This is a genomic window from Brucella sp. GW823-FHT04E01, assembly GCF_058796175.1.
Window position 1 is genome coordinate 701,435 of the sequence record NZ_JBXAIK010000003.1, and the last position, 57,671, is coordinate 759,105.

The following is a 57,671-nucleotide window of genomic DNA, read 5'->3' on the forward strand; positions in this document are numbered from 1 at the left end:
GCAGCAAAGGTTCTGGCGCAGCACATCATGGCGCTGCCGTCAGCCGTGCCCGGTTGCGGTCCCTATCCGAGGTCCAATCTTCGCTGGATCAATGCTGACATGGCCAGCGAGGCAGAGCGCTATGTAGCCGCCTGCATCTATGCGGCGCTGATGACGGAAACCTGTCTCCACCTGCTGGGTGCCGATGGACCGGTTATCGTCGAAGGGCCGTTTGCCGGAAACCCGGTCTATCTTGAAGCGCTGGCGAATTTTACGGGACGAGACGTCGAAGCTGTATCAGGATCGACCGGCACGTCGCTTGGTGCCGGATTGCTCGCAGGTGCAACGGTTCCGGAGAAACACGGCAGGATTTTCAGACCGGGCGATGAAGTCTACGCTGCTTACCGAAAGCAATGGATTAGGAATACGGCATAAATTACTGAAACAATATATAATATGCCCGGAAATAAAATGATCTCCGGGCTGCTTTTCCTAACATGTCTTTATCCCAAAAACGGTTCCCACTTTTGGGAGACATGTTCTAGTTTAACGCTTTCTGCCGTGTCTCCACATCGATGAAAAAGGCGATAATACCGGCCAGCGCCAGAAGTCCCGCAAACAGTGCCACGGCGACATAGAAGCTCTGGCTGATGACGAGTGCCAGCGCGGACGGCGCAAGCAAGCCGCCAAGGCGAGCCATCGCGCCCGCCGCTCCCATTCCGCTTGCGCGCAATCCCGTCGGATAAAGCTCCGGTGTGAAGGCATAGAGCGCGCCCCATGTGCCAAGCAGGGCAAAGCTCATGATGAGAATGGATGCACCGACAACCGCTGAACTGTTGGCCACTGTAAAGAGAGCACAGGCCGCAGCGCTGATGAACAGAAAGGTGATCAGCGTCTTCTTGCGTCCCCACGCTTCCACGCCATAGGCGGCGAGTGCGTAGCCCGGCAATTGAGCCAGTGCAACCACGACAAGGAAGCCGTAGCCGCGGACGAAGCCAAAACCATCACCGGCAAGCTTGGCCGGTATCCAGGTGAAAATACCGTAATAGGACACCGAAACGAGAAACCAGATTGCCAGCGTCGTCAGCGTGCGCTGGCGCAGATTTGGCGACAGAAGCTTTTCGCCTGTCACCATAAGGGGCGCTTCTAGCCGGGCCTTCGGCGGCAACTCCGGTTTGCCATTACGGCGAAGCACGCGGTTCATGACCGATTTGGCTTCTTCCGGACGTCCCGATTTCAGAAGATGCATTGGGGATTCCGGCACCCAGAGGCGCAGCCAGATGCCGATGAGCGCCGGTGCAGCAGTGACGATGAAGATATAGCGCCATCCATCTTCTACGCCTGCAAGGCTGGTGGCCCATGCCGCAAGGGCAATGATAACGGTGCCGACCGCCCAGAAACCTTCGAGCATGACGAGCCAACGGCCGCGATTTTTGGCGGGAAGGAATTCGGCCATCATCGCATAGTCGACCGGCAATGTTCCGCCGACTGCCACGCCCGTCATGAAGCGCAGGAAGAGCAAAATACCGAAACTCGGCGCAAATGCCGAAAGCAGTCCGAAAACGGCATCGCAGGCGACAGTGATCAGAAGCACGCGACGGCGACCGTATTTATCCGCCAGTCTTCCGAACACAGCTGCACCGATCAGCATGCCGAGAAAGAACAGCGTGCCGGTCTGCAATGCCTGTGGGACGGTCAGGCCAAAAGTCTTTGCAATGGCAGCACCAGTAAAGCCGACCGCCAGCACCTGCATGGCGTCGGCGGCCCAGACAAGGCCAAACACACCCAGAAGACCGCGCTGAAATGCGCCCGTACCCGCCTGATCGAGCGTCTGTTCGATGGTAACTTTCATGCCGCGACGTGTCCCCTGCTACCGGCTGAAGATATGCTGCCTTTTACAGCGCCGACGATGGGCTGCTGTCAATCGCCCTTTTCAGATATTGCCCGATCTTTTGCCTGCAAATATTCCCAGAAGCTCTCGGCATGGGCCGGAAGTGCCGCATCGTGACGATAGATACGGACCTCGACCGTGAAATCCCAATAGGGATCAGTTGAGGCTGGCACTAGCTCGCCGCGTTGCAGTTCGTCATAGATGAGGCTTTCGGGCAGCCAGGCCATCCCCCAGCCTGCAAGCGCCATGGCCTTCAGACCGATCGACATGGTGTTTTCGTGAACCACCTGACGCTTGAACGCGGTACCGGATGCAAATTTCTGCGACAGGGCAGCGCCAAAGAAGGAAAAGTCACCATAGCTCAGATATGGCAATGGCGCTCCGCTGGCAACGGCATGATCGAGGATCGGGCCTGTCGGAGACGGGCGCGAGACCGGCATCAGCCGTTCCGTGCCGAGTACGATGTACGGAAACTGTGTGCGGTCGATCAGGATCGGCACGGAATTGTGCGCATAGGTCAGGAAGAAATGAACCTCTCCTTCCGTCAGCGTCGCGATATTGTCCTCGAAACCACCCCGATCCGGACTGAGCAGAGAGCGTATGCTGCCAACATCGTCATCGATCTGCTTCAGCCAGTGCGGAAAGAATGTGACTGTCAGCGTGTGCAAGGCTGAAAATGTGAGGACGGGGTTTTGGACCTCGCGGCTCGGCTGCAGTGCCTTGCGTGTGTTGTAGAACTGGCGAACGGTATCCTGCGCGACCGGCAGAAAAGTTCGTCCCTCACGAGTAAGCTCTGCAGGAAAAGTCGCGCGATTGACGAGAGTAACGCCAAGCCAGAGTTCAAGCTGCTTGATGCGACGGGAAAACGCGGATTGCGTCACATGCCGGGTATCCGCCGCGCGCGAGAAACTGGACGTTGCCGCCAGCGCGATGAAGTCTTCCAGCCATTTCAGTTCCATTGGGTCGGGGCCTTTCCAGCAAAGGGCAATAAGGCAGTATGGCAATAGGGCAGTATGTTTGGTTCGGCTCGAACGAGACCTTTTTCCTGCTGCCTTACCCCTTATGCAATTTCTGCATAGTGATTGCAAAACATAGCATTGGCAGCTCCCAAGCTTTTTCCATACCGTCCGGCAAAACTGTTAAACGCGCATCTGTTCCGAAAACCGCTTCACGTTTTTCGGGGTGCGCACAATCAATCACATAGATGTCCGAGGACGTGTTTTGGCCAGGGTAATTTATTTGAACGGCGCTTTCGTTGCTGAGAACGAGGCGAAAGTGTCGGTGTTCGATCGCGGCTTTCTGTTTGGTGACGGTATTTACGAAGTCAGTGCTGTCATCGATGGCCGCCTTGTTGACAACGAACTTCACCTCGCCCGTCTGGAGCGCTCCGTCAGGGAACTCGGAATTCCGTTGCCTGCTTCGCTGGACGCCATTCGCGCCGCACAGATCGAGCTGATGAAGCGCAATGAACTGCATGAAGGCGTCGTCTATATGCAGGTGACGCGCGGCGAAGCCGAACGCGATTTCGTCTATACCGACGACATCAAGCCGAATTTCGTCATGTTCACGCAGGCCAAGAACCTCGCCAGTTCGCCGTCGGTCCAGAATGGCGTAAGGGTGGATGTTGCACCGGATACGCGCTGGGCGCGCCGCGACATCAAGACCGTCATGCTTCTGGCGCAGGTGCTGGCAAAGAAACAGGCCAAGAGCAAGGGCTACCATGAAGTCTGGCTGGTTGAAGACGGCTTCGTTACCGAAGGCGGTTCATCGACGGCATTCATCATCACCAATGACAATGTGCTGGTAACGCGGCCGAATTCGCACGCTATCCTCCCTGGCTGCACGCGTCGCGCCGTGATCAAGATCGCGGAAGAACAGCACCTTCGCATTGAAGAGCGCCTGTTCACGGTCGATGAGGCGAAGGCCGCCAAGGAAGCATTTCTCACGAGCGCATCAAGCTTCGTGACGCCAATCATCGGCATTCAGGATCATACGATTTCCGACGGCAAGCCGGGGCCGATCACCCGCCGTTTGCAGGAGATCTACATGGATATGGCTCGCACGGGATCTGAGCCGGTACTTCAGCCGTAACTAACGAACGGGTTTTGCCTGCAAGGTTGCGAACAAGACCTGTTTTCTGCAAAACGATAGAATCCTAGAGGAAGGCCCGCTGCTGTGGGCTTTCCTCATGCGCATTATCGAGGCCAGCACACGGAAATAACCATGACAGGCAAGGCACGCGACTACGGCATCATCTGCGGCATCATGCAGCCGGGCGAAAACAACGCCATCACCGATGTGCCGGGCGTGCGCGTGGGGCACCACACCTTGCGCAACGGCGATATCAATACCGGCGTGACAGCAATCATCCCGCATGACGGCAACATATATCGCCGCAAGGTGCTGGCCGCTTGCGATGTCATCAATGGTTTTGGCAAAAGCACTGGTCTCGTGCAGGTTGAGGAACTGGGCACGCTGGAAACGCCGATCCTGCTCACCAATACATTTGGCGTCGGAACCTGCGCCAATGCATTGATCCGAGAGGCGATTGCAGGCAATCCCGATATCGGGCGCACCACGGCGACCGTCAATCCGGTCGTTCTGGAATGCAATGACGGTCCGCTCAACGACATTCAGGCCATGGCCGTCACGGAAGCGGATGCGCAGGAAGCCTTGCAGATTGCGGGAACGGACGTTGGTGAAGGCAATGTCGGTGCAGGAACCGGCATGAGCTGTTTCGGTTTCAAGGGTGGCATCGGCACATCCTCGCGCCGGTTCGAACTTGACGGCAAGGTGCATCACCTCGGTGTTCTGGCGCTGACCAATTTTGGCCGCGCCGGTGATCTGGTTCTTCCGGACGGGCGCAGGCCTTCGCCGAAGGCCGAAGCACAGCCGGAAAAAGGTTCAGTCATTCTGGTGCTGGCGACAGATGTTCCGATGGAACACCGCCAGTTGAAGCGCGTGACCCGCCGCTGTGGCGCGGGACTGGCACGCCTCGGTGCATTCTGGGGCCACGGAAGCGGTGATATCGCCATCGGCTTTTCAACGGCTGTGACATTCGACCATGATGAAACGCGTGATATGGTTGAAATCGCGGTGCTCAACGAAAACCGTATCGATACGCTGTTTCGCGCGGCAGTTGAATGCACGGAAGAAGCCGTCCTCAACTCCATGTGCATGGCTGAACCTATGCGCGGACGCGCCGCAAACCGTCGCTCGCTGGCCGACTGGCTGGAAAGCAACAAAGATTAGGCCCGACAACCTCTGACGGGGTCTACATCAAATCCTGATATTTTCTGTGTATTGCCACATTTGGCTTCGATCATTCCCTAATGGTCGAAGTCGAAGGATGGCAATATGCTGCAAAACCGCGACTCGGCGCGACCCATGGCACGCTCCCACGAGTTTGGGCTGCTTAGGCACAACCGTTGCCGGTATAAGGGCGCTTCGTTTTCGGGGCAGTCATATGCCGAATCGATGACAGCGCTGAAATTTCAGGACCAATTTTTTGACGACATCGTTTGTTCGCCTGACTGTACTGGGAAGTATCCTGCCATTGCTGGCGGCATGCGTCACCGTTGGTCCTGACTATCAGAAGCCAAATGTGCTGACGCCTGCTGGTTGGAACAGCAAGGCTGACAAGCGTGCCCCTCAATTGGGTGATTGGTGGAAAAACCTGAAAGACCCGGTTCTGGATCAGCTGATAGCGGACGGAATTGCCGGTAGCCCGGATGTTGCTACTGCAAAGGCGAAGGTGCGGCAGACCCGCGCCAATTACACCTCGGCCGGTGGCGCGCTTTATCCGCAGTTGGATGGAAGCGGAAGCTTCACGCGATCTGACAGTGGAACTACTCTTGCCTCCAATCAGTCGAGCATGGGTTTTAAAACCCAATGGGAACTCGATCTTTTCGGCGGCAACAGGCGCGGTGTGGAAGCAGCCTACTACAATGTCGAATCCGCAAATGAGCAATTGCGGGCAGCGCTCGTTACGCTGATCGGCGACATCGCAACCAACTATGCAAACTTGCGCGGTGCGCAGGCCAATATTGCCATTGCGCAGCGCAATGCGGCGTCCCAGCGGCAGACCGTAGCACTGACACGCAGCCAGCTGGAAGCCGGACAAATCTCGCAGGTCGATCTTTTGAGCGCCGAGACACAGGCAGCTTCGACTGAAGCCCAGATACCGGGTCTGCGGATCAGCTACGCCCAATATCTCAATCAGTTATCTGTGTTGACGGGCCGGTCTTCTTCGGCACTGGCGAGCGTTCTGGACAAATCACGTCCGATACCCGCGATCCCACGCAAAATTTCAGCCGGCCTGCCTGCCGATTTGCTGCTCAGCCGCCCGGATGTCCGCGCAGCGGAACGCGATTATGCAAGTTCAACTGCCAGCATCGGCCAGAAGCAGGCCCTGCTCTATCCAAGCATTTCGCTCACCGGTAACATCAACACCGGCGGCGCCAATTTCGGTGACCTTGGAAAACTGTCGACAATCAGCTGGGCTTTCGGTCCAAGTTTGAGCGTACCGATCTTCCATGGCGGCCAGCTGAGTGCGGATGTCGACGCGGCGAAAGCGGCACGCGACCAGTCGTTTATCGCCTATCGGAAGTCCATCCTGACGGCGCTCAGCGAAGTCGAGAATGCCAGCGTATCGCTCAACCAGAACCGTTTGCGCACCGCGCAGCTACAGAAAATCGTTGGCAACAGCCGCAAGATCAACGAGCTGACGCTGGAACAATATAGAGCTGGCACGAAGAGCTTCGTTGATGTGCTGACGGCGCAGCGCGACCTTCTGAGCGCAGAAACCAACCTTAGTCAGGCCCGGACCGATCTGGTCCTGAATTATGTCGCCCTGCAGAAAGCACTGGGTGGTGGCTGGAACGGCATCATTGATGTTGCGAAACCTGAAGTCGTTGACGGCTATACAGGTCCGCGTATCGTCAAGACCCCGCCGCTTCCTCCGCTGACAACCGATAAGAGACCACTATGAAACCCAAGTCGAAACGCCGTTTTCGCTGGCGCCTGTGGCTGGCCATCCTCATCGCATTGCTGATCGTGGGCTATTTTGTCGTCCGCTCCCTCACGAAAGAAGAACCTCTGCCCGCCACGACTGAAATCAAGCGCGGTGAGATCGAAAGTTCGGTTCTTGCAACGGGTACTTTGCGGCCTAAAAACCTGGTTGCCATCGGTGCGCAGGCGACAGGCCGCATTCTCTCGCTCAAAGTCAAACCGGGCCAGCAGATAAAGGCCGGCGAAGTCGTTGCCCTGATTGACTCGACCAATCAGCAGAACGAGCTGAACAAGGCCCAGGCATCGCTTCGCCAGAACGAAGCCACCCGTGCACAGAACCTTGCCGATCTGGAGCTGGCCAGGCAGGATCTGGCGCGAAACCAGATGATGATCGGCAAGAATGCCGTTGCACGTGCGGATTACGACAAGGCGGTCAGCACCGTAAAGTCGAAGGAAGCACAGGTCGCCAACAGCGAAGCGGCGATTGCGGCGGCGAAAGTCGACGTCCAGATCGCCGAAACCAATCTCGCTTATACTCGCATCACAGCGCCCATTGACGGCACGATCCTTGCGACGGTGGTTCAGGAAGGCCAGACCGTTAACGCGCAGCAAAGCGCGCCGACGATCGCTATTCTCGGACAGCTCGACACGATGACCGTCGAGGCGGACATTTCGGAAGCGGATGTTACTCAGGTTCGCGAAGGAATGCCGCTTTATTTCACCATATCGGGACAAAACCTGAAGCGTTATGACGCGACGCTGGAAAAGATTGAACCGGCTCCGGATTCTATCGTCAGTGACAAAAGCTTCACGACAACGGCTGTGAGCGCATCGAGCTCGGCGACTGCCTCGGCCATTTACTACAAGGGTATTTTCAGCGTTCCCAATCCGGATGGGCTGCTCAGAACCTACATGACGACCGAAGTTCATATTCTGCTTGCGAAGGCAAAAGACGCCTTGATTGCGCCTGTGACCGCTCTCAAGGACACGAGTGAACCGGGCAAGGCCACGGTTCGCGTGGTGACAAGCGCCAACAAGATCGAAGAACGCACGGTCGAAACTGGCATTACCGACAAGGTCAACACCGAAATCCGTTCGGGTCTGAACGAGGGGGATAAGGTCGTGACCGATAATCAGGTTACTGCTCCTGCCCCGGACAGTTTCTGACATGAGCGATACGCCGCTTCTCTCGCTCAAGGGCGTTTCCCGACAATATCCGTCGGGTGACGACTTCACGACGGTTCTGAACCATGTGAACCTGACCATCGAGCGCGGAGAGATGGTGGCGATCATTGGCGCGTCGGGTTCGGGCAAATCCACGCTGATGAATATTCTCGGCTGTCTGGATCGTCCGTCGGAAGGCGAATATCTGATTTCCGGTCGCGCTACGTCGGAGCTTGAAGCTGATGAGCTGGCACAATTGCGGCGTGAGCATTTCGGTTTCATTTTTCAGCGCTATCATCTGCTTGGTGAACTGGACGCCGTAGGCAATGTCGAGATCCCGGCCATCTACGCAGGTCAGAAAAAGGCGGAACGGCGCGAAAAGGCTGAAATGATCCTTCAGCGGCTTGGTATGGGTGAACGCACCCATCACCGGCCCAGCCAGCTTTCCGGGGGCCAGCAGCAGCGCGTTTCCATCGCTCGCGCCCTTATCAACGATGCTGATGTTATTCTGGCGGACGAGCCCACGGGTGCGCTCGACAGCCATAGTGGCGAGGAAGTCCTTGGTATCCTTCAGGAACTGAACCGCGAAGGACGCACCATCGTCATCGTCACGCATGACCGGCAGGTTGCAGCGCGGGCGCAGCGCATCATAGAAATTCGCGATGGCGAAATCATCTCCGACACACGTAACGGTGAGACCGAGCGGCGAGTGATGTCTGTGCCGGTTGAGCAGCAGCAGGCCAAGCCAAGACTGCTCGCCGGGCTTCGCGACCGCTTCAACGAGGCATTCGCGATGGCGCTCCGGTCGATGAATGCGCATCGGCTGCGCACGTTTCTGACGATGCTCGGCATCATTATCGGCACGGCATCTGTCGTCTGCGTCGTGGCCCTGGGACAAGGGTCACAGCGGCAGATTCTAGAGCGGATCAGCGATCTTGGCACCAATACGCTTTACATCAGTCCCGGCAGGGGATTTGGCGACCTGAAAGCCGCGCAGATCACGACGCTCAATCTGGACGATGCCAAGGAGATCGCGAAACTGCCCTATGTGGTGGCTGCGACGCCATCCGGTTCGACAAGCTCAACGATCCGTGTCGGCGACAAGGAAGTCAGCGTTTCGGTGAACGGTGTGGGTGCGGAATATTTCGTCACACGCAACAGTAAGTTGCTCGAAGGCCGGTTTTTCGATCAGCGCAATGTCGATGATCTGGAACAGGTGGCCGTGGTTGATGAAACAGCCAAGACGACACTCTTTCCCCATGAAGTAGGCTCTGTCATCGGCAAGATCATCCTTTTGAACAAAGTGCCAGTGCGCATCGTCGGTGTCGTCAAGGCCGAGGAACGCGGACCGGGTGGCGCGCAAACGCTTGAAGTCTACCTGCCCTACACGACTGTGCAGACACGCATGACCGGCTCACGTTCATTGCAGATGATCCTCGTTCGCGTCGCCGACACAATGGACCCGTCGGAAGCCGAAAAACTGATTACGGCTTTCCTGACCAAACGGCATGGCGAGAAGGACTTCTCAGTCTTCAATACCGACAGCCTGCAAAAGACCATTCAGGCCACCACAGCGACGCTTGCCCTTCTCGTGTCCAGCATTGCAGGCATATCGCTTTTTGTCGGCGGCATCGGTGTCATGAACATCATGCTTGTCGCCGTATCGGAAAGAATCAACGAGATCGGTGTCCGCATGGCCATTGGCGCACGCCAGAGCGATATCTTGCAGCAGTTCCTGATCGAGGCGATTCTCGTCTGTCTGATTGGCGGCGTGCTTGGTGTTCTCATCGCTGCCGGATTCGGCCTGCTGTTTGCGCAGTTCAGTTCGATGTTCCAGCTCATCTATTCTCCCGCCTCCATCGTGGTTGCGCTTGTCTGCTCGAGCCTGATCGGCATCGGATTCGGCTTTATTCCGGCTCGCAACGCCTCCAAACTCGATCCGGTCGTCGCCCTCGCACGGGACTGATCGGTGAGTCTCTGACTTGACGGCTCTCTGCCGCCGGATGCCGTTCACGGCTGCAGAATTAACAGGCAGCGGAAACTACCCTTGATTGTTGCATTGCGCATAAATCAATATAAGAAATATCTTTATTAGATTGATATTGTTGATTTTATATATGCAACCGAAGGTAATATAGCCTTTGGGAGGCTATGCATGAGGATATATGTCCCGCAAGAAATTTCTGTCTTTTGGGTCGTTTCGGAAGGGGGTTGTTAACCTTCATTTTTTATTACTTGGGCTCATTCAGGCGACAGTATCTATGGTTCAGGTATCATGCGTAATTTGAGAGAAAATTTCCCCCAGTCTACAGGAAATCGTGCAGAGAACGCTCAGGACCCGAAGCAGCCTAGCGGTCAGGCGGGCAGTCAAAATCCCGCCAGTGACGATGCCTGGAAAATCCATTTTTCGCTCGGTGCGAATGTTCGTTTTACCCGCACGCCAGAAGTTGAGCTTTTGCGTCGTCGCGGCGAGGAACTCCCGAGCATCAATGAGCGCACTCAAACTGAATCTGCGCCAGAGATCAGTGTCGAGAAGGTTGCCGAAGCCCAGCCTATGGCTGTCGCAAAATTGCAGAAGACCGTATCGCAGAGCATGGTTCGCTCGCCAATAGCACCGGTGCCGCCTGCAATGCCTTTGGTTCCTGTGACAGTTGTTGCAGCTCCTGCAGAGCCCGCTCTGGAAGTAGCCCCAGTTGCGGTTGAACCGGTCGCGGCTGACATTGTAAATCCGGCCCAGCCATCGGCCTTCACCTATCTTTCAGACTTCGCTTTCTGGGAAGGTTGCGACATCGATACGGCACTTGTGCCTGCGGAGCCTCTGGTTTCTGCTGTTCCAGCAGAACCGCGCAAGCCTTTGCCGACCGTTGAATCCATTCTGGCACAGTTCCGTATTCGCGAATGGAACAAGCAACCGGAGCCAGCTGCAGTCGCCCCGATTCAGCCAGTCGTAGAGACACCGGCTGCCCTTGCGCCAGTTGAAACAGTTGCACCGAAACCTGTTGCCACTGTTCGGATCGAAACGCCCGCGCCGCAGCCGATTGTGGCTACGCCTGAGATCGCACCCGAAGTTGTTGGCGAAGCCACCGAGGACGAAGTCGTGCTCACCGTTGCGGAAGCGGAAGAACATGTCGTCGAGGAAGTAGTGGTTCCAGAGCCGGTCGTCGAAAAGCCCGCCCCGGTCAAGGCAGCGCCTTCGATTGCATTGTACCAGCCGCAGCCCCTCCCCCGTGCCGAAGCGCCTGTCATTCACGGCAGCTATGAATTTCCGCCGCGAGACCTCTTGCAGATGCCGCCCGAACAGGACGGAAATGTCATCACGCAGGAAATGCTGGAACGCAGCGCGGGATTGCTTGAAAGCGTGCTGGAGGATTTCGGCGTGCGCGGCGAGATCATTCATGTTCGCCCTGGTCCGGTCGTTACGCTCTACGAGTTTGAACCGGCGCCTGGCGTCAAGTCCTCGCGCGTCATCGGCCTTGCCGATGATATCGCCCGCTCCATGTCGGCGCTTTCCGCCCGCGTGGCTGTGGTTCCCGGCCGCAATGTCATCGGCATCGAACTGCCGAATGCCAATCGCGAAACCGTTTACCTGCGTGAAATGATCGATAGCCGTACCTTTGAGGCATCGAACTACCGTCTGCCGCTTTGCCTCGGCAAGGGTATTGGTGGCGAGCCGATCATCGCTGAACTGGCCAAGATGCCTCACCTTCTGGTGGCAGGCACCACCGGCTCAGGTAAGTCGGTCGCCATCAACACGATGATCCTGTCGCTGCTCTACCGTTTCAAGCCGGAAGAATGCCGCCTGATCATGGTCGATCCGAAGATGCTGGAACTGTCCATCTATGACGGTATTCCACATCTGCTGACCCCGGTTGTTACCGATCCGAAAAAGGCCGTCGTCGCTTTGAAATGGGCCGTGCGCGAGATGGAAGAACGCTATCGCAAGATGGCCCGCCTTGGCGTGCGTAACATCGAAGGCTTTAATGCCCGCGCCGCCTCGGCCAAGGGCAAGGGCGAAACCGTGATGTGCACGGTGCAATCCGGCTTCGACAAGGAAACGGGTGAAGCGACCTATATTCAGGAAGAGCTCGACCTGACGCCCATGCCGTACATCGTGGTCATCATCGACGAGATGGCCGACCTGATGATGGTTGCTGGCAAGGATATTGAAGGTGCTGTCCAGCGTCTTGCCCAGATGGCCCGCGCCGCCGGTATCCACCTCATCATGGCAACGCAACGCCCTTCGGTCGATGTCATTACCGGCACGATCAAGGCAAACTTCCCGACCCGCATCTCGTTCCAGGTCACCTCGAAGATCGACAGCCGCACGATCCTCGGTGAAATGGGTGCCGAGCAGCTTCTCGGTCAGGGCGACATGCTTCATATGGCAGGCGGCGGACGCATCGTCCGTGTCCATGGCCCGTTCGTTTCCGATGAAGAAGTCGAAAAAGTGGTCAACCACCTGAAGGAACAGGGACGTCCGGATTATCTGGCGACCGTCACGGAAGACGAGGAAGACGAAGACGCAACGCAGGAAGCAGCAGTTTTCGATGCAACCTCGATGGGTTCGGAAGATGGTGACGACGTATATGAACAGGCCATCAAGGTCGTGATGCGCGACAAGAAGTGCTCCACATCCTATATCCAGCGCCGCCTCGGTATCGGTTATAACCGTGCTGCCTCGCTCGTGGAGCGTATGGAGAAGGACGGTCTGGTCGGCCCTGCCAATCATGTCGGCAAGCGCGAGATCCTGACGGGCAACCGCGACTGATCACTGCTAAATCCAAGTTAAAAAAAGCCGGATCGCACATGCGATTCGGCTTTTTGCTGTGCCTTGCCAATGGGTTGGAAACTGTTGCGCCAATGCGCTTGTCAAGATGTAAAATTTGGTTAATACTTAGTTCATTCGTACATTCTTGATAATCGGTCGAGATAGCCTCGAAAGCGGTCTCGCGCCCAGAAGATAGGGAGAATGATCGATGAAGAGCATTATTATCGGTCCTGCGGCTACCGAAAAGGATCGTACAGTTACGCAGCAGATTTTGCTGCGCATTCACGAGCAGATGCCAAAGCCCTCCGAAGACAAAACACAGGTTTGCAACGTATTGCGCCTGTCGAAGGGTGGCTATTCGCACCGCAGACGCAGAATTCATAAACTAGCCTGAGTTTAATTAATCGTATCACGTTTTTCTTCAGCGTCGCTCGCATCCCAGCGCAGCAGGCGCTGCATTTTTTATTTTCCGATATTTGCTGGTCGGCAGTGTCGATCACGGTCTTGTTCCAGCCCTACCCTTTTTAAAAGGTGACGTCTGGGGTAAGGGATAGCAATTGTCTCTCTTCATCCAGACATCAAGGAAATGCTATGCCCTCGCCCGCTCAAACCGACGGACAGCCGGAAAATAAGAAGTCTGGCATCTTTCTGGGGTTATTGACGATTCTGGTGGGCTTCTTCTTCATTCTCTTCATGGGGCTGGGAATCTGGCAGGTGGAGCGTCTGCAATGGAAGCTCGATCTCATCGCAAGGGTCGATGCGCGCGTTCACGCCGAACCAGTTGCAGCGCCGGGTCCGGACGATTGGGCCAACGTCAACCAGAAAGACGATGAATACCGTCACGTCACGCTGACCGGCACCTATCTGAACGACAAGGAGGTGCTGGTCCATGCGCTGACCGAGCGCGGCGCGGGCTATTGGGTCCTGACGCCGATGCGTTCATCCGATGGCGCACTGACTTTCATCAATCGCGGCTTTGTTCCAAGCGACAAGCGCGATCCGTCATCGCGGCAGGAAACGCAGATTGCTGGTGAAACGACCGTAACAGGCCTGTTGCGTATGCCGGAACCTGACGGGTTCTTCCTGCGTCCGAACGATCCGGCGCGCAATGACTGGAATTCACGCGACGTTGCGGCCTTTGCGCGGAAGGAAAATCTGGGATCTGCTGCGCCCTATTTCATCGATGCGGATGCAACAGCTGGCGCGGGAGCGCTTCCCATTGGTGGACTGACGGTCGTGAAATTCCGTAACAGCCATCTTTCCTATGCAATCACATGGTTTGCGCTTGCTGCCATGGTTGCCGGTGCCGCCATTTTCCTCTGGCGGCACGAGCGTAAGTTGAAGAGCTAGATGTGCAACGCGTGGCCGAGCGCTTTCATGCTGGCTTCGGCAAAGCCTTCGCTCAATGTCGGATGTGCGTGGATCGTACCGGCGATGTCTTCCAGTCTTGCCCCCATCTCCACCGCCTGCGCGAAGGATGATGAAAGCTCGGATATGCCGACGCCAACAGCCTGAATACCGAGGATGAGGTGATTATCCGCACGTGCAACGACACGGATCAAGCCGTCTTCACGCTCGATCGTCATTGCCCGGCCATTGGCCTGAAACGGGAAAATGCCCACCTGAATCTCATGACCGGTCTTGCGCACCTCATCCGGCGATAGCCCGACCGTAACGATTTCCGGATCGGTGAAGCAGACGGCGGGGATACAGCGTTTGTCCCAAAGCTGATTGCCGCCTGCGATGATTTCCGCCACCATCTCGCCCTGTGCCATGGCACGATGCGCAAGCATTGGCTCGCCGGTCACGTCACCAATGGCATAGACACCGCGCATGGAAGTGCGGCAGCGCTCGTCGATACGGATGAAACGTCCATCCATATCGAGACGAATTTCACTGAGACCCCAACCGTCGGTCTGCGGCTTGCGGCCCACAGTGACGAGGATCTTGTCGGCCTCGATGGTCTTCGTAGCGCCGTCGGCAGTCAGGACTTCAAGCCCTGCCTCATCCTTCGATAGTCCCTTGGCTGAAGTGCTGGTCAGGACTTCGACGCCGAGCGCCTTCAAACGCGCCATGACCGGACGCGTCAGCTCGGCATCATATTGCGGCAGGATGCGGTCAGTGGCTTCCACCACAGTGACTTTCGCGCCAAGCTTGGCAAAGGCCGTGCCGATTTCCAGCCCGATATAGCCGCCACCGACGATAGCCAGCTTTTCCGGCACCTTTTCCAGCGACAGCGCTTCAGTGGACGAAATGACTTTTCCGCCAAATGGCAGCGCCTGAATTTCAACCGGAACGGAGCCGGTTGCGATAACGATGTTTTCGGCATGGATCGTCTGGCGGCCGGTATCGGTTTCGACCAGAACGGTTTTCCCGTCGAGAAAGCGTGCCTGTCCATGGAACATGCGCACGCGTGACCGTTTCAGGAGACCAGCCACACCGCCATTAAGGCGGCTCACAATGCCGTCTTTCCATTCAAGCGTTCTGGCAAAGTCGATAGCCGGATTCTGCGCCGTAATGCCGAGCGCGCCCTTCGATGCAAAGACGGAAAGGCGGTGGAATTCATCAGCTGCGTGGATCAGTGCCTTGGACGGGATGCAGCCCACATTGAGGCACGTGCCGCCCAGTCGTGTCTTTTCCACCAGCACCGTATCAATGCCAAGCTGGCCTGCCCGGATGCCGCATACATAGCCGCCGGGGCCGCCGCCGATGATCAGGAGTTTGCAGGAAATCTCGCTCATTCGATCAGCCTTCTACAAAAATCATCGCTGGCGTTTCCAGAAGGCTTTTCAGCTTCTGTACAAAAACCGCAGCGTCCCAGCCGTCGATTACGCGGTGATCGAAACTGCACGACAGGTTCATCATCTTGCGCGGCACGAACTGCACTCCGTCCCACATAGGACGCACGGCCATCTTGTTGATGCCGACGATTGCGACTTCCGGGCGGTTGATGATCGGTGTCGTGGCGATTGCACCGAGCGGTCCAAGCGATGTGATGGTGATGGTGGAACCTGTCAGTTCTTCCCGCTTCGCCGTACCGTTGCGCGCCGCGTCAGTAACGCGCGACAACTCAGAAGCTGCAGCGAACACGCTCATGCTTTCCGCATGCCGTACCACCGGCACAATCAGACCGTTGGGCGTCTGCGTGGCGATGCCGATATGCACACCACCAAACTGGCGGATGATGTCGGCCTCGTCATCGAAATGCGCATTGAGACCGGGCTGTTCTTTCACTGCCTTGACGATAGTGCGAATAATGAAAGGCAGAAGCGTCAGACGCGGGCGATCTTCTTTCTTCTCATTGTTGAGGCCGCTACGCAGCTCTTCCAACTGTGTAACATCGACCTCTTCGACGATGGTAATATGCGGAATATGGCGCTTCGCCTCGGCCATGCGTTCGGCAATCTTGCGGCGAAGGCCGATGACCTTGATCTCGTTGACCGAGGTGTCGGTTGCATAACCGGACAGAGCCGGTGACGCGCCTGTTTCCTGCTGGAAAAAGAGGTCCAGATCTTCATGCGTGATGCGTCCCGCCGGACCCGTACCGCGAACACGACGCAGATCGACGCCAGCATCGCGAGCGCGCAGTCTGACGGACGGTGTTGCCAGCGGCCTTTCGCCCTCGCTGCGTATCGGACCCGCACCAGAGAATGCGCGGCTTGTGGCTTCACGCTTGGGGGCAGCCGCTTTTGGAGGAACCGGCGTCTGCAACAGAACCGGTGTTTCGGGAGTTGGTGCCGGTTGCGGCTTGGCCGTTTCAACAGCAGTCGGAGCCGGTTCTTCTGCGTTCCCTTCGGATTTCTCTTCCGTCGCACCGCCCTCGATCTCCAGACGGACGAGTTCAGACCCGACAGCGATCTTCTCGCCGACTTCACCATTGACGGCGATGACCTTGCCGCCGCGTGACGATGGAATTTCCACTGTTGCCTTGTCGGTCATGACGGCTGCGAGAAGATCGTCCTCGCGCACGACATCGCCAACCTTCACATGCCATTCGACCAATTCGGCCTCGGCAACGCCTTCACCAACATCGGGGAGTTTAATTGTAAAATGTGCCATGTTTCCCTCCCCCTCAAGCTTCCATGATGGATGTTAGCGCGCGGCCCACCCGGTCGGGTCCGGGGAAATAGGCCCATTCCTGCGCATGCGGATAAGGCGTATCCCAACCGGTAACGCGGAGGATCGGCGCTTCCAGATGATAGAAGCAATCACGCTGCACGAGTGCGGCAAGCTCTGCGCCGTAACCGCAGGTCAGCGTCGCCTCATGCACGATTACGCAACGCCCGGTCTTCTTCACAGACGCCATGATGGTGTCCGTATCGAGCGGAAGCAGCGTGCGAAGATCGATCACCTCAGCATCGACGCCGGTTTCCTCGGCGGCGGCAAGCGCCACATGGACCATGGTGCCATAGGCAAGCACCGTCACGTCGCTGCCCTCGCGGCGAATGGCAGCCTTGCCTAGCGGCACGGTATAATAGCCTTCCGGCACATCACCGAGATCATGTTTCTTCCAGGATGTCACCGGACGGTCGTGATGCCCGTCGAAAGGACCGTTATAAAGACGCTTCGGTTCGAACATGATAACGGGATCAGGGTCTTCGATGGCCGCCAGCAGCAGTCCCTTGGCATCGGCAGGCGTCGACGGCATGACCGTCTTCAGGCCCGACACATGGGTGAAAAGCGCTTCCGGACTCTGGCTGTGCGTCTGGCCGCCATAGATGCCGCCGCCGGATGGCATGCGGATTACGATAGGACAGGTGAACTCGCCCGCCGAGCGATAACGCAGGCGTGCCGCTTCCGAAACGATCTGGTCATAGGCCGGATAGACATAGTCCGCGAACTGCACTTCGATGCAGGGGCGAAGACCGTAAGCGGCCATGCCGATGGCGGTGCCGACAATGCCGAGTTCGCTGATCGGCGCATCAAAGCAGCGTTCCTTGCCATATTTCTTCTGGAGGCCAGCCGTACAGCGGAAAACACCGCCGAAATAACCGACATCCTCGCCGAACACGACCACCTTCTTGTCGCGTTCCATGGCGATATCGTGGGCGTTCTGGATCGCCTCGATCATAGTCATTTTGGTCATTGATCAGAACCCTGCTTCCTGACGCTGGCGGATAAGATGCGGCGGCGTTTCGGCATAGACATCCTCAAACATGTCGCGCATCGACGGCTTGCGACCGTCATGCAATGTACCAATGGCTTCCGCTTCGCGCTGTGCAGCCACCACCAGATCCATCACTTCTGCTTCGGCCTGCTTGTGACGTTCATCCGACCAGACGCCGCGCTTGATAAGATGGTTCTTGAGCCGCAGGATCGGATCGCCGAGCGGCCATGCGTCGCTTTCGGCCTTCGGACGATAGGCGGATGGATCGTCAGAGGTTGAGTGTCCGCCAGCGCGATAGGTCACATATTCGATGATGGTCGGCCCGAGATTGCGCCGGGCGCGTTCCACAGCCCATTTGGCTACCGCATGAACGGCCAGATAGTCATTGCCATCGACACGTAGGGCAGGAATGCCGAAGCCGTGGCCGCGCGCTGCGAAAGTGCCGGAGCCGCCGCGCGCAATGCCCTGAAAGGTGGAAATGGCCCATTGGTTGTTGACGATATTCATCACCACCGGGGCTTTGTAGGTCGAAGCAAAAACCAATGCGGCGTGGAAATCGCTTTCTGCGGTCGAGCCATCGCCGATCCATGCAGCAGCGATCTTCGTATCGTGGCTGATGGCCGAAGCCATGGCCCAGCCGACGGCCTGCGTATATTGCGTCGCGAGATTGCCGGAAATGGTGAAGAAGCCATGGTCCTGTGACGAGTACATCACCGGAAGCTGACGGCCTTTCAGCGGGTCCTGCTCGTTGGAGAAAATCTGGTTCATCATCGTGACGAGCGGATAATCGTCGGCAATGAGCAGACCGGCCTGACGATAGGTCGGGAAATTCATGTCGCCTTTGCGCAATGCCTTGCGGAAAGCACAGCTGACCGCCTCTTCGCCGAGATGCTGCATATAGAACGAGGTCTTGCCTTGACGCTGAGCCATCATCATGCGGGCATCATAAGCGCGCAGGGTCATCATGTGGCGAAGCCCGTCTTTCAACTCATCATCGGTCAAGGTGCCCGCCCAGGGGCCGACCGCCTCGCCTTCGCGGTTCAGAACACGGATGATGCTGAAAGCCAGATCACGCATCGCTTCCGGCTTTTCGTCGATTTCCGGCCTGCGAACGCTTCCCGCACGCGGGATTTTGACATGGGAGAAATCCGGTGCGTCACCGGGCCGCCACTCCGGCTCGGGAACATGCAGGGATAGTACGACATCATCGCTCATGCGGGTAACCCTCGAAACTGGCCTCGCAACTGGCCTAGGGAACTTACAAAATGTCGAACGGGAGAATATCGGATTGGTTCCGTGCGTTTCGGAAACCCTATCGTCGGCACTGTTGGTCACATCTGCCGACCTTGTTCCTCCCATGCGACATGGCGCCGATTTCCTCCTTCGGCACCATCCGTTTTCAGGGTGGAACGGGTTCAAAAATAAAGCAAGATTATTTTTCGGCCGCTTCGGCACTCTTTTGTGAAACGGGTTCGCTCGTGCTTTGGCAGCAGCTAAGGTGCACCAGACGAAACAAGCTTATTCCCGTGATTTCGATGGGATTTTAAGTGGAATGTTTACCTATCTAGTACCGCAATAATATTGCTTTTGATTGACGAAAACGTCAGTACTTATTGGTACTCTTTCAGCCCTTTCGAGCGCGGTTTTGGTTTCTCACAAACTCAGCATGAGGCGTTTTGTCCAAGTATCCCAGCGAGAATTACGTCCATCAAACGACGCCGATTCTCCAAAAAGAAAAGCCGCACCCGAGGGCGCGGCTTGGTAAGAAGCTGCGAAATATTCGGTTCAGCGGATCGCTTTGCCGTTCGCATCAAACCGATGCGTCTTGCTATCATCAGGCGTAATGAAGATCATGTCGCCTTCGTTGTAGTGATGTTCGCCGAAGAGCCGCACCGTAATCAGGCCCGCAGCTTCGGTTTCGACGTAAAGGATCGTATCGGCACCGAGATGTTCGGCGTGGATGACCTTGCCTTGCCATTTGCCGCTGTCGCGGCTGACGGAAATGTGCTCGGGACGGATACCGACCGTCTTCGCTCCTGCGTCGCCAACACGGGTGCCGTCCACGAAATTCATCTGCGGCGAGCCGATGAAGCCCGCGACAAACAGATTGTCAGGCTTGTTATAGAGTTCCATCGGCGAACCGACCTGCTCGATGCGGCCGGCATTGAGGACAACGATACGGTCAGCAAGCGTCATGGCCTCAACCTGATCATGCGTGACATAGATCATCGTCGCCTTGAGCTCGCGGTGCAACTTGGCGATTTCAAGCCGCGTCTGCACGCGAAGCGCCGCATCGAGGTTCGACAGCGGTTCATCGAACAGGAACAGTTCAGGTTCGCGCACCAGTGCACGCCCGATGGCGACGCGCTGGCGCTGGCCACCTGACATTTCAGCCGGACGGCGACCCAGATAAGGGTCAAGCGACAGCATTGCCGAAGCTTTCGAAACGCGTGTTTCGATTTCAGCCTTGGCCGTGCCTGCCTGCTTGAGGCCAAGCCCCATATTGTCCTTGACCGTCAGGTGAGGATAAAGCGCATAGGACTGGAACACCATCGCGATGCCGCGCTTGGAAGGCGGCGTGACTGTGACATCATCGCCATTGATGAGCACCTGGCCGGAAGAAACATCTTCCAGACCGGCTATGGAGCGCAGCAGCGTTGACTTGCCGCAACCGGAAGGTCCGACGAAGATGATGAATTCGCCGTCCTGCACTTCAAGATTGATATCCTGCAGAACTTCCTGTGCGCCGTAGCGCTTGTGTACCGATTTGAGTAGCAGCGATCCCACGTAACAAATTCCCTTAGAGCATTTCCAGCAAAAGTGCGAAGCGGTTTTGCGTAGGATAATGCGTGAAAACAAAGAGATAGAGCGGTTCCACGAATCCGTTTTAACTGGAACCGCTCTAATTTCTACCGGCTTACAGTTTGACAGGCTGGCCCGAGCGCACGCTTTCATCTGCCGCAAGGCAGATGCGCAGCGATTGCAGCGCGTCATCCATATGTCGGTTGAGATCGATATCTTCGCGAATGGCCTTCAGCATGTAAGCCTGCTCGCGTTCACACAATTCCTGATGTCCGGGCTCGTCGGCCATGGAGAGGTCCGTATCCGGTTTCAGGAACTTTCCATCTGCTCCGCGCTCGGCGCGGTGAACACGGATGGTCGAGGTCTTGGTATGGGCGTCCACATCATCGGATTTGGTCACGGCCTCGTTCATGACGATCGAGACGCAGCCGTTCGGCGAGATGACGTCCTTCACGAAGAAGGCCGTTTCCGACATCATCGGTCCCCAGCCCGCTTCATACCAGCCGACCGTGCCGTCATCGAACAACACTTGAAGATGGCCGTAATTATACATGTCCGGCTTGATCTCGTCGGAGAGGCGCAATCCCATGCCGCGCACTTCCACCGGCTTGGCGTCAGTGATCTGGCACATGACGTCCACATAATGCACCCCACAATCGACAATGGGCGACGTGGTGTTCATCAGGTTCTTGTGCGTCTCCCAGGTTGCGCCACTGGATTGCTGGTTGAGATTCATGCGGAAGACGTAAGGTCCACCGAGCTGGCGTGCCTCGGAAATAAGCCGCATCCACGACGGATGATGGCGCAGAATATAGCCGATGACGAGCTTGCGCCCGTTGGCGCGTGCGCAGTCGATTACCCGACGCGCATCCTCAACCGTCGTTGCCAGCGGCTTTTCCACGAACACATGCGCGCCCTGCTCCAGCGCCGCGACGGCATAATCCGCATGGCTTTCCGAATAAGTAGCGACGCAGGCGAGATCGGGCTTCAGTTCCTTCAGTGCTTCATGGAAGGAAGGATGAATTTCATAGCCTGCCAGTTCATCCGGAACGGCAACCTTGGTGCGATTGACGAGGCCGATGACCTCGAAGCCGGGATTGCGGTGATAGGCCAGTGCATGGCTGCGGCCCATATTGCCGAGACCGGCGGAAAGAACACGAACAGGATTTTGCATTGCAGAACTCATTTTACAGCCCCCGCGGTGATGCCGCGGATCAGCTGCCGCGAGAATATGACGTAAAGGACGAGGATCGGGAACATCGCCAGCGAAAGCGCTGACAGAACCGCATTCCAGTTGGTGACGAACTGACCGATGAACAGCTGCGAACCGAGCGTCACCGTCTTGGTGGCTTCACTTGGCGCAAGGATCAGCGGGAACCAGAGATCGTTCCAGATCGGGATCATGGTGAAAACGGCGACCGTGGCCATGGCAGGCCTGATCAGCGGCAGCACCAGCTTGAAGAAGATCGCATATTCCGACATGCCGTCTATTCGCCCGGCATTCTTCAAATCGTCGGATACTGTTCGCATGAATTCCGACAGGATGAAGATCGCAAGCGGCAGGCCCTGCGCGGTATAAACGAGGATCAGCGCCGTCAGCGTGTTGACCAGACCTGCGGCTACCATGCCTTGCAGCAGTGCAACCGTGCCGAGCCGGATCGGGATCATGATGCCGATGGCGAGATAAAGCCCCATCAGCGTGTTGCCCTTGAAGCGATATTCAGCGAGCGCAAAGGCTGCCATCGCACCGAACAGGATCACAAGGAAGATGCTCACCACCGTGACGATGGTGCTGTTCTGAAAGTAAGTCAGGAAGGAGCCCTGCTTCAGAACCGTTTCATAGCCGATGAGACTGAAACTTTCCGGTGTCGGAAACTGCAGTGGCGTGCGGAAAATCGCATTACGATCCTTGAACGAATTGATCAGCGTCAGCGCCACCGGGAACACGGCGATCAGCATGTAGAAGATCAGGGCCGCATGAACGAGAGTGGTGCGAATGGGCGATGTGCGTGCTTTCGACATGGTCTCGTCCTTCAGAACTGGTAGCGGCGCATGCGGCGCTGGATGCCGAACAGGTAGAGCGACACACCTGCCAGAATGATGAGGAACATCACGGCGGCGATGGTTGCGCCCATGGACGGGTTGCCAAGCTGCAGCTGGAAGCCGAAGAAAGTACGATAAAGGAACGTGCCCAGAATATCTGTCGACTTGTCCGGTCCGGCAAGCGCACCCTGCATCGAATAGACGAGGTCGAACGCGTTGAAGTTGGCAACGAAGGTCATCACCGAGATCAGGCCGATTGAAGGCAGGATCAGCGGCAGCTTGATCTTGAAGAACTGGCTCCAACCGGTGATGCCGTCACATTCGGCCGCTTCGATGATTTCATCGGGAATATTCAGAAGAGCTGCATAGATCAGCATCATCGGAATGCCGACGAACTGCCAGACCGAGACGAGCGACACGGTGACAAGCGCCGTATCCGCCTTGCCGAGCCACGGGCCAAACAGCCATTTGAGACCGACAAGGTCCATCATCCACGGTGCGACGCCCCAGATCGGCGACAGGATCAGCTTCCAGATAAAGCCCACGATCACGAAGGACAGCAGCGTTGGGAGAAAGATCGCCGTGCGGTAGAAGGCAGCAAAACGCAGCTTCGGCAGGGACAGCATGGCTGCCAGCAGAATGCCGATCGGGTTTTGAACAAGCATGTGAATACAAAAGAATATAACGTTGTTTTTCAACGCATTCCAGAAATCGCGTGACCAGTTCGGATCACCGAAAAGTGCCTGGAAATTGGCGAACCCCACAAAAGCGCGCTGTCCGTCGACGACATTGAAGAATGCCTGCCGAAGTGTCTCGATCAATGGCAGCACCATCACCGCCGTATAGATCAGGACGCAGGGCAGAAGAAATACAAGTATATGCCAACGCCTTGGGCGCTTGTGCACAATACCTGTCATGTCGGCAGATTGGCTCATATAGGCATTCGCTCTTCAAGAGCATTTCCAGCAAAGGTATGAACCATTTGCGTTCGGAAATGCATAAAACCGATGGTTAGCGTTCTCGTTCACGAGAATGCGTGCAAACCGGGAAACAATATTTCCCATCCCTGCCCGCTCGCGTCATTTTAAACTGACACGGAATGCACCGATTGCAAAACTGCATGTCGATGCGACAGACGAAAAGATATGGGCGGCGCGCCCCCGCGATCGCCGCCCATATTGTCCCGCGTTTTTACTTCGCAGGCTTGTACCAGCTGTCCAGACCTTCCTGCAGCTTCTTCGCGGCATCTTCCGGCGTCACAGTGCCGTTGATGACGTTGGCCGACTGAACCCAGGTTTCATTTTCTAGGTTCGGCGTGCCACGCGAGAGAATCTGGTAGGTCGAACGAATGGTTGGCTTGCACTTTTCGCGCCAGGAAACGAACTCCTGTGCCAGCGGATCGCTCATTTTCACTGCCGTCGAATTGAGGCTGAAGAAGCCCGGCAGCGCATTGGCGTAGATTTCAGCGAACTCAGGCGAAGATACCCAGTTCAGGAAAACCTTTGCCTGTTCTGCGTGCTTGCTCGAAGCGTTGAGGCCAAGGCCGATATCGTTGTGGTCGGAGATGTAGCAGGTATCGCCTGCATTCTTGACCGGTGGCGGGAAGGCACCCATCTTGAATTGCGCCTGCGTATTGAACAGGCCAATTTCCCACGAACCAGCCGGATAGATGGCGGCGCGGCCAAGCGTGAACAGGTTCTGGCTGTCCGGATAAGTCTGCGCTTCGAAACCGTCGCCCAGATAATCCTTCCACTTGGCAAGAACCTTGAACGGTTCGACCCACTGCGGATCGGTGAGCTTTTCTGTACCGGCGATCAGAGCCTTGCGGCCTTCCTCGCCTTTCCAGTAGGTTGGTCCGATATTCTGGTAGCCCATGGTTGCGGCTTCCCACATATCCTTCGTGCCCATGGCCATCGGGATGTAGGTGCCGTCTGCCTTGATCTTGTCGAGAGCTTCGAAGAATTCGGCTTCCGTGGTCGGAGCCTTGAGCCCCAGCTTGTCGAAGGCTTCCTGATTGTAGATGAAGCCGTGAATAACCGAAGCCATCGGCACGCAGAAGGTCTTTGAACCGTCGTCAGTGCTCCAAGCGGACTTGGCAACGTCGGAGAAGTTCTTCATGCCTTCGAGATCGGTCAGGTCGGAGAGCTTGCCCTTGTTGAAAAGCTCGAGCGACGTGTCGAACGGACGGCAGGAAATAAGGTCGCCGCCTGAACCGGCGTCGAGCTTGGCATTGAGGGCCGCGTTATACTCGGTTGGCGCACTCGGTGCGAAATTGATCTTGATGCCAGGATTCTTGGCTTCAAAAGCCGGAATGATCTTTTCCTGCCAGATCTGCAGATCGTCGTTACGCCAGCTTTCGACCGTCAGCGTGACGTCTTCGGCAAGCGCAGCCGATCCCGACGCCAAAAGCGTGGAACCCAGCAGCATGAGTTTCAACGTATTACGAACCATTTGACCTTCTCCCGTTTTTTAGCGCGGATGCGCAACAGAGGCGAAAGTACGCCAGACCGCTTCAGTACGATCGCTCCTCGCGTTATGGGAAAAGTACCGGCCCCCGCCGGTGATCTCCATCCCTATTCCGCGTGCTCCTCGCCCTCAGCGGCATTGCGCTCCCCTTCTGTTGAAATTAATGCCAAAAACGTACCAATTGTCCAGAGAAGTTTACAACTTTCGCGCATAAAAATTTAAAACAGTCGTTTTTCTCAAATTTTATCAACGAATTAATCAATTTTTTCACAAGCCGACAAATCTGCTTGGTTAATGGTATTTTTTTGGTATCTTCAAGCTGGAGGTATCTTCATGACTGAATTCTTCATTGGCGTCGATGGTGGCGGCACGGGATGTCGCGCCGTGGTGGCGGGTAGCGATGGTGCGATTCTGGGTTCGGGGCGCAGCGGCTCCGCCAATATCGTCACCGATCCGCGAACGGCGCTGATCAATGTGATTGCGGCGATCGATAACGCTTTTGATGATGCCGGGCTGGATAAGGCGCATTATGCGACCAGTCACGCGGTTCTCGGTCTGGCAGGCGGCAATGTCGTGGGTGCAGGCACCCCGATAGAACGCGGCCTGCCCTTCGCGCACTCCAATGTGGAGTTTGACGGCGTGATCGCCCTGCAGGGTGCGCTTGGCGATCAGGACGGCATCGTTGCCATTCTCGGCACGGGCACGGCCTACATCACACGCCGGAGCGGTCGAATTCATTCAGTCGGCGGATGGGGTTTTCCTTTGAGCGATCTCGGCAGCGGTGCGCGGCTCGGTCAAAGCTTGTTGCAGGAAAGCCTGCTCGTGCATGACGGCATTCATCCACGCACACGCCTGACGACCGACCTCCTCAACGAGTTCGACAACAATCCGGATAATCTGGTCGAATTTGCGTGGACGGCGAAGCCCGGTGACTTTGGCAAATATGCTCCACGTATTTTCCAGTATGCGAACGAGGGAGACGCGACAGCGCGGATGTTGCTGGAGCGTTCTGCTGGTTATGTAAGTGAAACGCTTGACGTACTGATCAAACAGGGCGCTGAACGCATCAGCCTGCTAGGCGGCATGGCACCGCTTTATGTGGAATGGCTGCCGCCACACCAGCAGAAGCTTCTGGTAAAGCCCGCGGCGGATGCTTTGACAGGCGCTCTGCAACTGGCCCTCAAGCGATATGGGTCGCAAAATGGAAAGGCGCGCGAATGAGCGGAAATTTCAGCGCTTTCCTGCCCAAGAACCTGCAGGGTTCTGCTCCCTCTTCTGGTGGCCCACTCTATATGCAGCTGCGTCAGTCACTGGAGACTGCGATCCGCGCCGGGCAGCTGGTTGATGGCGAAGCCCTGCCGCCGGAACGCGACATTGCTGAATATGCCAATATCAGCCGTGTGACGGTGCGCAAGGCGGTGGATGATCTCGTCAAGGCCGGGCTTCTCGTGCGCCGTCATGGTTCGGGAACGTTCGTCGTACGCCCGAGCGAGCGCGTGCAGCAGTCGCTCTCGATGCTGACTTCATTTACCGAAGACATGGCGCGTCGCGGCATCACCACGCAATCCCGATGGCTGGAGCGCGGCCTTTACTACCCTTCGCCTGAAGAGATGATGAAGCTGGGCGTTTCCTCGGAAACCCGCGTTGCCCGCCTCGGTCGCCTGCGCATTGCGAGTGACATGCCGCTGGCCATCGAGCGCGCAAGTCTTTCAAGCGAAATCCTGCCCGACCCGGATGCGGTGAAGGGCTCGCTCTATGCCGAGCTGAGCCGCACCGGGTTTCGCCCTGTGCGTGCGGTCCAGCGCATAGCAGCCTGCAACATCAAAGACCCCGACGCACGCATTCTGGGCGTCAAGGAAGGCGATGCGGGTCTGTCCATCGAACGGATTTCGTATCTGCCGTCCGGTCGGGTGGTGGAGTTTACAAAATCACTCTATCGCGGCGATGCCTATGATTTCGTAGCCGAGCTGACAATACCCCAACCTTGAGCGACTTCCATCAAAGAAAACGGCCCGTTTCCGGGCTGTTTTTATTTCATGTCAAAGCACAATCCGACCGGAGTGAAACGAGGATCGATAAGATTATGCTTGAAATAGAGGACGTTAGAGCGCCGATCTGATGTAATCAGATCGAAACGCGCTCTAATGGTGTTTCTTGCCTTCACGAGCCAGATCCGCTGTTGGATCGGCCGCGAGACGCTTGCGCGCCCGGTCATCCATCAGCTCATACCACATGGCGTTGAGCACGGCGAAAGCCGCAGCGAGCGGAAGCCCCAACAACCAGGAAAAATACCACATATCGCTTTCCTTTCTCGGTTGTTCCAAGCGCATCCTGAAAAGTGTGAAACGGTTTTCAGGATGCGCGTTGAAACGAAACTTATAGAGCGCCGATCTGATGCAATCAGATCGAAATGCACTCTAGTAAGCGTGATTGCTGTCGTCTTCGATCATGTCCTTATCGACCTTGCCCCACAGGACCTTGTAAACCCAGGACGTGTAGACAACGATCAACGGCAGGAAGATGAGCGTCACAACCAGCATGATGAACAGTGTCATATGGCTGGAAGACGAATCCCATACCGTCAGGCTTGAGCGCGGATCGAGCGACGATGGCAGAATGAACGGGAACATCGACACGCCGACCGACGAAATAATGCCGAAGATCGACAGCTTTCCGAACAGCAGCGGGGCTAATTCACGACGGCTACGCAATGCGATGAAGACCGCCAGTGCCCCCAAAATGCCGAGCGCCGGAGCGATCAGCAGGACAGGATAGTTCACATAGTTGGTGAACCATGCACCGTGATCCAGTTCCACAGTCTTGCGCAGCGGATTGGATGGCCCGTCGGTGACGATGGCGCTCGTGATCCGGTAACCCGAAACCCAGAACCAGCTGACAACCCCAGCCAGCACATAGAGCACGACAGTCAGAAGAGCTGCGATGCTGCCGTAGGACCGGGCACGCGCCTGAATATCCCCGGTCGTCTTCAGCATCAGCCAAGAGGCGCCATGCATGCAGAGCATTGTCACCGAAAGCACGCCGCAAAGCAGTGCAAACGGATTCAGCAGACCGAAGAACGAGCCTTCATAGAATATCTGAAAGTCGTCGGCGATACGGAATGGAACGCCCTGTAGGACATTGCCGACGGCAACGCCGAAGATAAGAGCAGGAACGAAACCGCCGATGAAAAGCGCCCAGTCCCAGCCTCTCCTCCAGGCCTCACTCTCGCGCTTGGAACGATATTTGAACCCGACCGGACGCAGGATGAGTGCGAACAGGATGACAAACATCGCCAGATAGAATCCGGAGAAAGACACCGCATAGAGCTGTGGCCAGGCGGCGAAAATAGCACCGCCCCCGAGGATCAACCAGACCTGATTGCCTTCCCAGACGGGGCCGATCGTGTTGATGATGATGCGTCGCTCGACATCGGTTTTGCCGACGACGGGCATGAGTATGTCGACACCAAGGTCGAACCCGTCCATCGCGGCAAAAGCGATCAGCAATACGCCGAGCAGCACCCACCAGATGAGACGCAGGGTTTCATAGTCCAACAAATCGCTGAGTATCATGATCCTTACTCCGCAGGTGCGATGCTGGCCGGGGCGAGCATTGCTTCCGGCTTGCTGTCGGGTTCAGGTCCAGCCTTGATAGCACGGATCATCAGGCCCATCTCGATGATGAAGAGAACCGTATAGATCGCCACGAAACCAAGTATGGTCAGCAGCACTGTGGATGCTCCGAGATTGGAAACCCCAACTGCCGTCGGCAATATGCCTTCGATAACCCATGGCTGGCGGCCAAACTCCGCGACGATCCAGCCCATTTCGGCTGCGATCCACGGTAGCGGTATCGCAAACACGGCAATCCGCAACAGGAACGGATAACGGTCGAGTTTACGACGCGCAGACAGCACGAAGAATGTGCCCGTCAGCAGGATCAGGAAGAAGCCGATGCCGACCATGATGCGGAAGGCCCAGAACAGGGGCAGGACACCGGGAACGGTATCGTTTGCGGCCTGTGTGATCTGTGCGTCGGTTGCCTGACGCGGATCGTCGACATAGCGCTTCAGCAGAAGCGCATAGCCCATCCACTGACTGTTATCGGCAAAGACGTCCTTCACTTCCTGCGGAACGGCATTCGTGTCGCCAGCCGCACGGATTTTCTGCAAGGCGTCATAGGCGACGATGCCATTGCGGATATGGTTCTCCGCACTTTCAACAAGATCGTTGATGCCCTGAATTGGGGTGGTGAGAGAACGCGTACCGATCAGGCCCATGACCCATGGAATATGCACCGCGAAGTGAGTTTCGCGTGCTGCCTGATCCGGGAAACCGAATACGGTGAACGAAGCCGGAGCCGGTTCTGTTTCCCACATGGCTTCAATCGCCGCGATCTTCATCTTCTGATGTTCGTTGGCCAGATAGCCGCTTTCGTCACCAAGGACGACGACGGAAAGAGTTGCGGCAAGACCGAACGATGCTGCAATGGTCATCGAGCGCTTGGCGAGTTCTACCGAGCGTCCCTTGAGCAGATACCAGGCCGAAACACCGAGGACGAAAACAGACGCGGTGACATAACCGGCAGAAACCGTATGCACGAACTTGGCCTGCGCGACCGGGTTCATCAGCACTGCGAAGAAATCGGTGATTTCCATACGCATGGTTTCGGGATTGAATGCCGACCCGACCGGATTCTGCATCCAGCCATTGGCGATCAGAATCCACAGTGCCGAGAAGTTGGAACCTGCCGCGACCGCATAAGTCGCCATGAGGTGCCCGACTTTCGACAGGCGATCCCAGCCGAAGAAGAACAGACCTACGAAGGTTGCTTCAAGGAAGAAAGCCATAAGGCCTTCGATAGCGAGCGGTGCGCCGAAGATGTCGCCGACATAGTGGCTGTAATAACTCCAGTTCATGCCGAACTGGAATTCCATCACGACGCCCGTCGCGACGCCCATGACAAAGTTGATGCCAAACAGCGTACCCCAAAATTTCGTCATCTGCCGCCAGATGAGTCGCCCCGTCATCACGTAAACGGTTTCCATGATGGCAAGCAGCACGGAAAGACCCAAGGTCAGAGGTACGAAGAGGAAGTGATAAAGTGCCGTGATTGCAAACTGCAATCGCGACAGGGAGACAATATCGAGTTCCATCTCTTTAAGCCGGTAACCCGGCCCTCCTGGTGTTATGAGCGGCGCTTCAGCGCGGCCCCCTTTTGAAAACGGCGGCTTCCTGGAAACCGTACTCCGCTTCAATTTCAAATATCGGTCCAGATATGGACACGGACTTCAAATCATTTCCATGTCCGCGCAGCTCACCTCATGGTTTCGAGGATTTCGCCGAAGCGCGGCGAACTCTTACTTACAGACTCAACTAGAGCGCCTTGATTTAAAACAATGATCCGTTCGCAAATTCGCGCTTCGCGACTAATATGCGTTGCGATCAGCAATGCGCGCGAACCTGCTCTCGCCTTGAGGCGATCGAGAACATCCTGTGCGGTTGCGTTATCGAGACCTTCGGTCGGTTCATCCAGTAGCCAGAGCGGCGCATCGGTCAGGAAAAGCCGCGCCAGGACCAGACGACGTGCTTGCCCGCCCGAAAGCCCCAACCCGCCCTCACCCAGCATTGCGTCCAGTCCGGCAGGCAATTCATCGATAAACGCGCCAAGGCCCGCAGCCCGCAAAGCGTCAATCAGTTCCTCATCGCTCGTATCGGCACGCGCCAGCCGGAGATTGTCGCGAAGACTATCCTGAAATAGCTCTGTCCGTTGCGTGAGAAGGCGCGCGGGCAAAACCGAAACGCTGCCCTGATCAGCCGGAATTTCTCCGGCAAGGAGATTGAGCAAGGTCGATTTGCCTGCGCCGCTTGTGCCGACGATGGCAATACGCTCGCCCGCTGCAATATCGAGATTGAGGTTTTTGAGGGCATCGTGATCAGCGCCCTCGTGACGAACCGACACGTTTTTCAGATGAACCGCTGCGCCATTCTCAGGTTTTTTGGGTGCAGCCAGTTCAGCGTCATCGTTCAGTTGAGGTGCAACTCGCCTGGCAGCAAGTATCGTGCGCCCAAGTTCCATCGCGCCGCGCCGCAATGCTGAAAACGGCTCCATCGCACCAAGAATGATAAGCATTCCGAGCGCTGCGACGGGCGCACCGATCATTCCTGACTGCATCAGCAAACCAACGGCAACAAGGCCGCCAGCAAGCAATGCGGCATGAACGATCCCGAAACCAGCCCCGGTAGTGATCTCTATGCGATTAAGCTTGCGATCCGAAGCGGCGACATAGCCGTCTGCACGGACCAAAGCCAGCTTCTGATCTTCGAGGCGCCCAGCCATAAGAAGTTCAGTCTGCCCCGCAACGAGATCGACAGTGCGGGCGCGCAGTGCTTCCGTACCTTTTGCACGTTGTCGCATGGATTTTTCGGAACGACGAGCCGCAGCAAGCGGAAGGCCCAAACCGGCAACAAGCAGGACAAGAGCAACCAGCAACCCGAAAAGGGGGCTCATCAGGCCGAGAGCGATGCCAGCCACAAGCGCGGTAGCGAGTGCAGCACCGACAGGCACCACCACGCGCAGATAAAGCGAGTCGAGTGCATCAATGTCTGCCGTCAGGCGGAACAGAAGACGCGCAGGGCGCTTCAATAGCGCGTTTGCAGCGGTCGGGCGCGCCCAGCTACGGAACAGCTTTTCGCGCAGTGCGGCAAGGATCGCAAGCGTTGCATCATGGGTGACGAGCCGCTCCAGATAACGCGAACCGGTACGCAGGATCGCCAGCAGACGAATACCGGCTGCAGGAGCGAACACATCGAACACAACCGCCGTCGCCATGCTCAAGCCCGCAATCGCCGTTGCCGTTATGAACCAGCCTGACAGGCCGAGAAGAGCGATACCGGCAAGGACCGTTACAGTAGCCGTCGCTATACCCGCAAGAAGTGCTGTCCCCTTGGTGCGGAAAAAGAGGCGCAGGATCGGTTGCAACGATTGAAAACCGTTCATTCTGCCGCCCTCCTCTGCCAGACAGGATCGTTATCCACGCTGCCGTCCAGACGGACGATACGGTCCATCCTGCGGGCAAGGGTTTCGTCATGGGTAGCGACGATGAGCGTCTTGCCTTTGGCTAGCCTGAGAAGGCTGTCGGCAATGACCTTCGCGGTTTCCTGGTCAAGATGGGCTGTAGGTTCATCGGCCAGGATAATATCGGCATTGAGATCAACTGCCGCTCGAGACAGCGCCAGCCGCAGGGCTTCGCCGCCGGATATTCCCGCACCGTTCTCGCCGATGAGACTGTTGCCGGTGACACCCAGAACATGACCGAGCGCCATGTCATCAATGATGGCTTTGGTGGTTTCCACATCGGCTTGCCGACCGAGCGTGATGTTCTGACGAGCAGAACCGGCAAAGATATGTGGCTTCTGTCCGATCCAGCTCATCCTTGAGCGAAGCGCCTCTGCCGTATCGTCGGCCAACCCGATTCCACCGATTTCGATTTGGCCAGTTTGAGGAGCCGTCAGCCCGGCAACAAGAGCCAGAACAGTCGATTTCCCATAGCCGCTCGGCGCCAGCAGAGCCACGTGTTCGCCTGCCGCAATATCGAGATTGAATGCCGTGAGAACCTTGCCCCCAGTCCCATAACCAAAGTCGATATTGTGTAGAGTTACGGTAGGAGCATCACCAGTTGCTGCGTGGCTTCCAACCTTGCCGACAATTGGCATCGGATGTTCAGCCAGCTTTTCCAGTGCATCAATTGAAGCTTCGCCCGATGCACGGTCGTGCCAGACCGCTGAAAGATCGCGTAATGGTTCGAAGAATGCAGGCGATAGAAGCAGGACGAAGAGACCCTCGGCCAAAGTCAGCTTATGGCCCCACGCTCCGAAGTTGAGCTGGCCCAGCAGATGGAAGCCGATATAAACCGCGACCATGGCAACGCCGATAGCAGCGAAGAGTTCAAGCACAGCCGAAGACAGAAATGCGATGCGCAGGACAGACATCGTCTTGGAACGCAAGGTTTCGGCGTTCTGGCGCAGCCGGCTCGCCGTCGCGTCCACGGCATGGAATGTGCGAATGGTTGCAAGGCCGCGCAGGCGATCAAGCAGAAAGCCGTTCATTCCGCCAAGGGCAACGAGTTGCTTTTCGCTGGCGGCCTTTGCGCGCCAGCCGATCAATGCCATAAAGATCGGTATCAACGGTGCGGCCACCATCAGGACAAGTGCTGCAGCCCAGGAATACCAGAGTACGACGGCAAGTATTGCGAATGGGGTCAGCATCACGCGGATGCGGACCGGCACGAAGCGCGAAAGATAAGGAACGACCATTTCCGCCTGTTCGGCAAGAATACTTGCCGCCTCACCGGATGACAGGCGCGTCACATCAAGCGGTGAACGTTGCGCAAGCGCTGAAACAGCATTGGTTCGAAGTCGGGAAAGTTCCAGTCGGGCGGCGTCGAAAGCTTTGGTAGCACCTGCACTATCAAGAAGGCTGCGCAGACAGCCGAGAACGAATATGCCCGCCGCGCTGTAATAGATGGAATTATCGAAGCCGGTGTCGGCCAGTCGTCCGATTGCGTATGCGAGAATGCCCGCTTGCGGCAGCCACAAAAGTGCGGCTAACGCCTGAAGATATGCCCCCCGCTTCAGCAAAGACGGAACAGGACGACGCTGCGAGCGGCGCGAACGTTGTTGGTCGCTTGCCGCTTCGCCGTCTTCTGCCGTCAAAGTTTCCGTTCGGGGGACAACGGACGTCACTCTCTCTTAGGCTCCTTTTTGGCCGATGTTCGCCCGCGTCCGAGCGCCACGATCCTGTCCGTGGTTTCAAGGAAGCGGGTCACCTTGGCGCCAAGCGCCAGAAGACTTGTCAAACGGTCGGTATCGAGTCGCTTGACGTCGTCGTACCAGTTGGTCAGCCTTTCGATCAGGCCGTACATGTCCTTCATGCGATCCTGCGCATAAAGATCGCTGTCGCCTTTCGGCTGCTCCATCAGGATTTCACGCAGAACCGAGAGCGTGGGATCGATCTCGCGCTTCTTGCGCTCTTCAGCGAGCGTGCGCAGAATCTGCCACACATCGTCGGGCGTCGTGAAGAAATCGCGGCGATCACCGGGAATGTGCTTCAGCAGCACCAGATTCCAGCCCTGCAATTCACGAATACCCATGGACACATTCGAACGTGACACACCGAGAGCATCGACGATCTGGTCAGCGCAAAGAGGCTCAGGCGACACGTAAAGCAGTGCATAGATCTGCCCCACGGTGCGGTTGATGCCCCAACGGCTGCCCATTTCTCCGAAGTGGAGCACGAACGACTGAACGATTGGCGACAATTCCAAAATTCTCTCTCCCGTAAATTCTGAACTTTCAGAAATTACTGAAATTCAGATAATTCAAATGGCTTGAACCTTCAATCCGTTTGTCCCGGGCGAAAGCCCGAATGGACAATTGGCCGCAGCCCCGGACACTCCTCCAAATGCCCGAAAACACGATAGGCCACCGCTTCCGCTCCGCAGTCGGTGGGCAGTCAAGCCAGAGATTCGGCAAATGGCAGATAATGTTTCCGATCGGCAGGATAGCCGGTCTTGAAGCGAACTCCAAAACAGGTCTCCGGTCAGCCCGGAAGCAACAGCCGCTGCTTCCATGACGGAGCAGCGAATTTCCCCATTTGGTGCGACGGAAAACGCAAGCTTTCCGCCCTCTCCGCACCCTCAAGCATGATACCTACAGACCTATAGCGGGTCGGAAGATGAAGGCAGCTCCTTGCTGTCCTGCGTTCTGTCGCGATGGATCACGGCGCGGCTGAGCAGCATGAGCGTTACCGGCGTTGTGACGACCACAAAGACGGTAATCAGCACTTCATGCAGAATCGGCTTCGATTGCAAGATGGAGAAAAATATGATCGACGCGATCAAGATTCCGCCAGCACCAAACGACGAGCCAAGCGTGGGGGCGTGAACACGCTCGTAAAAGCTTTTGAAGCGGACGAGTCCGATGCATCCGACGAGTGTCAGGAAGGCGCCGGAGACTAGAAAAAACGCAATGATCACAGCGGCCCATACGGGAAGTTCACCTGCATTGATCACTCGATCACCTCCCCGCGCATGAGGAATTTTGAAAGCGCCACGGTGGCAACGAAACCCAGAAGAGCGATAATCAGCGCCGTCTCGAAATAAATGATGCTGCCCGTGCGTATGCCGAACGTAATCAGGAGAAGCAGCGCGTTGAGGTAGAGCGCATCGGCCGCAAGAATGCGATCCTGCGCACGCGGGCCTACAAGCAGCCGATAAACCACACAAGCCAGAGCGCCAAGAAGCATCAGCTGAGCAGCAAGCAGGGACCAGAAAATGATGACTGCACTCATGCGGATTTCTCCTCTTCCATGACGTCCGCCGCTCCGAATATCTTGATGAGCGGCTGCTCATATCTTCCCTTGATCGTGTCCCGCCACGCCTGCGCATCATCCAGATCGAGTACGTGGATGGTCAGTTCGTGCCTTGCAGCATTGTAATCCACCCAGGCCGTGCCCGGCGTCGCTGTGATTATGCAGGCGAGAACGGCAAGAGCGGTCCGGTTTTCCAGATCGAGCTGGATAACGACAAAGCCGGGACGCCGCTTGCGCTTGCGCGACAGAATGATACCTGCCACCGCGATATTGGATTGCAGGATGTCGTAGCTCATGGTGCCGAACAGCAAGAGCATCGTCGGGATCGAACGAATATGGTTCTTCTGCGGTTGCAGGGCCGTCATGATGAGACACGCCACGAGCGCGATGATCGCGCCAAGCAGGAGCTGTGCCCGTGTGAAGCCGTTCAAAAGCAGCCAGAACAGGAGCAACGAGGCGAACAGAAGCGGGTAAGGCAGGATTTTTTTCATTGAGCCCCCTCCGTTTCGGTGCCTGCACGGGGCGCATTGAGGACACTGCTGATATAAGATGCGGGATTGTGCAGCGAACGCGCCGTTTCATCCATATAACGCATCGCCGGGCCGGCAGCGATTGTCAGCGCCAGACAGATTGCCAGAAGCCCCGCAATCGGCACGACTTCCCGGACCAGAACGCGTGGCACGTTGCCTTCGAGCGATGCCCAAAACGTGCGAATGCCGGTACGTGTCATCGCGATCAGCGCTGAAAGACCAGACAGCAGAAGGAGCGCGACCAAAGCCCAGCTTGCCGGACTGACTGGCATTGCGAGCTGCGGTGTCGGACTGTCGCCGTTGAAAACCGCTGCCAGGATCAGGAATTTGGCAATGAATCCAGAGAATGGCGGCAAGCCGATCAGCAATATCGCACAAATGCCGAAAAACGTTCCCAGGACGGCAAGGGTTGCGGGCAGTACTGCGCCGACTTCGTCTTCGTCTTCTTCCTCCTCATCGTCACCATAGGCTTCCATGGTAACGGCGAGAACGTTTGCAGCCGCATCCTGACCGCGTTCGATCAGTTCGATCAGCAGGAAAAAAGCCGCGATGGTAAGCGTGGAACTCACCATATAGAACAGCGCGGCGCCGGTCATGGCGGTGTTACCGCTGCCAATGGCAGCCAGCAACGTGCCGGAAGACACGAGGATACTATAGCTGGCAAGACGTCCCATTGCTTGCGATGCGACCACCCCGATCAGGCCGAAGGCAAGCGTGACCATTCCACCGAAATAGAGCCAGTCATTGCCGAAACCATAGGAAGAACCGGCACCGATGCCGAACATCAGCGGCGACAGGCGCAGAAGGACGTAAATGCCGACCTTGCTCATGATGGCGAAGACCGCCGCCACCGGTGCTGCTGCTGCCGTATATGTTGGCGCAAGCCAGAAATTGAGGGGCCACATGCCTGCCTTGACGAGGAATGCAACGCCCAGAACCGCAGCACCTGCTTCAAGCAGCATACGATCTTCAGATGCGACCTGCGGAATTCTCTGTGCGAGATCAGCCATATTCAATGTGCCGGTCACGCCATAGATCAGGCTGACGCCGATCAAAAACAGAGACGATGCGACGAGATTGACGGCAATATAATGCATGCCGGCCTTTACGCGCGCCGGACCTGACCCATGCAACGCCAGGCCGTAGGATGCCGCCAGCATCACTTCGAAGAACACGAAGAGGTTGAACAGATCACCAGTCAGAAATGCGCCGTTCAGCCCCATCAGCAAAAGCTGGAAGATTGTATGGAAATGCGGGCTGGCCTTGTGCCAGTGCGCGAGTGCGAAGCTGAGTGAAGCCATGCCAAGCAGGCTGGTCAGCACAAGCATAAGGGCCGCGAGACGATCCAGAACCAGCACGATGCCGAACGGTACAGGCCAGTTGCCAATCAGGTAAACCAGAGCGTCAGGCGCCTTGTCGCTCGCCATGCCAGCAAGCGTGATGGCAATCGCAATCAAACCCAATGTCGAGATGGAGTTGATGGCCATCTTGAGCTTGCGCTTGCGCTCATCGAACAGCAGCAGGATTGCTGCCGTGACGAGCGGCAGAATGATTGGAGCAACGATGAGGTGCGTTTTCCAGTCCAACATCAGTTCTCCTTGCCGTCCACGTGGTCCGTACGCGTCAACCCGCGCGAAGCGAGCAGCACGACAAGGAAAAGTGCGGTCATTGCGAAACCGATGACGATGGCGGTCAGTACAAGCGCCTGTGGCACCGGATCGGTATATTGTGCGGCCTGAACGTCAACACCGCTATCGAGCACCGGGGCAGCATTCGTGCGCAAGCGTCCCATCGAAAAAATGAAGAGATTGACCGCGTAGGAAATCAGCGACAGGCCGATTGCCACCTGGAAGGTACGCGGGCGAAGAATGAGCCAAACGCCGGATGCCATCAACACGCCGATCGCCAGAGCAAGAACGAGTTCCATCAGTTCTCCTCCTTCGTTGCGGCAAGCTTCTCGACACGGTGTTTACGGAGTGATTGGTGTGCGAGTGCAATCAAAACCAGCACGGTAGCGCCAACCACGAGGGTGAAGACGCCAAGATCGAACAGCAGTGCGCTGGCTGTCGGCATTTTTCCGATATGCGGTATTTCCGTATATTGGAAGAATGTGGTGAGGAACGGATAGCCGAAGAACCACGACCCCGCGCCTGTTGCCGCTGCAAACAGCAAACCCAACCCGATCCAGCGCAAGGGCAGAATGCGCAAGCGATCTTCCACCACACGCGCGCCTGACGCCAGATATTGCAGCAAAAATGCAATTGCGAGCGTAATACCGGCCGCAAATCCGCCGCCTGGCAGATCATGACCGCGCAGGAACAGATGCACTGCCAGCACAATGATGACCGGGAACAGCCATTGCATGATGACGGACGGCACGGCCAGATAATCGGCCAGTGTTTCACCTGCCTTGCGGTCAGGCGCTGCCTCGTCATAGGCGTCCTGGATTTTCTGCTGGGCTGTCGATCCGGTTGTGTCAGGGGCAGGACGGAAACGACGCAGGAGCGCAAAAACCGTGAGGCCCACAATACCGAGGACGGCAATTTCGCCAAACGTATCGAAAGCACGGAAGTCGACCAGAATGACGTTCACGACATTCTTGCCACCGCCGCCTGAATAGGCGTTTTCGAGGAAATAATCGCCAATGCTGCTGGGCGAAATACGCGTCATAACAGCATAGGCGATGACAGCGACCCCTGCCCCGCTGCCGATTGCAAGCAGCAAGTCGCGATAACGGCGGATGCGCGGGCCTATCTGTACCGGAAGCGGATCAGGATCCTCCCAACGCTTCGGCAGCCAGCGAAGCCCGAGCAGCAGCAGAACAGTGGTGACAATCTCGACCAGCAACTGGGTCACAGCAAGATCGGGCGCAGACAGCCAGACGAAGGTGATGCAGGTAACGAGCCCCGCCCCTCCGAGGAGGATCAACGCCGCAAGTCTGTGGTACTTGGCCTGATAGGCCGCGCCGATAGCACAGGCACCACCAAGTATCCAAAGTCCGGCAAAAATCGGGTCCACGGGCTGGGCGCCAAGCGAACCTGACTGCAAGCCGGAAACGAAAATCGGCCAGGCAGCTGCAAGGACGGCCACCGCAACCACGATACGGAGCTGCGGCTGCAGACGACGCGTGCTGAGGAAGGATTCTGCCTTACGTGCCCAGTTCCATGACAAGGTCACGAGAACACGTTCGAAAATGCGCTGCCCTTGCAAATGTCGGAATAAGGGGGGGCCGTCTTCACTGGTGGCAAGATAGTTTTTCAGCATCCAGTGCAGAAGAATACCGCCGATCATGGCGACGATACTCATCATCAGCGGCAGGTTGAATCCGTGCCAGACCGAGAGACTATATTCAGGCGTCGCCTTGCCCAGCACCGACAGAACTGCCGAATGCAGGAACGGTCCGATGGAAAGGCCCGGAATGATGCCGATCAACAGGCAAAGCAGCACCAGAAGTTCAATGGGACGACGCATCCAGTGCGGCGGTTCGTGCGGCTCATGCGGCAGGTCATGCGGTGGTGGCCCGAAGAACGTCGAATAAATAAAGCGCACCGAATAGGCGACCGTAAAGATACCGGCAATCGTGGCGACATAGGGCGTGATCGTATCAAGCCACGACGCCATGTGCGTTTCCACCGCCTCAGCGAAGAACATTTCCTTGGAAATAAAGCCGTTGAGCAACGGTACGCCTGCCATTGCCGCACTCGCGACCATGGCAAGCGTTGCTGTATAGGGCATGGGACGCAACAGCCCGCTCAGCTTTCGCATGTCGCGCGTGCCGGTCTCATGATCGATGATGCCCGCAGCCATGAACAGCGATGCCTTGAAAATCGCATGGTTGACCATGTGAAAGATCGCGGCAACCGCAGCAAGTGGGCTGCCAAGAGAAAGCAGAACGGTAATCAGACCAAGGTTACTGATGGTCGAATAGGCAAGCAGCCCTTTGAGGTCCTGCTGGAAAACTGCGAAGAAGCTGGCAATCAGAAGCGTGATCAGCCCTGCCGAACCGACGATCCAGAACCACTCTTCCGTTCCGCTGAGAACCGGCCACAGGCGCGCCAGCAGGAAGACGCCAGCCTTCACCATGGTGGCCGAATGCAGATAGGCCGAAACGGGCGTCGGCGCTGCCATCGCATTGGGAAGCCAGAAGTGGAACGGAAACTGCGCGCTTTTCGTAAAGGCACCGAGCAGGATCAGAATGAGCGCCACGCTATAAAGCGGATGTGTCCGAACGATGTTCCCCGCTGCCAGAACTGTGTCGAGATCGTAGCTTCCGACAATATGGCCGAGGATCAGAACGCCTGCCAGCAGACAGAAACCACCGATACCCGTCACGGTCAGCGCCATGCGCGCGCCGTCGCGGGCACTGGCATTGTGATACCAATAGCCGATCAGCAGGAACGAGAAGATGCTGGTCAGCTCCCAGAACACGGCGAGCAATATCAGATTGCCGGATAGAACTACGCCGAGCATCGATCCCATAAAGGACAGCAGGAACGAGAAGAACCTCGGCACCGGATCTTCGGGCGACATGTAATAACGCGCATAAATGACGACCAGCAGGCCGATACCCGTGATGAGCATCGCGAAAAGCCAGGCGAAGCCATCCATTCGGAAGGTGACATTGAGGCCATAGGCCGGAAGCCATTCCACAGTGCCATGAAGCACCTTGCCATCCGACACGATGGGATAAAGGCTGGCGGTGACAATAAAGGCAACAAGCGCAATCGCTGCCGTAAACCAGGCCGAACCGCTACGATCCGCCCCCCTGAATAAGCCGGTTATGGCGCTGCCAAGAAATGGTAGAAGGACAAGCAGGAAAAGCATTCTGCCGTCCATCGTCATGCGCCACAGGCCTCCTAGCCGAAATCAAGGTTGATCCGAAGCAGGCACCGCTCAAGAAAACAGCAACAGAATCGCTCCGGCAAGTTATAGTGAGGAATCATATATTCCGATGGCCTTATTATGACCGGCCACGGAACATTATGGCAATAGCTTTCAATGGCTTATCGCATAGATTTGAATCATTTTATTGTTCCCTGCGCCGAAAAATCTATAATTTATCAACCGCTGCGAACCGCGACGCCTGACTGTCGGCCATACTGACCTGAAAATCTTTCAGCCGGATGACACAAAACTTGTCATGAATTTTACCGCAGATGCGGCTTCATCCTTCAAGCAAAATCGCCGATAGCCGTTCGGCCTGAACACGAATGTCCGGTACGGCAGTAACCTCCCAGAACGCGCCTTTCGTAACAGGTCCGATACCGAAAAACGGACCGGATGGCTCTCCTCGCTTATTGAGAATCTGCTGATCCCGTGTGACGTCAAAACCGAGATCGAGTGGATCCGGTCGGGCCAAGCCATGTTCCATGAGACCGATCAGTGCCGCATTGCGGGTTGTCGAAAAACGTGGATTGCCGCCACGACAATCAATAACCGTCGATACCTGCAGTTCTTCGACATGCTCACTACGCCGTGGGCGATAACGGACTTCAATCTCCTCGCCTTGGTCGCGCACCGAAACCAGATGGCCTGCCGCGACTTTAAGCTGGCCGCTGTTCACGGCAGCTTCGATACGCTCTGCGACAGCCGGTGCCATGCGATGCCGGTGCACATCCCACCAAGGACGCAGATGACGGAGGAAGCTGCGGCGTTGCGACGTCGGCAGGATCGCCCAGATGTGTTGTGTATGCGGACGCAGACCATCCATCACGCCACGCCAGCCAGAACCGGTTTTTTCCGCTTCCGCCATCATGACACGCACGCGCTGCATAAGCTTGGAAAGGCCTAGCGATACCGGGAGGTCGTCTACCTCGACCGGGAAAGCTTGCGCAGGGGCATGAACCGCAGGAAGAAGCCCACGGCGCGAGATCGCATAGATTTCCGCACGATGCCCGTTGTCGAGTAGCGACAGGACGCTATCGATCATCGACAGACCTGTGCCGAATATCGCCACCGGCGCATCTGTTGGCACATCGAAATAGCCATTGCTCGACCAGTATTCCGTAACGTGATTGCCGGATTTCGCGATGGCAGCTTCGTTGCCCGTGCTCACAATCACCGCATCGGCAGTGAACGTGTCTCCTGTCTCAGTGGTAACGGCTGGTCTGCCGTCCTTCAGCGCGACATCGACGACGCCGGTCTTTTCAACCTTCAAACGTGTATCATCGTCAGAAAGATAAGGTGCCATAAGATGCTTCAGATAGGAGCGGTAGAGTTTGCGTGGTGCAAAACTGTGCGGCTCCCACAAATGGCCGGGAGCGGCAATGTCGCTCAACTGCAACCAGTTCAGGAAATGATTCGGCTGATCGGGATATGCGCTCATATTGCTGGCGCGGACATTGAGAAGATGGCTCGGGTTCTCCGTCGCGTATGCGATGCCTGCCCCTAATTGACCTGAACGCTCGAAAATCCGCACAGTCGAATCTGGTGAGCGCCGAAGCAATTGTGCTGCCAGGATGATGCCGCTTGCGCCCGCTCCGATGATAATGAATGACTTCAAACTATCGTGACCTCGTCCCTTTTCACGACAACGACAAGAAAAGCGCGTCGTCAAACTATCGTTTTTAAATCCCACTGTTTTAGTTAGATTCCAATAAACAATCGCCCTTGTAAACCCCATAAAGCTGGGAAGGCTGCCCTGTTCAGGCGTCTGCAGGCGCGGACAGCGCATGGACGCAACGATCAAAACGTAAACAGTAAGACCCGGCTAACAACGGATCGTTGACAGTGTGTTTCAGAAACACGGGCTGGCTTCGACAGCCAAAATAACAATATTTCCCTCAACATCATTCATGAGGTTGTCTTGAAAATCCCAAGCCAGACAGCCTGTTGGACCGCTGAAACACAGGACAGAATAATGAACAATTCCCTGCTGAATTCCATCAAGAAGCGCCGCACACAGTACGCTCTGGGCAAGTCCCTTCCGCTGTCGAATGAAGACACCGCTGAGCTGATCCGTGAAGCGGTCAAGCACACGCCGTCTTCGTTTAATTCGCAAAGCTCGCGCGCTGTGATCCTGTTTGACGCCGAGAGCGACAGGCTGTGGAACATCGTGAAGGAAACACTTCGCCAGATCGTCCCTGCCGACGCTTTCGCCCAGACCGAAGCCAAAATCGACAGCTTCTCCGCCGGTGCAGGCACGGTTCTGTTCTATGAAGACCAGAACGTCGTTAAGGGTCTTCAGGAAAACTTCCCGCTTTACGCTGACAACTTCCCGGTCTGGTCGGAACAGTCGGGCGGTATGGCGCAACATTCGGTCTGGACCGCGCTCGCCAACGCCGGCATTGGTGCCAGCCTTCAGCACTACAACCCGCTGATCGACCACGAAGTCGCCAAGGCTTGGGACGTTCCGGCTTCGTGGAAGCTCCGCGCACAGATGCCGTTCGGCTCGAACGAACAGCCTTTTGCTGAAAAGGCCTTCATGGACGATGGCGACCGCTTCAAAGTGTTCTTCTAATCGCCTGATTGTACTGTATGAATTGAGCCGGGGGAATTTTCCTCCGGCTTTTGCATTTCCGCGGAAAAATATTTCATCAGACCGTTGTCCCCTCCCCAAAAGCTGGCTGTAATGGAGAAGCTTTGAAGAGAGTCGCGAACAAAGCGACAGGCTCTTGAGGCTTCATCAATGCAGGGCTGCAATTGCGCAACATATGCGGATTGCACAGCCCGGAGGGGAAGTTGCATGACGACCGTAATACTGTCACTCATTCAGAATAACTCGAAGGCAGACCATACAAGACATGGCCTTGCACGAAAGCTGCTGCGCGCATCGATTCCAGCCGCACTGGCATTCACGCTCTTTCTGTCGGCATCACCCAAGGCAGTGGAAGCAGCTACACCGACTGACACGCTCGTCATTGCCATGAGCATAGATGACGTCATTTCGCTCGACCCGGCGGAAATCTTCGAGATCACGACGTCTGAAGTGCTCACCAGCACCTATGAACGCCTCGTCACGACTGACACCAAGGACCCCACGAAGATCATCCCCCAGATTGCTGAAAGCTGGGCCTTTTCCGATGACGGTAAGTCGATCACGTTCAAAATCCGCAAGGGCCTAAAATTCGCCTCCGGCAACCCGCTGACGGCACACGACGCCGCTTATTCGCTGCAGCGCGCGATCAAGCTCGACAAAAGCCCGGCCTTCATTCTCAGCCAGTTCGGTCTCACTCGCGATAATGCCGATCAGAATATTGTTGCCACCGACGACGAAACGCTTGTGTTCACGACCGGCAAGGCGTTTGCGCCAAGCTTTGTCCTGAACTGTCTGACATCCAGCGTTGCGTCGATTGTCGACAGCAAGTTGGTCAAGGAACATGAGCAGAAGGCAGAGAAGACAAAGGATTTTCCTTACGAAACCGATTTCGGTTATGAATGGCTGAAGACCAATTACGCCGGTTCCGGTCCTTTCGCATTGAAGCAATGGCGCGCAAATGAAGTCCTGCTTCTGGAGCGCAACGAAAATTATAGCGATGCAAAACCGGCAATGAAGCGCGTTATCTATCGCCACGTGAAAGAAGGCGTTTCGCAGCGTCTGCTCTTGCAGGCGGGCGACATCGACATTGCACGCAATCTGGAACCTAGCGATATCGAAGAATTGAGCAAGGATCAGAAGTACCATGTCATCAACGCACCGAAGGGGCGCGTCTATTATCTGGTCGCCAACCAGAATGTACCTGAACTCGCAAAGCCCGAAGTTCGGCAGGCACTGAAATACCTGGTCGATTACGATACGATAGAAGCGAAGCTCATCAAGGGTATCGGTCGCACGCACCAGTCCTTCCTGCCACTCGGCATGTTCGGTGCTGTCGGCGACAAGCCATTCACCTACGACGTCGATAAAGCCAAGGAACTTCTCGCCAAAGCTGGCCTCAAGGACGGTTTCAAGGTGACGCTCGATGTACGTAACAGCCAGCCATTCGTCGGCATAGCGGAAAGCATTCAGCAGACGATGGGTAAGGCAGGCGTTCAGGTGGAAATCCTGCAGGGTGACGGCAAGCTGACCACCACCAAGGTTCGCGCACGCAAGCACCAGTTGGCACTGGGTATATGGGGACCGGATTATTGGGATCCGCATACCAATGCGGTGACGTTCACCAATAATCCAAACAATGGCGAAGATGTCTCGATGCGCACCAACGCCTGGCAGGCGCATTGGGAAATTCCGGAACTGACGGCGGAAACAATGGCTGCTGTTGAAGAGCGCGATACAGCCAAACGTGAGACGATGTATCATGATCTTCAAAAGAAGTTTCAGGAAACAAGCCCGTTCGCAATCATCTATCAGCAGATTGAAACGGCTGTGACGGGTCCGAATGTGCACGATTTCAACACGGTGGCCGATGCCAACTATGTTCAGACCGTAACGAAGGACTGATGCGATACGAAAAGGCCGGGCAAAGTGCCCGGCCTTTTTACTCGTCGAAACTGAACGGCGGCAATTTTTCCAACGCGGATTTTAGCGCTTCCGACCAGCTTTCCGATACAGTCTGATAATAAGGATCGGTGACCTCGAACCGTCTGCGAGCGCCAGTTTCAAAACTGTCCGCTTCATAAATCTGCATGTCGAGCGGAAGCCCAACTGAAAGGTTGGCTTTCAGTGTGGAATCGAACGAAACCAGCAGTAGCTTCACCGCTTCCTCGAAACTCATCTGCTCCTGATAAGCGCGCACGAGGATCGGTTTTCCATATTTGTTCTCGCCAATCTGGAAAAAAGGCGTATCGGCCGAGCTCTCGATAAAATTGCCTTCGGGATAGATATAGAAAAGGCGCGATTGCCCGCCCTTGATCTGTCCGCCGAGAATGAACGATGCGCCGAAAGCATCGGCATTCTGTCCACCGGTAGCGGAGTTCTGGATCACTTCCTTGACGGTGTCACCGACAAGACGCGCAACCTGAAACATGGAAGGCGCGTCGAAAACCGAGGGGTGCCTGTCTGCCGGAGCTTTCATCCGTTCTTCCAGAAGACTTGCAACGGCTTGCGTTGTCGCGAGGTTTCCCGCCGAAAGCAGAACAATCACGCGCTCGCCGGGCTCTGACCAGCTTCGCATTTTTGAGAAGACAGAAATATTGTCGAGCCCGGCATTCGTCCGTGTATCGGACATGAACACAAGGCCACGATCGATTTTCATTCCAACACAATAGGTCATAAGCAATATCCGGCAGGCAACTCGCTATCCAGAAAGATCACTGCCCTACATTGATGTGAACCGCAAGGCTTTCCACCGTGCCGCCTAAACGAACGCCGGAAATCGGGGCCGCATCACGATAGTCGAGGCCGGTTGCAATCCGCACGTAACGGTCATTCGGGCAAATATTGTTGGCGGCATCGAACCCCACCCATCCCAGACCATCAATATGGGCTTCAGCCCATGCGTGACTTGCGGTTTGTTCCTCGACACCTTCCATCATCAGATATCCCGATACGTATCGTGCCGGAATGCCGATCAGTCGGGCTGCGGAAAGGAAAACATGCGTGTGATCCTGGCAAACGCCCTTCCCACTTTCCAGAGCGCTTTCAGCATCCGTTGAAACGCTCGTCGTCCCCGGCATATAGGCGACCGCCTTGTGGATGATGTTCATCAGATCGTGCATCAGGGCAAGCCGTTCCTGCCCGGTCGTGAGATCATCTGCCAGCGCCTTGATGCGTTCGCCCGGCGCAGTCAGCGGCGTCTCGCGCTCGAAGAGCCAGAGCGGCGCATAACCATAGACCGGTCCAAGCACTCCGGCCCGGTCTTCCATCTCGACGCTGCCGCTGGCGGTTATGACAATTTCATTGATATTGCGAGAATGCTGGACCAGATCGGTCTTGTTGCCGAAGCCGTCGACATAGGAAACCTCCGGTTCACCGCCTTCGATTTTTAACTCCCAGTGCTTGACCATCTGGCCCGGCACTGTTGGCGGACGCAACCGCAACCTTTGCACCGCATAAGGAACCGGATGCTCATAGCGATAATGCGAAACGTGCCGGATGTTGAGCAGCAAGCGAAGACCTCAATAGAAATTATAGGTTTCAGCAATCTCGTTGCCGAGCCGGTTGTTGCGAGTGATGAATTCGGTCAGAAACTCATGTAAGCCCACATCGAAGATCGCGGATATGTCCTGGTTTTGCAGGCTTGCATAGATTTTGTCCGCTGTCGCGTGGCAGGCAGCACGATTGCCATAATCTTTCGACAGATAATCCAGATGTTCAGCGATACTGCGATAGCAATAATGGAGTGAGCGCGGCATGCGGCCATTCAGGATCAGGTAATCCGCAACCTGCGCCGGACGGTAATCACCATCATAGACCCAGCGATAGGAACGATGCGCAGATACCGATCGCAGGATCGATTCCCATTGATAATTGTCCAGCGTCGTGCCGACATAGGATATCGCAGGCAGCAGGACATAATATTTCACATCGAGAATACGAGCCGTATTATCAGCGCGTTCGATGAAAGTACCAAGGCTTGCAAAGTCGAAGATTTCGTTGCGCAGCATCGTGCCATGGAAAGAGCCACGAATGAGCGCCGTCTCGCGCTTGATCTGGTCGAGAAGCTGCGGAAGGTCACTTTCCTTCAACGGCTTACACAGCGACTTTTTCAGTGACATCCATGCTTCGTTTACGCTTTCCCACGCCTCGCGCGTCAGCGCCGTGCGCACCATGCGGGCATTGGAACGCGCGGTTTCAATGCAGGTCATCACGCTTGATGGATTGTCTGCATCGCGCAGCAGGAAGTCCGCAACATTGGCGGCGTTATAGACGTCGTATTTTGCAGAGAAGCCCTGACTTGCACCCGCTGAAACCGCGACCGAAGACCACTCCTCCGGTGCGTCAGACGTTTTCGTCAGCGCCATGCGAAGCCCCGCATCGACGAGACGTGCCATGTTTTCGGCACGCTCTATGTAGCGGAACATCCAGTAAAGTCCGTTTGCCGTACGGCCAAGAAGCATAAATCATTCCCCTTTTCGCGCCCTGATCTTGTCGTCAGTTGCAGCACGTTAATGCAGTTTCAGTCGTCGAGTACCCACGTATCCTTGGTTCCGCCGCCCTGGCTGGAATTCACGACAAGCGATCCCTCCTTCAAAGCCACGCGGGTGAGCCCGCCGGGTGTGATGCGGATGCGATCCGAAACCAGAACAAATGGGCGCAGATCGACATGGCGTGGCGCCAGCCCGCTCTCGGTAAAGATGGGCGTCGTTGAGAGCGCAAGCGTGGGCTGCGCGATATAGTTGCGCGGCCTTGCCTTCAGTTTCTCTGAAAAAGCATCGCGTTCGGCCTTTGTCGACGCGGGGCCTACCAGCATTCCATAACCACCGGAGCCGTGCACTTCCTTGACGACAAGCTCGGCAAGATTGTCGAGCACATAAGCAAGGCTATCTGGTTCGGAACAACGCCAGGTCGGAACATTTTCGAGAATGGCCTTGCGACCCGTATAGAACTCCACGATCTCCGGCATGTAGGAATAGATCGCCTTGTCGTCGGCGATGCCGGTTCCGGGCGCATTGGCAATCGTGATATTCCCTGCCCGGTAAACATCCATTATGCCTGCAACGCCGAGCGTCGAATCCGGCCTGAATGTCAGCGGGTCGAGAAACGCATCGTCCACACGCCGATAGAGCACGTCGATAGCGCGATAACCTTGTGTGGTACGCATCGCGACACGTCCGTCAACGACGCGCAGATCGCTTCCCTCGACCAGTTCGACGCCCATCTGGTCGGCAAGGAATGCGTGTTCAAAATAGGCTGAATTATAAATGCCGGGCGTCAGCACCGCGACGGTCGGCACATCCTGCGTGCCGGGAGGTGCAACGCTTGCCAGCGACTGGCGCAACAATTGCGGATAATTCTCAACCGGGCGAACCTTGACGTTCTGAAACAGCTCGGGAAAGAGCTGCATCATCGTCTCGCGGTTTTCCAGCATATAGGAAACGCCGGATGGCGTGCGGGCATTGTCCTCCAGCACATAGAACTGGTTCTCGGCGGTGCGCACGATATCCACGCCGATAATATGGGTGTAGACATTGCCCGGAGGACGGAAACCGATCATCTCGGGCAAGAAGGCTTCATTCTTGGAAATCAGGTCTTTCGGAATGCGCCCTGCCCGAACAATCTCCTGACGGTGATAAATGTCATCGAGGAAGGCGTTAAGCGCCATCACACGCTGTTCGATGCCCTGCGACAGACGCCGCCATTCCTGACCTGAAATGATACGCGGGATGATATCAAAGGGAATGAGGCGCTCACCCGCTTCCTGATCGCCGTAGACAGCAAAGGTGATGCCCGTCTTGCGGAAAACGCTTTCGGCGTCATCGCTTTTCTGCAGAAGTTTGTGCGGGTCCTGCTGGTCGAGCCACTGCTTGAGAAATTCATATGGTTGGCGGACATTCCCGCCATGGTTGAGCATCTCGTCAAATGGCTTCACTTAATTCCCCTTCTTTTTCCCTATTATTCAGTCCTGACTCAGGGAAAAGCAAGCATGGAAATTATGCAAAAGCGCAAAGCTGGGTTGCGCAATTTCGTCACGACATGAGCCCCGAGGTGCGATCTACTACGCCCGCAAACATAGCTCTGGCGAAAACTCAGCCCGGTCGATGGGCTTTCACGACTGCCGGATCGGTGTCGATACGCCCAGCTTCGATGAGGTCGAGACAATAAGGCACTGCCGGAAAAATCGCCTGCAAGGTCATGGCAATTGAAGCTGGTTTACCGGGAAGATTGAGGATGAAGCTCTTGCCGCGACTGCCTGCCGTTTGGCGGGATAGAATGGCGGTCGGGGTTTGTTCCAGGCTGACGCGGCGCATCAGCTCGCCGAAACCGGGCAGCTCCTTATGCAGAACGGCCTGCATGGCTTCCGGTGTTTCATCGCGCGGGCTTGGTCCCGTGCCACCCGTGGTCAGGATAAGATCGCAGGCCTCGTTGTCACAAAGATCGATAAGCGTGTCGCGTACCGATTCCATGCCATCGGGAATGACACGGCGGATTGTTTCATAAGGCGTGACGACAGCGCTTTTCAGCCATGCTTCCATGGCAGGGCCACTCAGGTCTTCGTACTCCCCGCGACTTGCGCGGTCGGAAACAGTCACGAAACCGATCTTTACCATCACACCCTCACAGTAAGTTTTTGGCTCTCAGCAGACTTCTGGCGATCTTATAGGCGCTCGCCGGTTTGATGTGAAGGTTTGCATACTCCCAAATGAAAACGCCGCCCAAAGGCGGCGCTTTGCTTATGATGTCACTTGAAAATTACGGCGTAACGTCGAAGCCGAACCACTTTTCCGACAGACGCTTGATCGTGCCGTCAGCCTTTGCTGCTTCAATGGCAACGTCGAACATCTTCTTCAGTTCGGTATCGTCCTTGCGCAGACCGACAGCAACGCCACGGCCCAGAATGCCGCCCTTGAAGAACGGACCGGTCATGACGATGTCTTCGTTGCCCGGCTTCTTGGCAGCGTCCGTGAGGTAAGCAAGCGAAGCTACGATCAGGTCTACACGGCCAGACTTCAGGTCGAGGTCGTGCTGTTCCGTCGTCTTGTATTCACGGATGTCGATGCCATCCTTGAAATACTTGTCGAGCAGCGACAGGCCGAGCGAAGCGGTCTGGACGCCGACGGTGCGGCCCTTGATTTCAGCCGATACTTCGTCGATTGCCTTCTGGGCAGCCGCTTCATCCTTGGCGAGATAAAGGGTTTCGCCGGTATGCGGCAGCTTGGCGTAAGGGCTGTCCTTCAGCGTCGCAAAGGTCTGCGGCGTCAGGCCATAGGAAATCGAGAAGCTGATGGTTTCCTCGCGCTTCGGCGTAGCAGTAAGGCCAGCCATGATCGCATCAAACTTGCCGGCATTGAGCGCCGGAATGATGCTGTCGAAAGGCTGCGCAACCATCGTGCACTCAACCTTCATGCGGGCGCAGAGGTCCTTGTAGAGATCGACTTCATAGCCATCCAGCGAGCCATCGGGCTTGGTGAAGTTGTAAGGACGGAAAGCACCTTCCGTGGCGATGGTGATCTTTGTCCACTTCTTTTCCTCGGCATGGGCCGAGACGCTCGTCAGAGCGAGAGCGGAAATGAACACGGCTTTGAAAAGTCCGGTGGTCTTCATTGCAGATATCCTGTTGCGGTTATTTCTGTCCGGCTTACGCCGGAACACAGAATTTCGGTAATTAGGCAGCGTTTTCGTGGCTGATAAACTTGCGGAAACGTTCCGACTTCGAGTTGCCGAACACGTCTTCCGGCGCACCGTCTTCTTCCACCAGACCCTGATGGAAAAATACGACGCGGTTGGAGACGTCGCGCGCGAAGCCCATTTCGTGGGTCACGACCAGCATGGTGCGGCCTTCTTCGGCAAGGCCGCGCATGACGCGCAACACTTCACCGACCAGTTCCGGATCGAGTGCTGAAGTCGGCTCGTCAAAGAGCATGACCTTCGGCTTCATCGCCAGTCCGCGGGCGATTGCGGCGCGCTGCTGCTGTCCGCCCGAAAGATGGGCCGGGTAGAAATCGCGCTTGTCAGCAATGCCGACCTTTGCCAGCAAAGCTTCTGCTTCCGCCACGCATTCCGCGCGCGGGCGTCCCTGCACATAGATCGGCGCTTCGATGATGTTTTCCAGAATGGTCTTGTGCGACCACAGATTGAAGCTCTGGAACACCATGCCCAGTTCCGAACGAATGCGCGAAACCTGTTTCTTGTCGGTCGGGTAGGCTTCACCCTTCGAATTCTTCGCCATACGGATGGTTTCGCCCGAAACCGTCACAGTGCCCGACGTCGGTGTTTCCAGAAGATTGATGCAGCGCAGGAAAGTCGACTTGCCGGAACCCGACGAACCGAGGATCGAAATGACCTCGCCTTCACGTGCTTCAAGCGAAATGCCTTTCAGCACTTCATTCGTACCGAAGCTCTTGCGCAGGTTTTCGACTTTCAGCGCCACCGGTGCATTGGGGGAAACGATTTTGCTCACGATGTTTGTCCTTCGGAGGAAAGCTTGACGACCGGCTGGCGCAGATAAGGGGTCAGCTTATATTCTGCGAACATCAGCGCACGTGTCAGAACGAAGTTGATGGCAAGGTAGATCGCACCGGCGATCACGAAGATTTCTATGGCTCGATAGCTCTCGGCGATCAGCTTTGCTGCGATACCAGTCACTTCCATGAGTGTGATGATCGACGCAAGCGAGGTTGCCTTGATCATCGATATCATCTCGTTGCCGTAACCCGGCAATGCCTGACGGATCGCAAGTGGCATGACGATGCGACGGAAGCAGGTGAAGGACGACATGCCACAGGCTTTTGCAGCTTCGATCTGGCCATGCGGCACCGACAGCAGGCCACCACGGATGATTTCGCTCGCATAGGCGGCGTTGTTCAAAGTCAGCGCAATGATCGCACACCAGTAAGGCTCGCGCAAAACCGGCCACAGGAACGAGTAACGGATGGCCGGAAACTGGCTGAGACCGTAATAGATGATGAATATCTGCACCAGAAGCGGTGTTCCGCGGAACACGAACACATAAAGGCGGGCAATCCAGTCCAGCACCTTGATGCCCGACAGGCGCATCAAGGCGAAAAGCAAGGCAAGTATGGCGCCAAACACGATGGAAGTTGCCGCAAGCTTCAGGGTCAGCGGCACGCCGCCCAGCATCTGGAAGAATGCGTCGGAATAAAATTCAAGGTTCATTTTGCCCTCCGGACGCCACGCGAGAAGTGACGCTCGGCAAACTGCAGAAGCCCGCCGGAAACAGACGAAATCAGCAGGTAGAGCGCACCGGCAATGAGGAAGAAGTTGAAGGGTAGTCCGGTCGAGCCAGCGCCGATCTGTGCCTGACGCAGAAGCTCAACCACACCCGCAACGGACACCAGAGCGGATTCCTTGAGTGAAACCTGCCAGACATTGCCAAGACCCGGCAATGCATGTCGCAGCGCGAGCGGCGCGATGATACGGCGGAATTTCAGCATCTGGCCCATGCCGCAAGCAGTAGCGGCTTCTAGTTCACCTTTGGAAACGGCCCGGAATGCACCACGGAACACTTCGGTGTGGTGCGCGCCACAGGAAATGGCAATTGCCAGCACACCCGCAAGAAAGCCCGGAAAGCCAATGAAGCCTTCCGCACCGAAATATTTGCCAAGTGCGGTGACTGCCGCACTGCCACCAAAGTAAAACAGATAGATGACGAGGAGATCCGGAATACCGCGAATGATCGTGGTGTAGCCATCGGCGACAGCGCGAAGCGTGCGCCCGCCGGAAATCTTCGCCCAGGCAGCAAAAACGCCGATGGCAGCGCCAAGAAGGAAGCCCAGGACGGCGAGCGCCACGCTCACCAGTGCACCCATCATCAGCACGTAGCCCCAGCCGTCGGGCCCGAAGCTCAAAATATCGAGAAAGCCCATCTGCTTCATGATGCGTCAGGCCCTGTTGGAATTGGGGGATTGAATGTCATTTCTATTTTCAGATTCTGTCTGCCCGCCCGCGTCATTTCGCGGTTTCGGGCAGAGCGGGTTGAACGCTATCTGGAATCGGATTGACGAATACGGTTCCGTCGAGCCGTTTTTCGTGATCCTGCTTTGCTTTCTTGATCTGCTCCGGATTACGGAACAATTCGATGGCCGTGCTGCCCATGATCTTTGCAGCATGGGCCATGCCTTTATGCGCCGCGGGCAGCTTGCCCTGCGCCACCATTTGCCACGAATGAAGCGGCGTGCCGATAGCACAGGTCGCACCACGCATCTGCACGGTGGGCACGACCCAGCTCACGCTGCCGACATCGGTAGAGCCGACGAGAGTGTTGTCGCCCTTATAGGGCGTATAGATATCTTCACAAAGCGCGAGGCCATCCTTGGGCTCCACGCCGAAGCGGCGGAAAGCATCTGAAATGTCTTCCCTGGACAGTGTCTTCTGGAAACGGCTTGCGGTTTCGCGGTCCTGCTCATCGAAGTCCGGAGGTCCGAGCCGCTCAAGCTGAAGCTGCATCATCTGTTCCAGCGGCGTGTTGCCGATCAGATCGGCATCGCCGCTGACGATTTCACTGCGGACCGTCGTTTCGGTCATCAGCGCCGCGCCGTCGGCAATCTTCTTGACGCGTTCCAGAAGGGTCTGCATTTCCGGCAGGCTGCGGGCGCGAACGAGATAACGCACCGTTGCCTTGGCCTGCACGACATTCGGCGCAAAACCACCCGTATCGGTCACAGCGTAATGAATGCGCGCCGTAGACGGCATATGCTCACGCATATAGTTCACGCCCACATTCATCAATTCAACTGCGTCCAGCGCACTGCGCCCCAGATGCGGGGCTGACGAAGCATGGGCTGCGCGACCGCTGAAGTGAAAATTGATTTCGTTACAGGCAAGCGAAACCGGATCGTTTACACCAGCAAAAGGCGCCGGGTGCCAGCAAAACGCGATATCCACATCGTCAAAAAGCCCTTCGCGGACCATGAACCCCTTGGCCGAACCGCCCTCTTCCGCCGGGCAACCGTAATAGCGCACGCGGCCCTTGATGCCCTGTGCGGCAAGATAATCCTTCACTGCCGCAGCAGCGAGCAACGACCCTGAGCCCAACAGGTTATGACCGCAGCCATGTCCATGGCCGCCGGCCTCGACTGGCCGCTCTTCAACCAGTCCAGATATCTGGCTGAGGCCCGGTAATGCATCAAACTCACCAAGGATGGCGATGACCGGTCCTTCGTCGCCAGCTTCGCCCATCACCGCAGTCGGCAGGCCCGCAATACCACGCTCGACGCGAAACCCTTCGGCTTCCAGCATCGCCGCATGGGCATCGCTCGATTTGTACTCTTCGTAGTTTGTTTCAGGATTATCCCAAACCGTATCGCTCAGTTCGAAATATGCGGCGCTCTTGGCGTCGACGATATCCCAGATATCGTGATGGTTTTTCAACTCGGCTCCATCGATCATTTCACCGACGCCATACAAGATGGCGGCGGGCATCAGGACGTTCCGGCAATGCAATTGCCGAACCTTCCTCAGACTGCAATTTTTGATGATGCTGATAGAACTCAGGCCCCGCTCTCGCAAGGGCAGATCGGAGAGTTGATGCGAAATTGCTCATTTTCAGGCAGTTTTCTGCCCTCAACAAGCTGTTTCGGTTCAATTCGTCCGATTGAAGTTAGCTGTTAGCCTCCCACACGCCTCAATATTCCTCGCACCTGTACTCAGCAGTACCCGAGACAAATGGCGGGGAGTAGCCATGATATTGGTCAAAATTATTGTAAGTTTTTGCAATATGAGAGGTTCCTCCTGACAAATTGCCAACAAGTTCGTTGAAGCACTGCGATCGCCACTTCTGCTCCCCCTTGAGTGCCTATCGATGAAACGATAGTTCATCGTACAAATGAAATTTCGAAGGCGGCGGTCATGGTACACGAAAAGAAGCATGCGGATTTCATCATACGTCCACTGCAGCGCAGCGAAGTGACTGACATCTGGCAAATCGATCGCAGCGAGATCATCGAGGAAATGTATCGCCTCGAAGGAGAGCAACTCCTGCTGGAGCCGCAATTCTACGATGTGCAGGGCTGGCCGGAGGGCGAAGCGGAAATCTACACACATATCCTGCTCGACTGTCACGACCATGGCGGCGTATTTCTTGGCGCCTATCTCGATGGCACCCTGGTGGCCGTCGCAGTTACGGATGTACGCCCTGTCGGCGCCTATCCCGAATTGTACCAGCTCGGCTTCATGCATGTGGGGAAGACAGTCCGGGGATTGGGACTTGCTGGTGAACTTTATCGTCGCAGCGTGGCCATTGCGAAGGAGGCCGGAGCAGAAGGTTTCTATATTTCTGCGACACCCACACGGCGGACCATCGATTTTTATGTGAAGCAAGGTGCAAAAGTCACCACGACGCCTGATCCATTGCTCTTCAAGCGCGAGCCGGAAGATATTCATCTCATCCATCGTTTCAACGCCCAAGCTTCTTGACGCGGAACAGAAACCACTATCATCGTCACTCATGCGAATTCTGCTCGTCGAAGACAATCTCACCCTCGCAAACTGGCTGGCAAAAAGCCTGCAGCAGTCGAACTACAGCGTCGACACTGTGCACGACGCGGCGGATGCGGAACAGGCGCTCGCCTTCACGGAGTATGATCTCGTGGTTCTCGACCTCGGATTGCCGGACAAAACCGGGCTCGACGTGCTGGAGCACATCCGCGGCAGAGGCAATGAGGTGCCCGTCATCATCCTGACGGCCAATGCAAGTCTTGACGGACGTATCCGCGGATTGGATGCCGGTGCTGACGATTATCTGGCAAAGCCGTTCGAACTCAGCGAACTTGAAGCGCGCATCCGTGCGCATCTTCGCCGGTCCAGTCAGCGGACAGCGCCTGTTGTGACCTGCGGCCTTTTGCGTTTCGACACCAACACCCGGCTGTTTTCACTCGGAGACGATCCACTGTCACTTGCACCCAAAGAACATGCAGTTCTGGAACAGCTTCTGCGGCGCATCGGAACCACCGTCAGCAAGACAACACTTGTTCAAGGTATTTACGATTTCGACAGCGAGACTGATGAGAACGCCATCGAGATTTACATTCATCGTCTGCGCAAGAAGCTGGAGGGCAGCAAAGCCGAGATCGTAACCTTGCGCGGCCTGGGCTATCTGCTGCGTGAGGCGAGTTGAGATGAAACGGCTGTTCACTCGCCTCTCCCAAAGCCTGCGTGCACAGCTCGTTTCCTGGATCGTGATTCCGCTGATTGTCGTGGCCGGGATCAACCTTTGGACCGCATGGCGTGCGTCGGAAAATATGGCCGGGATCGTGTCAGACAGAATGCTGACAGCGTCAGCACGCGCCATTGGCGAAGCGACTGCTGCCTCGCATAATGCCATCGATGCTGTCATTCCGCCGGTAGCGCTGGAGATGTTTTCGACGGGAAATGGCGACCGGGTCTATTATCGGGTTGAAACTTCTGACGGACGCCTGCTTGCAGGGTTTCCCGACTTGCCGAAACCGGCTGAAATCGCGAATTACGACCCACTCCATTATGAGGGCAGCTATCGCGACCATCCCTTGCGTCTGGTTGTCTTGCGTCATCCCGTTGCAGCACCGTCCAACCTGCCACAAGCTGTCGACGTGGTCGTGGGTGTCACCCTCGCAGGATACACCGCCATGCAGCAGGAGCTATGGCTGAACTCTGTGCTGGAACAATCGCTGCTTATCATTGTTGCCGGTGCCCTTTCGTTAATGGGCTTGCGCTTTGTATTACGCCCGTTGATCCGGCTCCGCAACGAAGTTCGCAATCGCACATCCGAGCTGGAACCATTCGATCCACAGACAGTTCAGACCGAACTTCGACCGCTCGTCACAGCGCTGAATCAGTATATGGAACGCGTGCGCAAGCAGATGTCGGCGCAGCACCGTTTCATCCAGAATGCAGCACATCAGTTGCGCACGCCACTTGCTACACTATCAACGCAGGCCAGTTTCGCAGAACGGACAACCTGCGAAAGTGACCGCAAAGACGTTCTGGCAGGTATCAAGAATACCACCATGCAGCTGTCGCGGCTTGCTGGACAATTGCTGACGCTTTCGCGTGCCGAACCAGGCAGC

Annotated in this window: 49 protein-coding genes and 2 pseudogenes (2 of these 51 running past the window's edge); 17 read left to right on the top strand and 34 right to left on the bottom strand. The window is 56.3% G+C overall.

Annotated features, from left to right (window positions below; translation table 11 throughout):
• On the top strand, positions 1–414 hold the final stretch of the coding sequence (locus AC1RHM_RS13700) for an FGGY-family carbohydrate kinase (protein ID WP_010658763.1). The gene continues 948 nt to the left of window position 1, outside the view; only the last 414 of its 1,362 coding nucleotides appear in the window; its start codon lies beyond the left edge, outside the window; it ends in the stop codon at positions 412–414.
• 106 nt (positions 415–520) lie between these two features.
• Here AC1RHM_RS13700 and AC1RHM_RS13705 read toward each other — a convergent pair whose 3' ends face one another.
• Together AC1RHM_RS13705 and AC1RHM_RS13710 are read right to left on the bottom strand one after the other, a co-directional pair.
• Complete coding sequence (locus AC1RHM_RS13705; RefSeq protein ID WP_010658762.1) at positions 521–1,831, bottom strand: MFS transporter; 1,311 nt, start codon at positions 1,829–1,831, stop codon at positions 521–523.
• A gap of 68 nt (positions 1,832–1,899) precedes the next feature.
• On the bottom strand, positions 1,900–2,829 hold the full coding sequence (locus tag AC1RHM_RS13710) for a LysR family transcriptional regulator (RefSeq protein ID WP_010658761.1): 930 nt from the start codon (positions 2,827–2,829) through the stop codon (positions 1,900–1,902).
• A 280-nt stretch (positions 2,830–3,109) separates the two neighbouring features.
• Here AC1RHM_RS13710 and AC1RHM_RS13715 point away from each other — a divergent pair, with 280 nt between their 5' ends.
• From AC1RHM_RS13715 to AC1RHM_RS13755, 9 genes and pseudogenes are all read left to right on the top strand, one after another.
• Positions 3,110–3,961, top strand: a complete 852-nt coding sequence (locus AC1RHM_RS13715) for a D-amino-acid transaminase (protein WP_010658760.1) — start codon at positions 3,110–3,112, stop codon at positions 3,959–3,961.
• A 132-nt stretch (positions 3,962–4,093) separates the two neighbouring features.
• Entirely contained in the window at positions 4,094–5,122 is a 1,029-nt protein-coding gene (locus AC1RHM_RS13720; RefSeq protein WP_151576592.1) for a DmpA family aminopeptidase, read from the top strand.
• 256 nt (positions 5,123–5,378) lie between these two features.
• Positions 5,379–6,860 (top strand): efflux transporter outer membrane subunit, encoded by a 1,482-nt coding sequence (locus AC1RHM_RS13725; RefSeq protein WP_122241941.1) that lies wholly within the window; start codon positions 5,379–5,381, stop codon positions 6,858–6,860.
• Positions 6,857–8,047: an efflux RND transporter periplasmic adaptor subunit gene (locus AC1RHM_RS13730; protein ID WP_010658757.1), complete on the top strand. Its 1,191-nt coding sequence runs from the start codon at positions 6,857–6,859 to the stop codon at positions 8,045–8,047. Before AC1RHM_RS13725 ends, AC1RHM_RS13730 begins: the two co-directional genes overlap by 4 nt.
• A gap of 1 nt (position 8,048) precedes the next feature.
• Entirely contained in the window at positions 8,049–10,010 is a 1,962-nt protein-coding gene (locus AC1RHM_RS13735) for a MacB family efflux pump subunit (RefSeq protein WP_010658756.1), read from the top strand.
• Positions 10,011–10,319: 309 nt separating this feature from the next.
• Positions 10,320–10,680 (top strand): annotated as a pseudogene (locus AC1RHM_RS13740) (DNA translocase FtsK); the annotation flags it as partial.
• A 107-nt stretch (positions 10,681–10,787) separates the two neighbouring features.
• A pseudogene (locus tag AC1RHM_RS13745) lies at positions 10,788–12,812 on the top strand (DNA translocase FtsK); the annotation flags it as partial.
• Between the two features lie 208 nt (positions 12,813–13,020).
• Positions 13,021–13,206, top strand: coding sequence for a hypothetical protein (locus AC1RHM_RS13750; RefSeq protein ID WP_010658754.1), 186 nt, complete (start codon positions 13,021–13,023; stop codon positions 13,204–13,206).
• A 197-nt stretch (positions 13,207–13,403) separates the two neighbouring features.
• Positions 13,404–14,162 (top strand): SURF1 family protein, encoded by a 759-nt coding sequence (locus AC1RHM_RS13755; protein ID WP_010658753.1) that lies wholly within the window; start codon positions 13,404–13,406, stop codon positions 14,160–14,162.
• Here AC1RHM_RS13755 and lpdA read toward each other — a convergent pair.
• From lpdA to AC1RHM_RS13800, 9 genes are all read right to left on the bottom strand, one after another.
• Positions 14,159–15,553, bottom strand: a complete 1,395-nt coding sequence (gene lpdA, locus AC1RHM_RS13760) for a dihydrolipoyl dehydrogenase (RefSeq protein WP_010658752.1) — start codon at positions 15,551–15,553, stop codon at positions 14,159–14,161. The genes AC1RHM_RS13755 and lpdA overlap by 4 nt on opposite strands.
• A gap of 4 nt (positions 15,554–15,557) precedes the next feature.
• Positions 15,558–16,871, bottom strand: a complete 1,314-nt coding sequence (locus tag AC1RHM_RS13765) for a dihydrolipoamide acetyltransferase family protein (protein WP_010658751.1) — start codon at positions 16,869–16,871, stop codon at positions 15,558–15,560.
• Between the two features lie 13 nt (positions 16,872–16,884).
• Positions 16,885–17,898 (bottom strand): alpha-ketoacid dehydrogenase subunit beta, encoded by a 1,014-nt coding sequence (locus tag AC1RHM_RS13770; RefSeq protein ID WP_010658750.1) that lies wholly within the window; start codon positions 17,896–17,898, stop codon positions 16,885–16,887.
• A gap of 3 nt (positions 17,899–17,901) precedes the next feature.
• Complete coding sequence (locus AC1RHM_RS13775) at positions 17,902–19,134, bottom strand: 3-methyl-2-oxobutanoate dehydrogenase (2-methylpropanoyl-transferring) subunit alpha (RefSeq protein WP_010658749.1); 1,233 nt, start codon at positions 19,132–19,134, stop codon at positions 17,902–17,904.
• A gap of 570 nt (positions 19,135–19,704) precedes the next feature.
• Positions 19,705–20,706, bottom strand: coding sequence for an ABC transporter ATP-binding protein (locus tag AC1RHM_RS13780; RefSeq protein WP_010658748.1), 1,002 nt, complete (start codon positions 20,704–20,706; stop codon positions 19,705–19,707).
• A 130-nt stretch (positions 20,707–20,836) separates the two neighbouring features.
• On the bottom strand, positions 20,837–21,907 hold the full coding sequence (locus AC1RHM_RS13785) for a Gfo/Idh/MocA family protein (RefSeq protein ID WP_012092947.1): 1,071 nt from the start codon (positions 21,905–21,907) through the stop codon (positions 20,837–20,839).
• Entirely contained in the window at positions 21,904–22,743 is an 840-nt protein-coding gene (locus AC1RHM_RS13790; protein WP_010658746.1) for a carbohydrate ABC transporter permease, read from the bottom strand. The genes AC1RHM_RS13785 and AC1RHM_RS13790 overlap by 4 nt, the downstream gene beginning before the upstream one ends.
• 11 nt (positions 22,744–22,754) lie before the next feature.
• Positions 22,755–23,699 carry a carbohydrate ABC transporter permease gene (locus tag AC1RHM_RS13795; RefSeq protein ID WP_010658745.1) on the bottom strand — a complete coding sequence of 315 codons (945 nt, stop codon included), beginning with the start codon at positions 23,697–23,699 and terminating at the stop codon, positions 22,755–22,757.
• 256 nt (positions 23,700–23,955) lie between these two features.
• The gene (locus AC1RHM_RS13800) at positions 23,956–25,215 is read right to left on the bottom strand and encodes an ABC transporter substrate-binding protein (RefSeq protein WP_010658744.1); all 1,260 of its coding nucleotides are present in this window, start codon (positions 25,213–25,215) and stop codon (positions 23,956–23,958) included.
• A gap of 348 nt (positions 25,216–25,563) precedes the next feature.
• On the opposite strand from AC1RHM_RS13800, the gene AC1RHM_RS13805 reads away from it, so the two are divergent.
• Together AC1RHM_RS13805 and AC1RHM_RS13810 are read left to right on the top strand one after the other, a co-directional pair.
• A complete protein-coding gene (locus tag AC1RHM_RS13805; RefSeq protein WP_010658743.1) occupies positions 25,564–26,451 on the top strand; it encodes a glucosamine kinase nucleotide-binding domain-containing protein in 888 nt (295 codons plus the stop codon).
• Positions 26,448–27,218, top strand: a complete 771-nt coding sequence (locus tag AC1RHM_RS13810; protein WP_010658742.1) for a GntR family transcriptional regulator — start codon at positions 26,448–26,450, stop codon at positions 27,216–27,218. The genes AC1RHM_RS13805 and AC1RHM_RS13810 overlap by 4 nt, the downstream gene beginning before the upstream one ends.
• Before the next feature lie 153 nt (positions 27,219–27,371).
• Here AC1RHM_RS13810 and cydX read toward each other — a convergent pair whose 3' ends face one another.
• The 13 genes from cydX to AC1RHM_RS13875 all read right to left on the bottom strand — a co-directional run bounded on the left by cydX (position 27,372) and on the right by AC1RHM_RS13875 (position 42,633).
• On the bottom strand, positions 27,372–27,527 hold the full coding sequence (gene cydX, locus AC1RHM_RS13815; RefSeq protein ID WP_029375948.1) for a cytochrome bd-I oxidase subunit CydX: 156 nt from the start codon (positions 27,525–27,527) through the stop codon (positions 27,372–27,374).
• A gap of 120 nt (positions 27,528–27,647) precedes the next feature.
• Positions 27,648–28,802, bottom strand: a complete 1,155-nt coding sequence (cydB, locus tag AC1RHM_RS13820; RefSeq protein WP_010658740.1) for a cytochrome d ubiquinol oxidase subunit II — start codon at positions 28,800–28,802, stop codon at positions 27,648–27,650.
• Positions 28,803–28,807: 5 nt separating this feature from the next.
• Positions 28,808–30,385, bottom strand: a complete 1,578-nt coding sequence (locus AC1RHM_RS13825; RefSeq protein ID WP_010658739.1) for a cytochrome ubiquinol oxidase subunit I — start codon at positions 30,383–30,385, stop codon at positions 28,808–28,810.
• A 161-nt stretch (positions 30,386–30,546) separates the two neighbouring features.
• The gene (gene cydC / locus AC1RHM_RS13830) at positions 30,547–32,229 is read right to left on the bottom strand and encodes a thiol reductant ABC exporter subunit CydC (protein ID WP_151576593.1); all 1,683 of its coding nucleotides are present in this window, start codon (positions 32,227–32,229) and stop codon (positions 30,547–30,549) included.
• Positions 32,226–33,974, bottom strand: a complete 1,749-nt coding sequence (gene cydD / locus AC1RHM_RS13835; protein ID WP_029375947.1) for a thiol reductant ABC exporter subunit CydD — start codon at positions 33,972–33,974, stop codon at positions 32,226–32,228. The genes cydC and cydD overlap by 4 nt, the downstream gene beginning before the upstream one ends.
• Entirely contained in the window at positions 33,971–34,555 is a 585-nt protein-coding gene (locus AC1RHM_RS13840) for a GbsR/MarR family transcriptional regulator (protein WP_012092941.1), read from the bottom strand. Before AC1RHM_RS13840 ends, cydD begins: the two co-directional genes overlap by 4 nt.
• A gap of 393 nt (positions 34,556–34,948) precedes the next feature.
• The gene (gene mnhG, locus AC1RHM_RS13845) at positions 34,949–35,302 is read right to left on the bottom strand and encodes a monovalent cation/H(+) antiporter subunit G (RefSeq protein WP_010658734.1); all 354 of its coding nucleotides are present in this window, start codon (positions 35,300–35,302) and stop codon (positions 34,949–34,951) included.
• Positions 35,299–35,580 (bottom strand): K+/H+ antiporter subunit F, encoded by a 282-nt coding sequence (locus AC1RHM_RS13850; protein ID WP_010658733.1) that lies wholly within the window; start codon positions 35,578–35,580, stop codon positions 35,299–35,301. Before AC1RHM_RS13850 ends, mnhG begins: the two co-directional genes overlap by 4 nt.
• Positions 35,577–36,092, bottom strand: coding sequence for a Na+/H+ antiporter subunit E (locus AC1RHM_RS13855; RefSeq protein ID WP_010658732.1), 516 nt, complete (start codon positions 36,090–36,092; stop codon positions 35,577–35,579). The genes AC1RHM_RS13850 and AC1RHM_RS13855 overlap by 4 nt, the downstream gene beginning before the upstream one ends.
• Positions 36,089–37,717: a monovalent cation/H+ antiporter subunit D gene (locus AC1RHM_RS13860; protein ID WP_492332567.1), complete on the bottom strand. Its 1,629-nt coding sequence runs from the start codon at positions 37,715–37,717 to the stop codon at positions 36,089–36,091. The genes AC1RHM_RS13855 and AC1RHM_RS13860 overlap by 4 nt, the downstream gene beginning before the upstream one ends.
• 2 nt (positions 37,718–37,719) lie before the next feature.
• Positions 37,720–38,058: a Na+/H+ antiporter subunit C gene (locus AC1RHM_RS13865; protein ID WP_010658730.1), complete on the bottom strand. Its 339-nt coding sequence runs from the start codon at positions 38,056–38,058 to the stop codon at positions 37,720–37,722.
• Entirely contained in the window at positions 38,058–40,973 is a 2,916-nt protein-coding gene (locus AC1RHM_RS13870; RefSeq protein ID WP_010658729.1) for a monovalent cation/H+ antiporter subunit A, read from the bottom strand. Before AC1RHM_RS13870 ends, AC1RHM_RS13865 begins: the two co-directional genes overlap by 1 nt.
• A 322-nt stretch (positions 40,974–41,295) precedes the next feature.
• Complete coding sequence (locus tag AC1RHM_RS13875) at positions 41,296–42,633, bottom strand: FAD/NAD(P)-binding protein (RefSeq protein WP_010658728.1); 1,338 nt, start codon at positions 42,631–42,633, stop codon at positions 41,296–41,298.
• A 357-nt stretch (positions 42,634–42,990) separates the two neighbouring features.
• Here AC1RHM_RS13875 and AC1RHM_RS13880 point away from each other — a divergent pair, with 357 nt between their 5' ends.
• Positions 42,991–43,590, top strand: a complete 600-nt coding sequence (locus tag AC1RHM_RS13880) for a nitroreductase family protein (RefSeq protein WP_010658727.1) — start codon at positions 42,991–42,993, stop codon at positions 43,588–43,590.
• A gap of 225 nt (positions 43,591–43,815) precedes the next feature.
• A complete protein-coding gene (locus AC1RHM_RS13885; protein WP_010658726.1) occupies positions 43,816–45,510 on the top strand; it encodes an ABC transporter substrate-binding protein in 1,695 nt (564 codons plus the stop codon).
• Positions 45,511–45,547: 37 nt separating this feature from the next.
• On the opposite strand, the gene AC1RHM_RS13890 is transcribed toward AC1RHM_RS13885, so the two are convergent.
• The 10 genes from AC1RHM_RS13890 to AC1RHM_RS13935 form a co-directional block, all read right to left on the bottom strand.
• A complete protein-coding gene (locus AC1RHM_RS13890) occupies positions 45,548–46,282 on the bottom strand; it encodes a proteasome-type protease (RefSeq protein WP_010658725.1) in 735 nt (244 codons plus the stop codon).
• Positions 46,283–46,319: 37 nt separating this feature from the next.
• The gene (locus AC1RHM_RS13895) at positions 46,320–47,117 is read right to left on the bottom strand and encodes a transglutaminase family protein (RefSeq protein ID WP_010658724.1); all 798 of its coding nucleotides are present in this window, start codon (positions 47,115–47,117) and stop codon (positions 46,320–46,322) included.
• Between the two features lie 9 nt (positions 47,118–47,126).
• Positions 47,127–48,068: an alpha-E domain-containing protein gene (locus AC1RHM_RS13900; RefSeq protein ID WP_010658723.1), complete on the bottom strand. Its 942-nt coding sequence runs from the start codon at positions 48,066–48,068 to the stop codon at positions 47,127–47,129.
• Positions 48,069–48,127: 59 nt separating this feature from the next.
• A complete protein-coding gene (locus AC1RHM_RS13905) occupies positions 48,128–49,540 on the bottom strand; it encodes a circularly permuted type 2 ATP-grasp protein (protein WP_010658722.1) in 1,413 nt (470 codons plus the stop codon).
• A 157-nt stretch (positions 49,541–49,697) separates the two neighbouring features.
• Positions 49,698–50,219, bottom strand: coding sequence for a molybdopterin adenylyltransferase (gene mog / locus AC1RHM_RS13910; protein WP_010658721.1), 522 nt, complete (start codon positions 50,217–50,219; stop codon positions 49,698–49,700).
• A 142-nt stretch (positions 50,220–50,361) separates the two neighbouring features.
• Positions 50,362–51,213: a transporter substrate-binding domain-containing protein gene (locus AC1RHM_RS13915; RefSeq protein ID WP_010658720.1), complete on the bottom strand. Its 852-nt coding sequence runs from the start codon at positions 51,211–51,213 to the stop codon at positions 50,362–50,364.
• 61 nt (positions 51,214–51,274) lie between these two features.
• Complete coding sequence (locus AC1RHM_RS13920) at positions 51,275–52,069, bottom strand: ABC transporter ATP-binding protein (RefSeq protein ID WP_010658719.1); 795 nt, start codon at positions 52,067–52,069, stop codon at positions 51,275–51,277.
• The gene (locus AC1RHM_RS13925) at positions 52,066–52,785 is read right to left on the bottom strand and encodes an ABC transporter permease (RefSeq protein ID WP_010658718.1); all 720 of its coding nucleotides are present in this window, start codon (positions 52,783–52,785) and stop codon (positions 52,066–52,068) included. The genes AC1RHM_RS13920 and AC1RHM_RS13925 overlap by 4 nt, the downstream gene beginning before the upstream one ends.
• Positions 52,782–53,504, bottom strand: a complete 723-nt coding sequence (locus AC1RHM_RS13930) for an ABC transporter permease (protein ID WP_010658717.1) — start codon at positions 53,502–53,504, stop codon at positions 52,782–52,784. Before AC1RHM_RS13930 ends, AC1RHM_RS13925 begins: the two co-directional genes overlap by 4 nt.
• Positions 53,505–53,577: 73 nt before the next feature.
• Positions 53,578–55,050 carry a M20 family metallopeptidase gene (locus AC1RHM_RS13935; RefSeq protein ID WP_010658716.1) on the bottom strand — a complete coding sequence of 491 codons (1,473 nt, stop codon included), beginning with the start codon at positions 55,048–55,050 and terminating at the stop codon, positions 53,578–53,580.
• Between the two features lie 426 nt (positions 55,051–55,476).
• Between AC1RHM_RS13935 and AC1RHM_RS13940 the strand changes: the two genes are divergently transcribed.
• The 3 genes in view from AC1RHM_RS13940 to AC1RHM_RS13950 are tightly spaced (at most 31 nt apart) and all read left to right on the top strand, a layout consistent with a single transcriptional unit that may run on beyond the window.
• Positions 55,477–56,043 (top strand): GNAT family N-acetyltransferase, encoded by a 567-nt coding sequence (locus AC1RHM_RS13940; protein ID WP_010658715.1) that lies wholly within the window; start codon positions 55,477–55,479, stop codon positions 56,041–56,043.
• Positions 56,044–56,074: 31 nt separating this feature from the next.
• The gene (locus AC1RHM_RS13945) at positions 56,075–56,743 is read left to right on the top strand and encodes a response regulator (protein WP_010658714.1); all 669 of its coding nucleotides are present in this window, start codon (positions 56,075–56,077) and stop codon (positions 56,741–56,743) included.
• A 1-nt stretch (position 56,744) separates the two neighbouring features.
• Positions 56,745–57,671, top strand: the 5' portion of a protein-coding gene (locus AC1RHM_RS13950) for a sensor histidine kinase (protein WP_010658713.1). 462 nt of this gene lie beyond the right edge of the window; 927 of the gene's 1,389 nt are visible here — the first part of the coding sequence; it begins with the start codon at positions 56,745–56,747; its stop codon lies beyond the right edge, outside the window.

Coding starts and splice junctions, on each gene's coding strand:
- AC1RHM_RS13710 (WP_010658761.1), bottom strand. CDS start 2,829: ATGGAACTGAAATGGCTGGAAGACTTCATCGCGCTGGCGGCAACGTCC.
- AC1RHM_RS13870 (WP_010658729.1), bottom strand. CDS start 40,973: ATGACGATGGACGGCAGAATGCTTTTCCTGCTTGTCCTTCTACCATTT.
- AC1RHM_RS13890 (WP_010658725.1), bottom strand. CDS start 46,282: ATGACCTATTGTGTTGGAATGAAAATCGATCGTGGCCTTGTGTTCATG.
- AC1RHM_RS13940 (WP_010658715.1), top strand. CDS start 55,477: ATGGTACACGAAAAGAAGCATGCGGATTTCATCATACGTCCACTGCAG.
- AC1RHM_RS13775 (WP_010658749.1), bottom strand. CDS start 19,134: ATGAGCGATGATGTCGTACTATCCCTGCATGTTCCCGAGCCGGAGTGG.
- AC1RHM_RS13795 (WP_010658745.1), bottom strand. CDS start 23,699: ATGAGCCAATCTGCCGACATGACAGGTATTGTGCACAAGCGCCCAAGG.
- AC1RHM_RS13850 (WP_010658733.1), bottom strand. CDS start 35,580: ATGAGTGCAGTCATCATTTTCTGGTCCCTGCTTGCTGCTCAGCTGATG.
- AC1RHM_RS13785 (WP_012092947.1), bottom strand. CDS start 21,907: ATGAGTTCTGCAATGCAAAATCCTGTTCGTGTTCTTTCCGCCGGTCTC.
- AC1RHM_RS13855 (WP_010658732.1), bottom strand. CDS start 36,092: ATGAAAAAAATCCTGCCTTACCCGCTTCTGTTCGCCTCGTTGCTCCTG.
- AC1RHM_RS13755 (WP_010658753.1), top strand. CDS start 13,404: ATGCCCTCGCCCGCTCAAACCGACGGACAGCCGGAAAATAAGAAGTCT.
- AC1RHM_RS13925 (WP_010658718.1), bottom strand. CDS start 52,785: ATGAACCTTGAATTTTATTCCGACGCATTCTTCCAGATGCTGGGCGGC.
- lpdA (WP_010658752.1), bottom strand. CDS start 15,553: ATGAGCGAGATTTCCTGCAAACTCCTGATCATCGGCGGCGGCCCCGGC.
- AC1RHM_RS13900 (WP_010658723.1), bottom strand. CDS start 48,068: ATGCTTCTTGGCCGTACGGCAAACGGACTTTACTGGATGTTCCGCTAC.
- AC1RHM_RS13750 (WP_010658754.1), top strand. CDS start 13,021: ATGAAGAGCATTATTATCGGTCCTGCGGCTACCGAAAAGGATCGTACA.
- AC1RHM_RS13810 (WP_010658742.1), top strand. CDS start 26,448: ATGAGCGGAAATTTCAGCGCTTTCCTGCCCAAGAACCTGCAGGGTTCT.
- AC1RHM_RS13825 (WP_010658739.1), bottom strand. CDS start 30,385: ATGGAACTCGATATTGTCTCCCTGTCGCGATTGCAGTTTGCAATCACG.
- AC1RHM_RS13790 (WP_010658746.1), bottom strand. CDS start 22,743: ATGTCGAAAGCACGCACATCGCCCATTCGCACCACTCTCGTTCATGCG.
- AC1RHM_RS13705 (WP_010658762.1), bottom strand. CDS start 1,831: ATGAAAGTTACCATCGAACAGACGCTCGATCAGGCGGGTACGGGCGCA.
- AC1RHM_RS13805 (WP_010658743.1), top strand. CDS start 25,564: ATGACTGAATTCTTCATTGGCGTCGATGGTGGCGGCACGGGATGTCGC.
- AC1RHM_RS13865 (WP_010658730.1), bottom strand. CDS start 38,058: ATGGAACTCGTTCTTGCTCTGGCGATCGGCGTGTTGATGGCATCCGGC.
- AC1RHM_RS13730 (WP_010658757.1), top strand. CDS start 6,857: ATGAAACCCAAGTCGAAACGCCGTTTTCGCTGGCGCCTGTGGCTGGCC.
- AC1RHM_RS13885 (WP_010658726.1), top strand. CDS start 43,816: ATGACGACCGTAATACTGTCACTCATTCAGAATAACTCGAAGGCAGAC.
- cydX (WP_029375948.1), bottom strand. CDS start 27,527: ATGTGGTATTTTTCCTGGTTGTTGGGGCTTCCGCTCGCTGCGGCTTTC.
- cydC (WP_151576593.1), bottom strand. CDS start 32,229: ATGAACGGTTTTCAATCGTTGCAACCGATCCTGCGCCTCTTTTTCCGC.
- AC1RHM_RS13765 (WP_010658751.1), bottom strand. CDS start 16,871: ATGGCACATTTTACAATTAAACTCCCCGATGTTGGTGAAGGCGTTGCC.
- AC1RHM_RS13770 (WP_010658750.1), bottom strand. CDS start 17,898: ATGACCAAAATGACTATGATCGAGGCGATCCAGAACGCCCACGATATC.
- AC1RHM_RS13915 (WP_010658720.1), bottom strand. CDS start 51,213: ATGAAGACCACCGGACTTTTCAAAGCCGTGTTCATTTCCGCTCTCGCT.
- AC1RHM_RS13945 (WP_010658714.1), top strand. CDS start 56,075: ATGCGAATTCTGCTCGTCGAAGACAATCTCACCCTCGCAAACTGGCTG.
- AC1RHM_RS13800 (WP_010658744.1), bottom strand. CDS start 25,215: ATGGTTCGTAATACGTTGAAACTCATGCTGCTGGGTTCCACGCTTTTG.
- AC1RHM_RS13930 (WP_010658717.1), bottom strand. CDS start 53,504: ATGAAGCAGATGGGCTTTCTCGATATTTTGAGCTTCGGGCCCGACGGC.
- AC1RHM_RS13720 (WP_151576592.1), top strand. CDS start 4,094: ATGACAGGCAAGGCACGCGACTACGGCATCATCTGCGGCATCATGCAG.
- AC1RHM_RS13880 (WP_010658727.1), top strand. CDS start 42,991: ATGAACAATTCCCTGCTGAATTCCATCAAGAAGCGCCGCACACAGTAC.
- AC1RHM_RS13735 (WP_010658756.1), top strand. CDS start 8,049: ATGAGCGATACGCCGCTTCTCTCGCTCAAGGGCGTTTCCCGACAATAT.
- AC1RHM_RS13935 (WP_010658716.1), bottom strand. CDS start 55,050: ATGCCCGCCGCCATCTTGTATGGCGTCGGTGAAATGATCGATGGAGCC.
- mog (WP_010658721.1), bottom strand. CDS start 50,219: ATGGTAAAGATCGGTTTCGTGACTGTTTCCGACCGCGCAAGTCGCGGG.
- cydB (WP_010658740.1), bottom strand. CDS start 28,802: ATGATACTCAGCGATTTGTTGGACTATGAAACCCTGCGTCTCATCTGG.